The organism is Pseudomonas sp. B21-021 (assembly GCF_024749205.1).
Taxonomy (GTDB): Bacteria; Pseudomonadota; Gammaproteobacteria; order Pseudomonadales; family Pseudomonadaceae; genus Aquipseudomonas; species Aquipseudomonas paraglycinae.
Genome location: NZ_CP087192.1, coordinates 4,796,647 through 4,854,071 on the forward strand (window position 1 = coordinate 4,796,647; position 57,425 = coordinate 4,854,071).

The 57,425-nt window shown below is 61.3% G+C and carries 50 protein-coding genes, 6 tRNA genes and 1 pseudogene (2 of these 57 only partly in view); 21 read left to right on the plus strand and 36 right to left on the minus strand.

Going from position 1 to position 57,425, the window contains the following annotated elements; genetic code table 11:
• From lpxK to LOY31_RS21465, 4 genes are all read right to left on the minus strand, one after another.
• Positions 1-932 carry the 5' portion of a tetraacyldisaccharide 4'-kinase gene (gene lpxK, locus LOY31_RS21450; protein ID WP_221533169.1) on the minus strand. 79 nt of this gene lie to the left of the window's left edge, so only the first 932 of its 1,011 coding nucleotides appear in the window; the start codon lies at positions 930-932; the stop codon falls past the left edge of the window.
• Positions 932-1,360 (minus strand): biopolymer transporter ExbD, encoded by a 429-nt coding sequence (locus LOY31_RS21455; protein WP_007950767.1) that lies wholly within the window; start codon positions 1,358-1,360, stop codon positions 932-934. The genes lpxK and LOY31_RS21455 overlap by 1 nt, the downstream gene beginning before the upstream one ends.
• Positions 1,357-1,992, minus strand: coding sequence for a MotA/TolQ/ExbB proton channel family protein (locus LOY31_RS21460; RefSeq protein WP_007950766.1), 636 nt, complete (start codon positions 1,990-1,992; stop codon positions 1,357-1,359). The genes LOY31_RS21455 and LOY31_RS21460 overlap by 4 nt, the downstream gene beginning before the upstream one ends.
• Positions 1,993-2,070: 78 nt before the next feature.
• Positions 2,071-4,314: a DNA internalization-related competence protein ComEC/Rec2 gene (locus LOY31_RS21465; RefSeq protein ID WP_221533170.1), complete on the minus strand. Its 2,244-nt coding sequence runs from the start codon at positions 4,312-4,314 to the stop codon at positions 2,071-2,073.
• A 136-nt stretch (positions 4,315-4,450) separates the two neighbouring features.
• On the opposite strand from LOY31_RS21465, the gene LOY31_RS21470 reads away from it, so the two are divergent.
• Complete coding sequence (locus LOY31_RS21470; protein ID WP_007950764.1) at positions 4,451-4,969, plus strand: DUF2062 domain-containing protein; 519 nt, start codon at positions 4,451-4,453, stop codon at positions 4,967-4,969.
• A gap of 54 nt (positions 4,970-5,023) precedes the next feature.
• Here the strand turns inward: LOY31_RS21470 and LOY31_RS21475 are convergent, their stop codons facing one another.
• The 4 genes from LOY31_RS21475 to LOY31_RS21490 form a co-directional block, all read right to left on the minus strand.
• On the minus strand, positions 5,024-5,803 hold the full coding sequence (locus LOY31_RS21475) for an ABC transporter permease (protein ID WP_007950763.1): 780 nt from the start codon (positions 5,801-5,803) through the stop codon (positions 5,024-5,026).
• Positions 5,800-6,732 carry an ABC transporter ATP-binding protein gene (locus tag LOY31_RS21480; RefSeq protein ID WP_007950762.1) on the minus strand — a complete coding sequence of 311 codons (933 nt, stop codon included), beginning with the start codon at positions 6,730-6,732 and terminating at the stop codon, positions 5,800-5,802. Before LOY31_RS21480 ends, LOY31_RS21475 begins: the two co-directional genes overlap by 4 nt.
• Before the next feature lie 133 nt (positions 6,733-6,865).
• Positions 6,866-7,489 carry a glutathione S-transferase family protein gene (locus LOY31_RS21485; RefSeq protein WP_085607349.1) on the minus strand — a complete coding sequence of 208 codons (624 nt, stop codon included), beginning with the start codon at positions 7,487-7,489 and terminating at the stop codon, positions 6,866-6,868.
• Between the two features lie 43 nt (positions 7,490-7,532).
• Positions 7,533-8,192, minus strand: coding sequence for a transglutaminase family protein (locus tag LOY31_RS21490; protein WP_221533172.1), 660 nt, complete (start codon positions 8,190-8,192; stop codon positions 7,533-7,535).
• Between the two features lie 248 nt (positions 8,193-8,440).
• Between LOY31_RS21490 and LOY31_RS21495 the strand changes: the two genes are divergently transcribed.
• Positions 8,441-10,888: an acyl-CoA dehydrogenase gene (locus tag LOY31_RS21495; RefSeq protein WP_221533173.1), complete on the plus strand. Its 2,448-nt coding sequence runs from the start codon at positions 8,441-8,443 to the stop codon at positions 10,886-10,888.
• 74 nt (positions 10,889-10,962) lie between these two features.
• Positions 10,963-11,370, plus strand: a complete 408-nt coding sequence (locus LOY31_RS21500) for a PA2817 family protein (protein WP_007950758.1) — start codon at positions 10,963-10,965, stop codon at positions 11,368-11,370.
• Positions 11,371-11,426: 56 nt separating this feature from the next.
• Here LOY31_RS21500 and LOY31_RS21505 read toward each other — a convergent pair whose 3' ends face one another.
• Positions 11,427-12,422, minus strand: coding sequence for a LysR family transcriptional regulator (locus tag LOY31_RS21505; protein ID WP_064598590.1), 996 nt, complete (start codon positions 12,420-12,422; stop codon positions 11,427-11,429).
• A 90-nt stretch (positions 12,423-12,512) separates the two neighbouring features.
• Here LOY31_RS21505 and LOY31_RS21510 point away from each other — a divergent pair, with 90 nt between their 5' ends.
• The 5 genes from LOY31_RS21510 (at position 12,513) to LOY31_RS21530 (ending at position 18,021) form a co-directional block, all read left to right on the plus strand.
• The gene (locus LOY31_RS21510; protein WP_085745073.1) at positions 12,513-13,139 is read left to right on the plus strand and encodes a hypothetical protein; all 627 of its coding nucleotides are present in this window, start codon (positions 12,513-12,515) and stop codon (positions 13,137-13,139) included.
• Between the two features lie 90 nt (positions 13,140-13,229).
• Positions 13,230-14,000, plus strand: coding sequence for a 2OG-Fe(II) oxygenase (locus tag LOY31_RS21515; protein WP_221533174.1), 771 nt, complete (start codon positions 13,230-13,232; stop codon positions 13,998-14,000).
• 1 nt (position 14,001) lies between these two features.
• On the plus strand, positions 14,002-14,640 hold the full coding sequence (locus tag LOY31_RS21520; RefSeq protein WP_011335460.1) for a LysE family translocator: 639 nt from the start codon (positions 14,002-14,004) through the stop codon (positions 14,638-14,640).
• 173 nt (positions 14,641-14,813) lie between these two features.
• A complete protein-coding gene (gene cqsA, locus LOY31_RS21525; RefSeq protein WP_221533175.1) occupies positions 14,814-16,079 on the plus strand; it encodes an alpha-hydroxyketone-type quorum-sensing autoinducer synthase in 1,266 nt (421 codons plus the stop codon).
• A gap of 202 nt (positions 16,080-16,281) precedes the next feature.
• Positions 16,282-18,021: a dipeptidase gene (locus LOY31_RS21530; RefSeq protein WP_258712177.1), complete on the plus strand. Its 1,740-nt coding sequence runs from the start codon at positions 16,282-16,284 to the stop codon at positions 18,019-18,021.
• Positions 18,022-18,147: 126 nt separating this feature from the next.
• On the opposite strand, the gene LOY31_RS21535 is transcribed toward LOY31_RS21530, so the two are convergent.
• The 6 genes from LOY31_RS21535 to LOY31_RS21560 all read right to left on the minus strand — a co-directional run bounded on the left by LOY31_RS21535 (position 18,148) and on the right by LOY31_RS21560 (position 18,772).
• Positions 18,148-18,223: transfer RNA gene (locus LOY31_RS21535), tRNA-Gly, on the minus strand.
• A gap of 2 nt (positions 18,224-18,225) precedes the next feature.
• Positions 18,226-18,301, minus strand: a tRNA-Glu gene (locus tag LOY31_RS21540).
• 58 nt (positions 18,302-18,359) lie between these two features.
• Positions 18,360-18,435 (minus strand) — tRNA-Gly (locus LOY31_RS21545).
• Between the two features lie 3 nt (positions 18,436-18,438).
• Positions 18,439-18,514, minus strand: a tRNA-Glu gene (locus tag LOY31_RS21550).
• Between the two features lie 104 nt (positions 18,515-18,618).
• A tRNA-Gly gene (locus LOY31_RS21555) sits at positions 18,619-18,694 on the minus strand.
• A 2-nt stretch (positions 18,695-18,696) separates the two neighbouring features.
• Positions 18,697-18,772 (minus strand) — tRNA-Glu (locus LOY31_RS21560).
• Between the two features lie 388 nt (positions 18,773-19,160).
• Here LOY31_RS21560 and LOY31_RS21565 point away from each other — a divergent pair.
• Complete coding sequence (locus tag LOY31_RS21565) at positions 19,161-19,919, plus strand: hypothetical protein (RefSeq protein ID WP_011335462.1); 759 nt, start codon at positions 19,161-19,163, stop codon at positions 19,917-19,919.
• Positions 19,920-20,431: 512 nt separating this feature from the next.
• On the opposite strand, the gene LOY31_RS29515 is transcribed toward LOY31_RS21565, so the two are convergent.
• The 4 genes and pseudogenes from LOY31_RS29515 to LOY31_RS21580 all read right to left on the minus strand — a co-directional run bounded on the left by LOY31_RS29515 (position 20,432) and on the right by LOY31_RS21580 (position 24,862).
• A complete protein-coding gene (locus LOY31_RS29515) occupies positions 20,432-21,313 on the minus strand; it encodes a methyl-accepting chemotaxis protein (RefSeq protein ID WP_371857318.1) in 882 nt (293 codons plus the stop codon).
• Positions 21,293-22,396, minus strand: a pseudogene (locus LOY31_RS29520) (HAMP domain-containing protein); the annotation flags it as partial. The gene LOY31_RS29515 and the pseudogene LOY31_RS29520, both read right to left, overlap by 21 nt.
• 108 nt (positions 22,397-22,504) lie before the next feature.
• Positions 22,505-23,905 (minus strand): PLP-dependent aminotransferase family protein, encoded by a 1,401-nt coding sequence (locus tag LOY31_RS21575; protein WP_258712178.1) that lies wholly within the window; start codon positions 23,903-23,905, stop codon positions 22,505-22,507.
• A gap of 195 nt (positions 23,906-24,100) precedes the next feature.
• The gene (locus tag LOY31_RS21580) at positions 24,101-24,862 is read right to left on the minus strand and encodes an SDR family oxidoreductase (protein ID WP_007917441.1); all 762 of its coding nucleotides are present in this window, start codon (positions 24,860-24,862) and stop codon (positions 24,101-24,103) included.
• A 228-nt stretch (positions 24,863-25,090) separates the two neighbouring features.
• Here LOY31_RS21580 and LOY31_RS21585 point away from each other — a divergent pair, with 228 nt between their 5' ends.
• Positions 25,091-26,095, plus strand: coding sequence for an NADP-dependent oxidoreductase (locus LOY31_RS21585; RefSeq protein ID WP_085730437.1), 1,005 nt, complete (start codon positions 25,091-25,093; stop codon positions 26,093-26,095).
• Between the two features lie 52 nt (positions 26,096-26,147).
• Here the strand turns inward: LOY31_RS21585 and pyrF are convergent, their stop codons facing one another.
• Positions 26,148-26,846 (minus strand): orotidine-5'-phosphate decarboxylase, encoded by a 699-nt coding sequence (gene pyrF / locus LOY31_RS21590; RefSeq protein ID WP_007960372.1) that lies wholly within the window; start codon positions 26,844-26,846, stop codon positions 26,148-26,150.
• A 295-nt stretch (positions 26,847-27,141) separates the two neighbouring features.
• Here pyrF and LOY31_RS21595 point away from each other — a divergent pair, with 295 nt between their 5' ends.
• The 4 genes from LOY31_RS21595 (at position 27,142) to LOY31_RS21610 (ending at position 31,244) form a co-directional block, all read left to right on the plus strand.
• A complete protein-coding gene (locus tag LOY31_RS21595) occupies positions 27,142-27,891 on the plus strand; it encodes a response regulator (protein WP_085607468.1) in 750 nt (249 codons plus the stop codon).
• The gene (locus tag LOY31_RS21600; RefSeq protein ID WP_258712179.1) at positions 27,891-28,940 is read left to right on the plus strand and encodes a cell wall metabolism sensor histidine kinase WalK; all 1,050 of its coding nucleotides are present in this window, start codon (positions 27,891-27,893) and stop codon (positions 28,938-28,940) included. The genes LOY31_RS21595 and LOY31_RS21600 overlap by 1 nt, the downstream gene beginning before the upstream one ends.
• A gap of 110 nt (positions 28,941-29,050) precedes the next feature.
• Positions 29,051-29,908, plus strand: a complete 858-nt coding sequence (xopAW, locus tag LOY31_RS21605; protein WP_179694085.1) for an EF-hand domain-containing protein — start codon at positions 29,051-29,053, stop codon at positions 29,906-29,908.
• A gap of 193 nt (positions 29,909-30,101) precedes the next feature.
• Positions 30,102-31,244, plus strand: coding sequence for an IS481 family transposase (locus LOY31_RS21610; RefSeq protein ID WP_408980456.1), 1,143 nt, complete (start codon positions 30,102-30,104; stop codon positions 31,242-31,244).
• Positions 31,245-31,850: 606 nt separating this feature from the next.
• On the opposite strand, the gene LOY31_RS21615 is transcribed toward LOY31_RS21610, so the two are convergent.
• The 9 genes from LOY31_RS21615 to LOY31_RS21655 all read right to left on the minus strand — a co-directional run bounded on the left by LOY31_RS21615 (position 31,851) and on the right by LOY31_RS21655 (position 39,724).
• The gene (locus LOY31_RS21615) at positions 31,851-32,891 is read right to left on the minus strand and encodes an AI-2E family transporter (protein ID WP_007957818.1); all 1,041 of its coding nucleotides are present in this window, start codon (positions 32,889-32,891) and stop codon (positions 31,851-31,853) included.
• 70 nt (positions 32,892-32,961) lie between these two features.
• Positions 32,962-33,768: a DUF4892 domain-containing protein gene (locus tag LOY31_RS21620; protein ID WP_007957816.1), complete on the minus strand. Its 807-nt coding sequence runs from the start codon at positions 33,766-33,768 to the stop codon at positions 32,962-32,964.
• A gap of 127 nt (positions 33,769-33,895) precedes the next feature.
• A complete protein-coding gene (locus tag LOY31_RS21625; RefSeq protein ID WP_085607373.1) occupies positions 33,896-34,750 on the minus strand; it encodes an alpha/beta hydrolase in 855 nt (284 codons plus the stop codon).
• A complete protein-coding gene (locus LOY31_RS21630) occupies positions 34,747-35,553 on the minus strand; it encodes an alpha/beta fold hydrolase (protein ID WP_085607375.1) in 807 nt (268 codons plus the stop codon). The genes LOY31_RS21625 and LOY31_RS21630 overlap by 4 nt, the downstream gene beginning before the upstream one ends.
• Positions 35,554-35,671: 118 nt before the next feature.
• A complete protein-coding gene (locus LOY31_RS21635) occupies positions 35,672-36,115 on the minus strand; it encodes a hotdog fold thioesterase (RefSeq protein WP_258712181.1) in 444 nt (147 codons plus the stop codon).
• A 31-nt stretch (positions 36,116-36,146) separates the two neighbouring features.
• A complete protein-coding gene (locus LOY31_RS21640) occupies positions 36,147-37,802 on the minus strand; it encodes an AMP-binding protein (protein ID WP_127799368.1) in 1,656 nt (551 codons plus the stop codon).
• An 81-nt stretch (positions 37,803-37,883) separates the two neighbouring features.
• A complete protein-coding gene (gene sixA / locus LOY31_RS21645) occupies positions 37,884-38,336 on the minus strand; it encodes a phosphohistidine phosphatase SixA (RefSeq protein ID WP_007957806.1) in 453 nt (150 codons plus the stop codon).
• Complete coding sequence (locus LOY31_RS21650; RefSeq protein ID WP_007957804.1) at positions 38,333-38,680, minus strand: DUF4389 domain-containing protein; 348 nt, start codon at positions 38,678-38,680, stop codon at positions 38,333-38,335. The genes sixA and LOY31_RS21650 overlap by 4 nt, the downstream gene beginning before the upstream one ends.
• Before the next feature lie 18 nt (positions 38,681-38,698).
• Positions 38,699-39,724 carry an NAD(P)H-dependent glycerol-3-phosphate dehydrogenase gene (locus LOY31_RS21655; protein WP_007957803.1) on the minus strand — a complete coding sequence of 342 codons (1,026 nt, stop codon included), beginning with the start codon at positions 39,722-39,724 and terminating at the stop codon, positions 38,699-38,701.
• 196 nt (positions 39,725-39,920) lie between these two features.
• On the opposite strand from LOY31_RS21655, the gene LOY31_RS21660 reads away from it, so the two are divergent.
• The 6 genes from LOY31_RS21660 to LOY31_RS21685 all read left to right on the plus strand — a co-directional run bounded on the left by LOY31_RS21660 (position 39,921) and on the right by LOY31_RS21685 (position 47,337).
• Positions 39,921-42,044, plus strand: a complete 2,124-nt coding sequence (locus LOY31_RS21660; RefSeq protein WP_258712182.1) for a TonB-dependent siderophore receptor — start codon at positions 39,921-39,923, stop codon at positions 42,042-42,044.
• Entirely contained in the window at positions 42,045-42,977 is a 933-nt protein-coding gene (locus tag LOY31_RS21665; RefSeq protein WP_258712183.1) for an ABC transporter substrate-binding protein, read from the plus strand.
• Positions 42,974-44,875 (plus strand): ATP-binding protein, encoded by a 1,902-nt coding sequence (locus LOY31_RS21670; protein WP_258712184.1) that lies wholly within the window; start codon positions 42,974-42,976, stop codon positions 44,873-44,875. The genes LOY31_RS21665 and LOY31_RS21670 overlap by 4 nt, the downstream gene beginning before the upstream one ends.
• A gap of 247 nt (positions 44,876-45,122) precedes the next feature.
• Positions 45,123-45,638, plus strand: a complete 516-nt coding sequence (gene fabA / locus LOY31_RS21675; protein ID WP_003227150.1) for a 3-hydroxyacyl-[acyl-carrier-protein] dehydratase FabA — start codon at positions 45,123-45,125, stop codon at positions 45,636-45,638.
• Positions 45,639-45,649: 11 nt separating this feature from the next.
• Positions 45,650-46,870 (plus strand): beta-ketoacyl-ACP synthase I, encoded by a 1,221-nt coding sequence (gene fabB, locus LOY31_RS21680; protein ID WP_007957797.1) that lies wholly within the window; start codon positions 45,650-45,652, stop codon positions 46,868-46,870.
• Between the two features lie 278 nt (positions 46,871-47,148).
• Positions 47,149-47,337, plus strand: coding sequence for a hypothetical protein (locus LOY31_RS21685; RefSeq protein WP_007957795.1), 189 nt, complete (start codon positions 47,149-47,151; stop codon positions 47,335-47,337).
• Between the two features lie 97 nt (positions 47,338-47,434).
• Here LOY31_RS21685 and LOY31_RS21690 read toward each other — a convergent pair whose 3' ends face one another.
• From LOY31_RS21690 to LOY31_RS21720, 7 genes are all read right to left on the minus strand, one after another.
• Positions 47,435-47,977 (minus strand): DUF2058 domain-containing protein, encoded by a 543-nt coding sequence (locus tag LOY31_RS21690; protein ID WP_258712185.1) that lies wholly within the window; start codon positions 47,975-47,977, stop codon positions 47,435-47,437.
• A 26-nt stretch (positions 47,978-48,003) separates the two neighbouring features.
• Positions 48,004-48,837 (minus strand): nucleoside triphosphate pyrophosphohydrolase, encoded by an 834-nt coding sequence (mazG, locus tag LOY31_RS21695; RefSeq protein WP_045121848.1) that lies wholly within the window; start codon positions 48,835-48,837, stop codon positions 48,004-48,006.
• A gap of 5 nt (positions 48,838-48,842) precedes the next feature.
• A complete protein-coding gene (relA, locus tag LOY31_RS21700; protein WP_007957789.1) occupies positions 48,843-51,086 on the minus strand; it encodes a GTP diphosphokinase in 2,244 nt (747 codons plus the stop codon).
• 88 nt (positions 51,087-51,174) lie between these two features.
• Positions 51,175-52,560 (minus strand): 23S rRNA (uracil(1939)-C(5))-methyltransferase RlmD, encoded by a 1,386-nt coding sequence (gene rlmD, locus LOY31_RS21705; RefSeq protein WP_258712186.1) that lies wholly within the window; start codon positions 52,558-52,560, stop codon positions 51,175-51,177.
• Entirely contained in the window at positions 52,560-53,462 is a 903-nt protein-coding gene (cysM, locus tag LOY31_RS21710) for a cysteine synthase CysM (RefSeq protein WP_045121847.1), read from the minus strand. Before cysM ends, rlmD begins: the two co-directional genes overlap by 1 nt.
• 173 nt (positions 53,463-53,635) lie before the next feature.
• Positions 53,636-55,060: a sensor histidine kinase gene (locus LOY31_RS21715; RefSeq protein ID WP_258712187.1), complete on the minus strand. Its 1,425-nt coding sequence runs from the start codon at positions 55,058-55,060 to the stop codon at positions 53,636-53,638.
• A complete protein-coding gene (locus tag LOY31_RS21720) occupies positions 55,047-55,769 on the minus strand; it encodes a response regulator transcription factor (protein ID WP_085607389.1) in 723 nt (240 codons plus the stop codon). The genes LOY31_RS21715 and LOY31_RS21720 overlap by 14 nt, the downstream gene beginning before the upstream one ends.
• 216 nt (positions 55,770-55,985) lie before the next feature.
• On the opposite strand from LOY31_RS21720, the gene LOY31_RS21725 reads away from it, so the two are divergent.
• Positions 55,986-57,425: the 5' portion of a response regulator gene (locus LOY31_RS21725; RefSeq protein WP_258712188.1), read on the plus strand. The gene runs 1,314 nt beyond the window's last position; the window shows 1,440 of its 2,754 coding nt (coding positions 1-1,440); the start codon lies at positions 55,986-55,988; the stop codon falls past the right edge of the window.

Genomic DNA, 57,425 nt, shown 5'->3' on the forward strand with positions numbered 1-57,425 from the left:
TCGACCGCCAGGTACCACCAGTCATCGGCGGCAAAGGCACGGCACTTCACCGCGTCCTTTTCAGTCATCACCACTGGCAATGACGGCGTGAAACTCAAGGCCTGCACGCTGTATTCGGCGTGATCGGCAAACGCGTGGGGCACAGGCCGCCAGTCTAGCGCTTCGAGGGTATTGAAGAAACGTTGTGGGTTGCCGATCCCGGCCACCGCGTGCACGGCCTGACGGGGCGGAAAATGATCGAGCGGCCGGCGTTCGCCGCTGCGCAGATTGACCAGCGCCGACGGCTTGAGGTGGAAAGCGAAACCGCCGTCGCGATCTTCAAGGGCGCCGTTGAACAGCACACCGTCAACGCTTTGCAGGCGTTCGGCCGGTTCGCGCAGGGGGCCGGCGGGCAGGCAGCGCTGGTTGCCAAGGCCACGGGCGGCGTCGATCAGCACCAGTTCCAGATCCCGCGCGAGGCGGTAATGCTGCATGCCGTCATCGGACAGGATCAGGTCCAGCGGCTCGCTGTCCAGCAGGGCTCTGACGGCGGCGCAGCGATCGGGATCGATCATCAGTGGCACGCCGGTGCGCTGCACGATCAGCAAGGGTTCGTCGCCGGCGATGTCGGCAGTCTGGTCAGCTTCGACCCGCCATGGCAGTTGCGCCGGTTTGGCGCCGTAACCCCGGCTGACCACACCGACCCGCAACCCGTGACGTCGGCAGTGCTCGATCAGCCACAGGATCATCGGCGTCTTGCCGGTGCCGCCGACGGTGATGTTGCCGACCACGATCACCGGCACTGGTGACTGATAGATCTGACCTTCACCGTCGAGAAAGCGCTGACGCTTGCCAGCCACGACGCGGCGGTACAGCCACTCCAGCGGCCGCAACAGCGTCAGGGCCGGATGCCCCTGATACCACGCGGCGAGCAGACGATCGGACATGGCCATCAGGATTTGGGCGCCGCCTCGACCGTGGTCATGCGCAGATGGCTGAAACCGAGCTTGCCGGCCGCGTCCATGGCGGTGATCACGGATTGGTGCTGAGTCTTGCCGTCAGCACTGATCGACAACGGCATGTTGGTGTCGCCGTTGGCTTCTTTCTGCATGGCCTCCATCAGGGTCGCCAGATCGTTTTTCGGCAGAATCTTGTTGTTCACCGAGAACACGCCTTCGGCGCTGATGGCCACGTCCAGTTGCTTGACCTGCTGGTCCTCGGCCGGCGAGCCGCTGACCGCTTCCGGCAGGTCGACGCGCAGCTGGGTTTCGCGGGTGAAGGTGGTGGTCACGACGAAAAACAGCAACAGAATGAACACCACGTCGATCAGCGACGCGAGGTTGATGTCGATGGTTTCCCGGGGTTTGCGACGGAATTTCACGCTTTTTCCCCGGCCAGATCGACGTCACGGTCGCCCTGCACCACTTCCACCAGTTTGATCGCTTCCTGCTCCATGCCCACCACCAGTTCATCGATGCGGCGTTGCAGGAAACGGTGAAAGAACACCGCCGGAATACCGACCATCAGGCCCGCAGCGGTGGTGATCAGCGCCTTGGAAATACCGCCGGCCAGCACCGAAGCGTTGGTGGTCATGCCGGAACCGGTGAAGGCACTGAAGATGTCGATCATGCCCAGCACCGTACCCAGCAGACCGAGCAGCGGCGACATGGCAGCGATGGTGCCCAGCGCGTTGACGTAGCGTTCCAGCTCGTGGATGACCCGAGCGGCCGCTTCTTCAATGCACTCTTTCATGATCTCGCGACCATGTTTGGAGTTGGCCAGGCCCGCGGCGAGGATTTCCCCCAACGGCGAGTTGGCGCGCAATTCCTTGAGTTTTTCCTTGTTGAGCTGCTTGTCCTTGATCCAGACCCAGACCTGACCCAGCAGATGCTCAGGGGTGACGCGACTGGCGCGCAGGGTCCACAGGCGCTCGGCGACGATCGCCATGGCGGCGATGGAACTCAGAATGATCGGCAACATCATCCAGCCGCCGGATTTGACCAATTCCCACACAGTGACAGCCCCCTCGAAAAAGTGCGCCACTTTACCATACCGGTTCGCGATAAAGACGCGTCGCCCCGACGACCGTGCTCAACGGTACTCCGCCCCCGGCAACGGCGGGTCACGCCAGAAGCGGCGTTGTTGACGCATCGACCGGGCTGGCTGAAACCGCCCCAGTTGCAGATGAATGGCGCCCTGCTCGGCGCTGTCATGGATGTGTATGCCCTGTTTGCGGTAGCGGGCAATGACCGTCGGATGCGGATGGCCGAACGAATTGCCCTGCCCTCGGGAAATCAGCACGGCCTGAGGCTGCAAAGTCTTGAGCAAGGCCATCGATGAGGAGCTGCGGCTGCCGTGATGCGGGGCTTGCAGCCATTGGGTATGAACTGCCAGCGCGCTGTTGAGCAGATCCCGTTCGGCAGCGCTGTCGATGTCACCGGTCAGCAATAACCGTTCGCCATTAGCTTCGATCTGCAACACGCAGGAACGCTGGTTGCTGTCACGGGCGTCGGCCCACTGCCATAGATGAAAGGCAACGCCGTCCCACTGCCATTGCCGGCCGCTTTCACAGACCTCGGCGTTCAGCGCTTCAGGCAAACCCGGCGGATCGCCGCTGATGACCCGGCTGACCGGCAATCCTTTCGCTACGGCGAGTGCGCCACCTGCGTGATCGGCATCGGCATGGCTGAGCAGCATCAGATCGAGGTGTTCCACGCCCAGTTTGCGCAATGCCGGCAGCACCACTCGCTCACCGAGGTCGAAGTCGCCGAAACGCGGACCGCTGTCGTACAACAAGGTGTGATGCCGGGTGCGGATCAGAATCGCCAGGCCTTGGCCGACGTCCAGTTGCCACACATCCGCTGCGCCTTCGGCCAGACGTTCCCGGGGCGGAAATGCCAACACCAGCAGCAATGGCCAGCCCAAGGAACGCAAGGGAACGCCTCGGGGCAGTAATAACAACAGGGCACCAAGACCTCCCAGCGCCCAGATCCACCACTCCATCGTCGTCGGCACCCACGCTGGCCAACGCCCGGCAATCAGGGCCAGCGCCCGGAACAATCCATCGATCAGTCCACCGGCCAGCCACAGCAGCCCTTCCCCGACGTAGGGGATCGGCAGCAACAAAGTGCCCAGCAACGCCGGCGGCAACACCGCGAAACTGACCCACGGCACCGCCAGCAGATTGGCCAGTGGCCCGCTGAGACTGATCGGCAGGCTCAGCGCCACCAGCACCGGGCACAAGCCGATCGCGATCAGCCACTGCGCGCGTGTCCAGGTCTGCCACCAGCGCCACGGCCCCAGACGGCCGCCGAAGGTGAAGATCAGCACGGCGACCGCGATAAAGGACAGCCACAACCCCGGACGCAGACTGGCCAGCGGATCCATCAACAGCACACCATTGAAGGCCAGCAACAAAGGCCACCACGCACCGAGATGGCGAAATCGCAATCGCCACAGCAACACCAGCGCAACCATCACGCAGGCCCGCCGCACCGGCACGTCGAACCCGGCCAGCAGGCCGTAGCCCAGCGCCGCCGTGAATGCCAGACCGCACGCCCAGGGCAGCCAGGGCCAACGCAACGGCCAGATCCCGACCCGCGCCAGCCCGGCGACCAGCGCATACATCAACGCCGCCAACAGCCCGATGTGCTGACCGGAAATCACCAGCAGGTGCACGGTGCCGGTGTCCTGCAAGGTCTGCCAGTCTTCGCGACTGAGCCCCGAACCATCACCGAGTACCAACGCGGCCAAGGCTCCGTTACGTCCCTGGGCATCCACTGCAAGCAGGCGCTGGCGAATGCTGTCGCGCCAAGCCCACTGCGCCGGCGCCAGGCGCTCGCCATCCTTCACCGTCCCGGTGGCGCCGATGCGCTGCGCCAGCAGCCAGGCTTCGTAATCGAACGCATCCGGATTGAGCAGGCCACCGGGGCGCTTGAGCTTGACTGCCAGTCGCCAGCGTTCGCCACTTTTGACCTCAGGCCCGGCGTACCACGCCAGACGCATCAGCGACGGCAGTTTCTCGTGACGCGAGCGCGCATCGGCCAGTTCGAAGCGCACGACGCCCTCGGCATTCTGCGGCAAGCCGACGACCCGTCCTTCCACCCAGCGCGTTTCGCCATCCAGCCGGGAAGGCAGCCGGTCATTCAACGCCATCTGCGCGTTGAAACCCGCCCATGTAAATCCAAGCAGCAAAAACGCTAGTGGATAGCTGCGAAACGGCAGCAGCATCAGCGCCACCCACGGCAACACCAGCAATAACCCGACCGGCGGCAAAGCCGGCAAAAAAACCGGAGCCAGCAGACCGACCGCCAGCGCCATCATCCCTGTGCGCATAAGCCCGTCCTTGAGAGTCCCACCTTCAGGCATAGCGGTTGCGGGGCACGACCGTCGTTATCAATTGTCACAAAGTCTGAATGGGCGGTTCGTAGAATCCAGACATACTTGCCGCCTTAACCGACCGAGAAGCCTTATGCCCCGGCGCTTATTCAAACGTTACATGCCCGACCCGACGAGCATCAGGGAACACAAATCCTTACGCTTTCTCGGTACGTTGCTGCATGACCCGAACCTCTGGCACCTCAACCGACACTCGGTGGCCCGCGCCATGGCCGTTGGCCTGTTCGCCGCGTTCCTGCCGATTCCCGCGCAAATGCTGGTGGCGGCCGTCCTCGCGATCATGGTGCGCGGCAACATGCCGATTGCCGTGAGTCTGGTCTGGCTGACCAACCCGATCACCATGCCGGCGGTGTTCTTCTGCACGTATCAGGCCGGGGCCTGGCTGATGGATGTGCCCGCACGCACGCTCCCCGACGAATTGACCTGGGAATGGATCAGCGGCGAGCTCTCGACCTTGTGGCAACCGTTCCTGCTGGGTTCGGTGGTGGTCGGGCTGGCACTGGGCGCCCTCGCCTATTGTCTGGTGATGATGTACTGGCGCTGGTGGGTGGCCCGGCAATGGGCGCGGCGCAAGAAAAGACGTCAGGCGTGAATGCAAAACGGCCTCCACTGTGGGAGGCCGTTTTTCATTGCAGCATTGAAGGGATCAGGTGCGCATGCCGCGCCCGCTCACCAGCAACCGAGAACAACCGATATACAACACCACGGTCGCCACCAGCATGAAGGTGATCGCGATGCCGATGCGAATGTCCGACACACCAAGGATGCCGTAACGGAAGGCGTTGACCATGTGCAGCACCGGGTTGGCCAGCGACACGGTCTGCCAGAACGGCGGCAGCAAGGTGATCGAATAGAACACGCCACCGAGGTAGGTCAGCGGGGTCAGCACGAAGGTCGGGATGATCGAAATGTCATCGAAGTTACGTGCGAACACGGCGTTGATGAAGCCCAGCAGCGAGAAGATCGTCGCCGTCAGCACCACCACCAGCACCGTCACGCCGAGATGGTGCACCTGCAAATGGGTGAAGAACAGCGACAGGATCGTCACGATCACACCCACCATCAGGCCTCGCAGGACGCCACCGATCGTGTAACCGATCAGGATCGTGTGCGGCGACACTGGCGACACCATCAGTTCTTCGATGGAGCGCTGGAACTTGCTGCCGAAGAAACTCGACACCACGTTGCCATAGGAGTTGGTGATCACCGACATCATGATCAGCCCCGGCACAATGTACTCCATGTAGGTGAAACCACCCATGTCACCGATCTGCCGGCCGATCAGGTTACCGAAGATCACAAAGTACAGGACCATGGTGATCGCCGGCGGCAGCAGGGTCTGCGGCCAGATCCGGGTGAAGCGTCTGACTTCGCGGTAAACGATGGTGTTGAGGGCAACGAGGTTGGGGCGCAGCTCGGAACTCATACCGCCACCTTCGACAGATTTTTCTCCACCAGGGACACGAACAGCTCCTCGAGGCGATTGGTTTTATTGCGCAGGCTCAGCACTTCGATGTTCTGCAGGGCCAGTTGGCCGAACAGCGCGGTGATGCCCATGGACTTGTCGACCTGGACTTCCAGGGTATGGCCGTCCAGCAGACGCGCCGGATAACCCGCCAGTTGCGGCGCAGCACTCAGGCCGTTTTTCAGATCCAGCAGGAAGGTTTCCACATGCAGCTGGCCGAGCAACTGACGCATGCTGGTGTTCTCGACAATGGTGCCGTGGTCGATGATGCCGATGTTGCGGCACAACTGCTCAGCCTCTTCCAGATAGTGTGTGGTGAGGATGATGGTGATGCCTTTCTGGTTCAGTTCGGTGAGGAACGTCCACATCGAGCGACGCAGCTCGATGTCGACGCCGGCAGTCGGTTCATCGAGGATCAGCAGACGCGGTTCATGCACCAGCGCCCGGGCGATCATCAAACGACGCTTCATGCCGCCGGACAGCGAACGCGACGGCACATCGCGTTTGTCCCACAGGCCGAGTTGGGTCAGGTACTGCTCGGCGCGTTCCTTGGCGATCTTCGCCGGAATGCCGTAGTAACCGGCCTGGGTCACGACGATGTCGAAGGTCTTTTCGAACTGGTTGAAGTTGAATTCCTGGGGCACCACGCCGATGGAGCGTTTGAGCGCCGCCGGGTTCTTGTCCAGGTCGTGGCCAAAGATATTCACGGTGCCGCTGGTCTTGTTGACCAGGGTCGAGAGAATGCCGATGGTCGTGGATTTGCCGGCGCCGTTGGGGCCGAGCAAGGCGAAGAAGTCACCTTCGGCGACGTCCAGATCGATACCACTCAAGGCCTGGAACCCGTTGCCGTAGGTTTTGGTTAGCTGCCGGATGGACAGAGCGGAACTCATATCGGATTTACGCACCCAGTGAAGAAAAAAGGACTGATAAAAGGCCGGCGGCGAGGAAGACAACCGCAGCGCTCGAGCGCAATGGTGCTTGCCGTCGCCGCACAAGTACAGTCAAGTGTGTCGATAGTAGGTATTAAGTCAACGCGGTCATGACAGCTTTCTGATACGCCGGACGCTGCTTCAACCGCGCGTACCAGGCTTCAAGATTCGGCTGTGGCGCGCGCTCGATCGGCATCTCGAACCAGGCGTAAATGAAACTGCCGAGCGGGATATCGCCCATGCCGATTTCATTGCCGGACAGATACGGCTGGTGCTTCAGCGCCTGATCGGCCATCGCCAGCAAACCATCACATTCCTTGATCGCCGCATGGATTGACGGCCAGTCCTGCTTGTCTGCCGGGGTACGCAGAACGCCCCAGAACACCGTGCGAAACGGTCCTGCAAAACTGGAAGTCGTCCAGTCCATCCACTTGTCAGCGGTGGCGCGGGTCTGCGGATCCGCCGGGTACCACGAAGTATCAGCCGCATGTTTTGCCAGCAGGTAACGCACGATGGCATTCGATTCCCACAACACAAAACCATCGTCCTGAATCACCGGCACCCGCCCGTTCGGGTTCATGGCCCGGTACTCCGGCGTGTCGACCACACCAAACGCGCCACCGGCATCGATGGCCTCGTAGGCCAGTCCGAGCTCTTCGGCAGCCCACAACGGCTTTCTGACATTCGACGAATTCTTGCGACCCCAGATCTTCAGCATGACCGCCTCTTTTCCAGTAAATGGGCAGGCAGCATACGCCGGATCAGAGGCTGCCGACATCACCGCGCATGTCACCGGACAGTGGCTTCTGCTGATCGTTGAACAGGTGCGGATAACATTTCTGCAGATGTTCGAAGAAAAAAGATTCCGGTACATCGGCGAACTGGCCGTGATCGACCAGGTACTCCATCAGCAGCGCGCCATCGCTGTTGTACGGGTGGAAAACGCTGTCGTTTACGCCATCGAATTCCAGCGGCGCAACGTTGAACATTTCGCAGAGCTTCTGGTTGAACGCGGGTGTGGCTTTCACCCAGCGATCATTGAGAAACAGCTCGGTATAACCATGCATGGCGAACACTTCGCTTCTCAGCAGTTCAAGCAGACGCGGCGTCGACAGATGATTTTTCACATCCGCCAGACCGATGCGTGCGGGGATCCCGCAATGGCGCGCGCAACCGGCGAGCAACGTGGCCTTGGGCACGCAATAACTCTCACCCGCCGCCAGCGCGTAGCTGCCGCGCAAGGTCTGCGGGTCGCGGCTGAAGGTGTACATGTTGTAACGCACCGCCTCGCGCACGGCGTAATAAAGACGGATCGCCTGCGCGAGCGGATCGCGGCTGGCACCACGGTGCTGCTCGGCGAACTCCACCACCGAGGGGTGGTCACTATCGATGAAGCGGCCGGGGCTCAGATACTCGTGCATGACGACATTCTCCTGATTGAGCCCCGAGTCTAGCGAGAGGTTCAGCACAGAGATAACGACGTTTCGGCCAAACATGCACGCAAAGACGCGGAAGCGGCGAACGATTTCCCACGCGTGTTGCCCACCGAACCTACAAAAGACATCCGGGGTTTCCCACGATTTCAATCACCTTGCTCTGACCGCCCCGTTTTGCAGATGCCGTCTAAGCTCTGGTGGGTCGGTTCGCCCTGGTTCACGGAGGATTAAATATGCTGTTGTTGTGGATACTGGTTCTGATCGTCGGCGTGGCGTATCTGGCCCACCGGCGCATCGCCCCGCTGCCGGCACTGGGCATCGTTGCCGCTTACCTGTTGGCGATGGGGATTTTCAGCCACGCACCGGGCTGGTTGCTGCTGATTTTCTGGGTCGTGCTGGCCCTGGTGGCCGCCCCGCTGCTGTTGCCTGACCTGCGCCGCAAACACTTCACCGCGCCGCTGTTCAGCTGGTTCCAGAAAACCCTGCCACCGATGTCGCAGACCGAACGCGACGCGATCGATGCCGGCACGGTGTGGTGGGACGGCGAACTGTTCAGCGGCCGTCCGGACTGGGACAAGCTGCTGTCCTATCCCAAGGTGCAACTGAGCGAAGAGGAACAGGCGTTCATCGACGGCCCGACCGAAGAACTCTGCGCGATGGTCACCGACTGGCAGATCGGCCAGTCGATGGATCTGCCGCCCGAAGCCTGGACTCACATCAAGGAACACGGTTTCTTCGCCCTGATCATTCCCAAGGAGTTCGGCGGCAAGGGTTTCTCCGCCTACGCCCACTCCCAGGTGGCGATGAAACTGGCGACCCGCAGCGGCGACCTGGCCTCCACCGTGATGGTGCCCAACTCCCTCGGCCCGGCCGAACTGCTGCTGCATTACGGCACCGACGAACAACGTAATCACTACCTGCCACGGCTGGCCCGGGGCGACGACATTCCGTGCTTTGCGCTGACCGGTCCGCTCGCTGGTTCAGACGCGGGTGCGATGCCCGACACCGGTATCATCTGCAAAGGCGAATGGGAAGGTCAGGAAACCCTCGGCCTGCGCCTGAACTGGGAAAAACGCTACATCACCCTCGGCCCGGTCGCGACTTTGCTCGGCCTCGCCTTCAAGGCCTATGACCCGGATCATCTGCTCGGCGACAAGGAAGACCTCGGCATCAGTCTCGCGCTGATTCCGACCGACACTCCCGGCGTGGAAATCGGTCGCCGCCACCTGCCGCTGGGCGCGGCGTTCATGAACGGCCCCAACTCCGGCAAGGACGTGTTCATCCCGCTGGACTTCCTCATCGGCGGCCAGGACATGCTCGGCAAAGGCTGGATGATGCTGATGAACTGCCTGTCGGTCGGGCGTTCGATCTCGCTGCCGGCGGTGGGCACCGGCGCGGCCAAGTTCACCAGTCTGGTGACCGGGCAGTACGCGCAGATTCGTGAGCAGTTCAACGTGCCACTCTCAGCGTTCGAAGGCATTCAGGAAGCCATGGCGCGGATCGGCGGCAATGCCTGGATGATGGACGCTGCGCGGATGCTGACCGCCAATGCGGTGGATCTGGGCGAGAAGCCCTCGGTGCTGTCGGCGATCCTCAAATACCACCTCACCGAACGCGGTCGCGAGTGCATCAGCCACGCCATGGACGTGCATGGCGGCAAGGCGATCATCATGGGCCCGAACAACTATCTGGGTCGCAGCTGGAACGGCGCGCCGATCTTCATCACCGTGGAAGGCGCCAACATTCTTTCGCGCAACCTGATGATCTTTGGTCAGGGCGCAATCCGCTGTCATCCGTTCGTGCTCAAGGAAATGGCCCTCGCCGGTCGCGAGGACAAGGATCAGGCACTCAAGGAATTCGACGGCCTGCTGCTCAAGCACATCGGATTTGCCGTGAGCAACGCCGCCAGTACTCTGGTGCTGAACCTCGGTTTCGGTCATTTCGAACATGCGCCGGGAGACAAGCTCAGCCAGGGTTATTTCCGTGCGCTCAACCGTCAGGCTGCCGCGTTTGCCATGCTCGCCGACCTGAGCATGATGCTGCTGGGCGGCGAACTGAAACGCCGCGAGCGTCTGTCGGCGCGTCTGGGTGACGTACTGAGCAACTTGTATCTGGCATCCGCAGCGCTCAAGCGTTATCACGACCTCGATTCCCCGGCGTACATGGAACCGCTGTTCCGATGGGCCATGGAAGAAAGCCTCGGCCAGTCGGAAAAAGCGCTGGATGAACTGCTGACCAACTTCCCGAACCGGGTCTTCGGCTGCCTGCTGCGAGTGATCGTGTTCCCGTTCGGTCGCCGTCACAAAGGCCCGTCGGACAAACTCGGTGCCGAAGTGGCTGCGGTCATCGGCCGGGCCAAGGGCGATCCGGCGCTGGAAGAACTGCTTGCCGGCTGCTATCGCCCGCAATCGGCAGACGATGCGGTCGGTGCGCTGCAACATGCCTGCGATCAACTGAATGCAGCGCAACCGTTGCACAAGAAACTGCACACCTCGCTCAAGAGCGGTCAGGTCAAACCGGTCGCCGGCGAACACGCCATCGATGCGGCGCTGGAGGCCGGGGTGTTGCAGGCCGTGGAAGCCCAGACCTTGCGTGATGCCGAAGCGGCGCGGCGCAAGGTGATCGATGTCGATGATTTCGACAAGGAGCAACTGCAACCGGCGGACGGCAAAATCCGCTGATCCCTTCAATCAGTGAAAAACGGGCGCAGGGGCTTTATACTCCCGCGCCCGTTTTGCTCTTGAGGACTTATCTCGTGTCCAACGTCGTTGCCGATCATCTGGTTTTGCTCGACCACCTGCGCAGTATCCTGGTCGCCGTAGGTGAGGCCGATCAGGTTCCCGAAGAAAGCCATGCCCTGTTCCTGGAGCGTTTCGACGAACTGCTGGCGTCACTGCCGATCGAGCCGATCGAAAGCCAATACCTGGGGCAGGACATCCTGACTCAAGTGATTACCCGTTACCCGCAAATTGCCCACCTGATCCCGCGGGATCTGCTGTGGTTCTTCGCCGGCGACTGCCTGCATTACCTGTCCGACGAAGAAATCGACATGTATCAGGCGCTGGAAGAACGCCGCTACGAAGCCGAACAGAACGACGAACCGTTCGACTGGAACCAGGAAAAACAGCTGCTGGCGATGTCCGCCCAGGACAGCAAGCACTGATTTTCACCCAATAAAAAAGGCCCGCATGGTGATCCATGCGGGCCTTTTTTATTGGGTCAGAGCAACCCTTCACTCTCGGGCAATTCGTACTCGGCCAACGGTTTTGAACCGCCGGACTTTCCCGGCTTGCTCAAAGTCGGCTCTTTCTCCAGGCACTCCACCAGATAGTCGATGAACACCCGCAGCTTCGGCGGCAGATAGCGCGTCGGCGAGTGCAACAACCACAGTCCGCCGTGGTAGGACGCCAGGAACGTCCAGTCCGGCAGGACCTGCACGATCAGCCCCTGCTCCAGGGCATAACGCGCGGTGAAATACGGCAGGCTGCCAATGCCGATGTGCTGCAACACGGCGCCCAGACGCACGCCGGTGTGGTTGGCGGCATACCGCCCGCGCACGCCGACGGTGACGGCCTTCGTGCCTTTCTTGAATTTCCATCGCGCATCACTCGGGGTTTCGCCCAGATAAATGCAACTGTGGTTGAGCAAGTCGTGGGGATGAGTTGGCGTCCCGTGTTCGGCCAGATACTGCGGCGTCGCGCAGAGCAAATGGTCGATGGTCAGCAGTTGTCGTCCGACCAGTCCGGCCGGTGGACGATCCGTGATGCGAATGGCCAGGTCGACATGATCGTCGATCAGATCGACCTGGCGGTCTTCCAGCAACAGCTCAACATCGACCTTCGGATAGCGCCGCAGAAACTCCGGCATGTGCGGATGAATCACGAAGCGCCCTACCGCTTTCGGCACGCTGACCCGGACCAGACCTTCGGCTTCGTGGGTGAACTGGCCGCTGATCTCCATCACCGACTTCGCCGCGCTGACCATTTCCTGGCAGCGCTTGAACACTTCTTCTCCGCCATCGCTCAAGCGCAGTTTGCGCGTGGTGCGTTGCAGCAGCCGTGTGGCCAGCGCCTTCTCCAGCCGGGAAATACTGCGGCTGACTGCCGAGGGTGACGAACCCAATTGGCGAGCGGCTTCGGAGAAGCTGCCGGTCTCGACGACCTTGACGAAAATCGCCATTTCACCGAGCAGCGGCAGCGGTAGATTTATGCTCACGGCGCAACAGTCCTTTGATGTTTGAACGGATTATCACGTTATTGCACGATTCATATAATTAAAAAAGAAACTTTAATAAGGGCATGGAATATGACGCTTCGCCTCTTTTTCCATAGTGATGACCTCAAGGCCAATGTGGAAGTCCTCGACTGCACGCCCCACGAGAACGAATTCGCCGTTGTGTTGCGCGCCACGCTTTTTCACCCTCAGGGCGGTGGCCAACCCTGTGATACCGGCTGGATTGGCGACAGCCAGGTTCTTCGCGTCGTCCAGGAACCGGACCGGATCATTCATTTCGTCGATCAACCGGTGCCGCTGGGCATGACCCAGATTCGCGTCGACGAAGAACGCCGCCGCTTCAACACCCGCATGCACTCTGCCGGGCATTTGATCGGCCACTTTGTCCAGGCCATGGGCTGGATGCCGATCAAGGCCCATCACTGGCCGGACGAAGGCCGTGTGCAATTCAAGCCCGGAGATTCGGCTCAGGAAGTCGATGCACAAGTCGTTCAATACGGCATCGGCCAGTGGATCGAACACGATCTGCCACGTCTGACGTCCCTGCGCGAAGGCGCGCGGGAAATCGGTTTCGGTGAACTGCCAGCCTATGGCTGCGGTGGCACCCATGTACGCAGCCTGAAGGATCTGGGCACAGTCACGATCGCGTCCCTTTCGCAGAAGAAAGGCACGTTGTCCGTCCACTACAGCGTGGATTGAGGATTTCGGGCGCTGCCAGATGCAGCGTCCGACGCCGGGGGAACCGCGTTCGCCGGTTCCGTTGACTATTCGATAGATGGACCTGAAACCATGATGCTTGACGTCGAGCGTCTCGATGAGACGTGCATAAAAAAACTGGCCAACGAAGAAGTCCTCGCCATCCGCGTCAAGGGCTTTCTGCCCCAGGCGCAGGCGATCCAGATTGGCGACAAGATCCTCGCCCCCGGCTTCGAGGGCTACATCAACGCGCCCAGTATCGGTCGCATCGGCATGGCGTTCTACGAGGCGGAAAACCAGCCGCTGCTGATCGAAGACTACTTCGAGCGCGCCACCAGCAACATCGCCGAACTGCGCAACCGCTGCGCGCCCTACTCGTCGCCGGTCGACACCCTGCGCTGCATGCTCGACGAATCCTGGCCGGCGGGTGCCCATCTGGAAAACCTCTACGGTCGCAAGATGTATGTCGGCCTGTCCCGAGTGGTGAAACCGGGCGTGTGCTTTCTGGCCCATCACGACATCTTCGCCAAGGACGCCCCGGAGAGTTTCCAGGCCCGCAGTCTGGAGGCGCAGTTCGCCTGCAACGTCTACCTCAACATGCCGACCGAGGGCGGCGCGTTGCAGATGTGGGAAGACGACATTTCCCCGGACCAGTTCGATGAAATGCGCGGCGACAGCTACGGCATCGACCCGGCACTGCTCGGCCCGCCCGCCCTCGAAGTACGCCCGGAGCCGGGGGATTTCATCATGTTCAATTCGCGTCGCATGCACTCGGTAACGCCGGGCGTGGCCGATCCGCGCTTGAGCCTTTCGTTTTTTGTCGGCTATCGCGGCAATGCTTCACCCCTGACTTTCTGGAGCTGAAATGACATCGAATTACCTGGGCGAGTTTCTGGCGCTGGCCACCATCCACTTTCTGGCCGTGGTCGCTCCCGGCCCGGACTTCGCCGTGACCATCCGCCAGAGTGTACGTTTCGGCCGCTTGGTCGGCATCTGCACGGCATTGGGCATCGGCGCGGGAATTTCCGTGCACGTGCTGTACACCCTGCTGGGCGTCGGCGCCTTGATGCACACCACGCCCTGGCTGCTGACCGTCGCCAAAGTGGTCGGCGGCGCTTACATCCTTTACCTGGGCGTCAGCCTGATCCGCAGTAAACCCAAGACGACAATGGAAGGCGAAAAAACCAGCGACGAACCGCTGGTCGAGCAATCGCTGTTCAAGGCGTTTTCCACCGGTTTCCTGACCAACGCCACCAACCCCAAGGCCACGCTGTTTTTCCTGGCGATCTTCACCACGATCATCAGCGCCAGCACACCGCTGCAAATCCAGGCCCTGTACGGATTGTGGATGTGCGGGGTGAATGCGTTGTGGTTCGTGATCGTCGCGCTGTTCTTTTCCAGCAGCAAAGTGCGCGTGCTGTTCATGCGCATGGGCCACTGGTTCGAGCGCAGCATGGGGGTGATTCTGATCCTGTTTGCCGGGCGTCTGGTGTTGTCGATGTAAACCACCCACCAAAAAAAGGCTCGCACAGTCGGACTGGCGAGCCTTGTTTAATGAAGTCATTCGTCGGTTTTCTTCGCAGACTGTCAACTCTGACAGTAGCCGGAAAAGCGGATAAGGCATGTAGTTCGATCCACGGGGTACTCCCGCAGCCCCGTGCTGATAGGAACGCCATCATGCCGATTCATGAGCCATCCGTTCATTCTCCAAGCGAATCCGTTCATGCGGATCTGCCAGGCTTCGTGCAAAAACGAATCGAACGCCACACCATCGGTCGCGTTCAACAGCGCTGGGCGGGTCAGCACTTGTTGCGAGGTATACAGCCCTCACCCGGCGCGCTGCACCTGTCGAGCAACGACTACCTGAGTCTGACTAGCGAACATCATTTGATAGAGGCCCAGGCACAAGCCGTTCTCCAGGCTCGTCATCAATTGCTGATGTCGGCCGTTTTCCTTCATGGTGATACGCCCACGGCCCGACTGGAACAGCGATTGGCCCGATTCATGGGGGCCCGGAACGCTATTCTCTGCCAGTCAGGTTGGGCTGCCAACGTCGGGTTATTGCAGGCAATCGCCAGCGAGGATCATCCGGTCTATCTGGACATGAACGCCCATATGTCGCTTTGGCAAGGCGCACAGGCTGCGCGGGCGCGTCCGATTCCCTTCATCCATAACGATGCCGAGCATGCAGAACGGCAAATCAAAAAGAATGGGCAAGGGGTGATTGTCGTCGATGCGGTCTACAGCACCAACGGCAGCCTTTGTCCCCTGAAGGACTTTGCCGCTCTTGCCAAGCGCCGTGACTGCGTGCTGCTCGTCGACGAATCCCATTCTCTTGGCACACACGGCCCTGAGGGTGCAGGACTGGTTGCTCAGGAGCATTTATCTGGGAAAGTACACTTCCAGACCGCCAGCCTGGCCAAGGCGTTCGCCGGGCGTGCAGGACTGATCACTTGCCCGGATTCGTTCAAGGATTACTTCGCCACGGAGTCCTACCTCGCCATTTTCAGCTCCAGCCTGCGGGATAATGAATTGAGCTGGTTTGAACGCGCAGCGGACTTTCTGCAACACGCCGATGAACGACGAGACCGACTGCGCGCAGTCTCCCGCCTGGTCCGGACAGCCCTTGTGCAATTGGGCTATGACGTCAGCGCCGGCACGGAACAGATCATTGCATTACAGCCTGGACGAGAACTGCTCACGCTTCGGTTGCGCGATGCCTTACAGGCTCGCGGTATTTTTGGATCGGTTTTCTGCGCGCCGGCCACTGCGCTCAATCGCTCCCTGATGCGTTTCTCAATGAATTCGGAACTCACCGGGAAAGATGTCGAACGACTTGTCGGCGCCTGCGCCGAAATCAGGGATGAGGTCAGGTTGAAGGACTGGAAATGCGCCAGTTCGGCCGGGCATAGATCACCCATGACAGATCTGGAAAGTGACTGAAAATTTTCCATATTGACTGTCGGTCCCGTCCTAGACACTTCCAGCCGGCCTTTTTCGATTCTGCGCCGCTTTTGCATTTCTGTGCGACGCGTCCCACTTCGGGGGCTCCCCTATCACTCGCTGGTGGTGTTAGTTTGCGAAACCGTCTGACGCTTCCATCAGACACCTCCTACTCACTGCCTGCAAAGGAATGCCCTTAGCAATGGACTTTTCACTCAAGCAACTGGCCGCGTCGACGTTGATTCTGGCCAGCCTTTCGTCCGTCACACTGCCAGCCCACGCCAACCTTACCGAGCAGCAGAGTGCGACCATCCTCAAGACATTCAATGAGGCGAAGGTCAGCGACTTCAGAGCGTTTCTCGGCGATCTGGCCAAGAACGACCTGAGCAAGACCGACGATCTGCGTCCAGCCATCAGCGCCTTCCTCGACAACAAGACGCTGACCGCCGAACAACAGAACGAGATCCATCGCCTGCTCGGCCTCTACACCCGCGTGAAGTACGGCAAAGCTGCGCTGGAAACCCTGCGCGAACTGGTGGAAATCCCGACCTTCCGCAAGGACGGTGTCGATCAGCACGACAACCCCGAATTCATCAAGATCGCTGCCAAGATCAAAGCTCTGGCTGAGTCCTTCGGCCTGAACTACCGCAACATCGACAACCGCGTTTACGAAATCTCCCTCGACGGCAGCGGCAAGGATGTCGTCGGCATTCATGCTCACGCCGACGTGGTGCCGGTAACGCCGGAGAACTGGGTGCTGAAGGACGGCACCAAACTTGATCCGTTCAAGGTCACGCTGATCGGTGACCGCATGTACGGCCGTGGCACCGAGGACGACAAGAACGGCATCGTCGTGACGCTGTATGCCATGAAGGTGATCAAGGAAGAGAAACTGCCACTGGCGCGCAATTTCAAACTGCTGGTGGATACCACCGAAGAAACCACCGGTGACGCGATTCCTTACTACTTCGAACGCAACCCGACGCCGGAGTACAACCTGGCACTGGACGGTGGCTACCCGGTGGTGATTGCCGAGAAAGGCTACGGCACCGTCATGGCCAAGTTCGCCAAGCGCAAGGCCGAGGGCAAAGGCGCGGAAATCACTTCGATGACCGGTGGCCTGGCGACCAACCAGATTCCATCAGTTTCGGTCGTCACCCTGGTGACTGACAAACCTGCCGACCTGGCGGCCAGCCTGCAAAAGGCCGGCGCTGAATACGCCAAGCGCAATGGCGGCGATTTCGAAGTGAACGCCAAGGTCGATGGCAAAGACGTCAAACTCACCGTCACCGGTGTTTCCGCGCACTCGTCCGAGCCTGAATCCGGCGTCAACCCGGTCGCCCGCATGCTCGACTTCATTCACAGCGTGGACGGCAAAATCGCCTTCAAGCACAACCACATCACCGACGCTGCGCACTACGCCGCCGACAACTGGGGCCTGGATTACAAGGGCAGCAAGCTGGGCGTCGGTTTCGCCGATGACTTTATGGGCCCGCTGACCACTTCCCTGACCTACGTTGGCATGGACGAAAAAACCTTCAAACTCGCAGTCAACCTGCGCGTGCCGAAGGGCAAATCGCCGGAAGTGCTCAAGACCGAGATCGCCGACAAACTGGCAGCCTGGAGCAAGAAAAACCATGTTGCGGTGAACTTCGACTATTCGATCGCCGAACCGATGTACCGCAACCCTGAAGGCGAGTGGGTCAAGGCACTGTTGGCCGTGGCCACCGAGAATCTGGGCATGAAACACGAATTCGGCACCTCGGCCGGCGCCACCTCGGTGCATGAACTGCCGAACGGCGTGCAATTCGGCCTGGCACGACCGGAGGTCAAGTACACCGGTCACACCGACGGCGAGTTCAAGACCGTTGACCAGTTCCTGCTGGACCTGCAGATCGTCACCGAAATGATGGGACGCATCGGGCAATTGCCGAAGCTCTGATCGCGTATCGGGCCTGCCACATTGGCGGGCCCACAAAAAAAGGACCTCGCGGTCCTTTTTTATTGCGCGACAAAAAACGCACAAACAAAAACGCCGCTCATCACTGAGCGGCGTTTTTGTTGAATATGGAGCGGGAAACGAGACTCGAACTCGCGACCCCGACCTTGGCAAGGTCGTGCTCTACCAACTGAGCTATTCCCGCAATGGCGTCCCCTAGGGGACTCGAACCCCTGTTACCGCCGTGAAAGGGCGGTGTCCTAGGCCACTAGACGAAGGGGACAGGCTACAACTTTCACTAATAAAAACGCCGCTCTTTGCAAAGCGGCGCTTTTTGAATTTGGAGCGGGAAACGAGACTCGAACTCGCGACCCCGACCTTGGCAAGGTCGTGCTCTACCAACTGAGCTATTCCCGCAAATGGCGTCCCCTAGGGGACTCGAACCCCTGTTACCGCCGTGAAAGGGCGGTGTCCTAGGCCACTAGACGAAGGGGACACGCTACCCGGAACACATGGTGTGTGTTTCGGTGTCCAGATCCGTCTCCGAAGATTGGGTTCTGGTTTCACTCAGCACCGCCCGAAAGCGTTGCTGTTTAAAATTGGAGCGGGAAACGAGACTCGAACTCGCGACCCCGACCTTGGCAAGGTCGTGCTCTACCAACTGAGCTATTCCCGCATTGGCGTCCCCTAGGGGACTCGAACCCCTGTTACCGCCGTGAAAGGGCGGTGTCCTAGGCCACTAGACGAAGGGGACACACTACAACATTCACTCCCTGCCGCGTTTCGCTGTGTGCTTTACGCTGCAAGTGGCGCGCATTCTATGGATGGATTGAAAGGTCGTCAACCCCCAGATATAAATTTATTTAAATCAATGACTTCGACCTGCTTTACCAGCCGTTTCAGGCTTTTGCGTCGCCCGACGATTGACGCCTATATTCCGACACTCGCCAAGGCGTTATAGTCCACGGCACAGGTGATGGCAATCTGCACCCCAAGGGCCAGCATTTATATAAGCCGGTTCCTGGCCGATACAGATACAGCTTCGCCGATCCAAACCCGTCGAGCGGCGCTAGGCTCCTCTATGCCAAGCCACTACACTCGCACGCGAACCCTATAAAGAGGTCTTACCGGTGACACCACTCATGATCACCCTGCTAGTCATAGCCGGGATCGCAATCTTGATCGCCATTGGCTACATGAACCATGTGGTGGAAAACACCAAACTGGAGAAGGCCCGCACCAAGGTCGAACTCAACGACCGCCTGCGCCGTTGCGGCGAACTGACCGAAACCTTCCCCGGCCAGTTCATGACCCCGGCCCTCAAGCTGCTGCTGACCCGCCTCGAACTGAACGTCTGCCAGCGCCTGCTGAACCTGGAAAAGACCAGCGCCACCACCAAGGCCCGCATCACCGAACTGAGCGCCCTCGTCGCCCAGGGCGAATCGATCCCGGTCAACAACCCACCGGCCCCGATCCAGACCGAAGCCAAGGCCAAAGACGTCCGCTTCCTCCTCGAAGCCCTCCACGGCCAGATCACACGCGCCGCCCAGGACGGCTTCCTGCCACCGAACGAAGCCAAACACTGGATCCGCGAGGTACGCCACATCCTCGTGCTGCTGCACATCGAATTCTTCAACAACCTAGGCCAGCACGCCCTCCAGCAAAACCAGCCAGGCCAGGCCCGCCTCGCCTTCGAACGCGGCGTGCAATACCTGCGCAAACAGCAGGACCCGCAAATCTACGCCGAACAACTCCAATACCTGGAAAAACTCCTGGCCCGCGCCAACGCCCAAGTCATGGACAAGATTGCCCCGGTCGAAGGCGAAGAAAACCAACTGACTGCCGGCCTCAAAGATGTCGAGGCTGATGCGGACTGGAAGAAGAAAGTAATTTACGACTGAGTGCAGTCAGAGAGAGAAGCCACCGAGAGGTGGCTTTTTTATTGGCTGATGATCAGAAATGAATCCAAAACCGCCATCGCCAGCAAGCTGGCTCCCACGGAAAAGCAAAAGCAGCCCGCAGGCGCTTCTCGCTTCTCGCTTCTCGCTTCTCACCACTCAACACGATGAGCGTTAGCTCGAGTACCGCTCTTGACGTGCCGGCCCCATCGGAAGGCTGAGTGGAGGGATTTATCCGGGGGTGGGAGCGCAGCGACCGTGCGGCGCAGCCGCATGCATCGAGAGGAGGTGCAGCGAAGCAAACCGTAGGCGATGCCCCCGGATGAATCCCGGAACGAAGGAACACCGAGCCACAGCGAGGCGCCGAACGCAGGGGCCCAGACCTTTGGTTCCTTTGGGGCGTTTGCCAAAGGGACTCGCCGTAAGGGCGAAACCGCCAGCCGCAGCACCCGCAGAAACGGATATGAACGCAATAAAACGGGAACCTGGTCGGCCCAAAGGCCGCCAAGTCCAAATCAAAGCCGAAAATGCCCCACCATCCCCTTGAGCTCACTCCCCAACTGCGCCAGCTCAACACTCGAAGCCGCATTCCCCCGCATCGCAATCGAAGACTGATCCGCACTCGCCCGAATACTCGTCACACTGCGATTGATCTCCTCCGCCACCGAACTCTGCTCCTCGGCCGCCGCCGCAATCTGCTGATTCATCTGCTGAATCAACGAAACCGCCGCCGCAATACTCCCCAACGCACTCTCGGTCTGCAACGCATCACTCACCGCCAGCTTCACCAGCTCACCACTGCTCTGAATCTGCTGCACCGACGAATGCGCCGCTGAACGCAAGGCGCTGACCAGCCGCTCGATCTCCTCGGTCGACTGCTGCGTGCGCCGGGCCAGCGCCCGCACCTCATCGGCGACCACCGCAAAGCCCCTGCCCTGCTCGCCCGCCCGCGCCGCTTCGATCGCCGCGTTGAGCGCCAGCAGGTTGGTCTGCTCGGCGACACTCTTGATCACCCCCAGCACCGTGCCGATGTTCTGGATTTCCGCACTGAGGCTTTCGATGCTCGAACTGGCCGACGTCGCCGAATCCGCCAGTTGCTCGATCCGCGCCATGCTCTGACGCACCACCTGCTGGCCGCTTTCGACCTTGCCATCAGCGGTCTGCGCCGCGAGCGCCGCCTCTTCGGCATTGCGCGCCACATCGTGCACGGTGGCGGTCATCTGGTTCATGGCCGTGGCGACCTGTTCGGTTTCCTCTTTCTGGCTGCTGACCTCAAGGTTGGTCTGTTCAGTCACCGCCGACAGCGATTGCGCCGAACTCGCCAGCTGTTCGATCCCCGCCTGCAACCCGCTGACAATCGTGCTCAAACCCGCGCCCATCTGCTGCATGGCCAGCATCAACTGACCGATTTCGTCACGCCGGGAGACCTCGATCGTTGCGCTCAGATCACCGGCCGCAATCTGTTGCGCCACATGAATCACGCTGCGCAACGGTGCAACGATCAACCGGGTAATCACCCACGCCGCAATCAGCCCCACCAGCAACGCCAGCGCCGATGAGCCAATGATCAGCACCGAATTCTTTTTCAGTTCGCCCTGCATGGCGCCGTCTTGCGCGACATACGCCTGATCGACCCGCGCCACGACTTCGTCGGCCCGCTGGTGCAACTGCTGGTAGACAGTCTTTTCCTGGGCCAGCAACCCGGTGTACTCGGCAAGCTTGTCGCTGAAACCGGCAATGTGCCCGGAGACCTCACTGAGCACCGTCAGGTAACCCTCGTCCTTGACCGTAGACTTGAGCTGCTCAGCCTGGGCCTGGGCTTGCGCAGCCTGCTCGATATTGCCCTGGCCGGCGCTGTCGTCACCCTTGCGGCTTTGATCCAGGCGCACCCTCGCTTCGTTCATCGCCTGCAACATCAAGCGTGAGACCTGACTGACCTGTCCGGCCTGCTCGATGAATTGCGCCCCGTCCTTGCCCTCGCTGTCTTTCAGGGTGTACGCGCCGTCGTCGGCCAGACCGGCCTGCAACACATCGAGATTGTTGGCGACGCTGGACACCGACCAACTGGCCATTTCCAGCGCCAGGTCCTTGGCCTGGGACAACGAGACGAACTCATCGAATGCCTTGCGGTACGCGCCCAATGACTGTTGGACGTCGTTCATGACCGACTCATTGCCCGGCGACAAAATCTTGAGTTGGTCGGCCATGGCGATCAGACCGTCGACCCCCTCGTGCAAGGCATCAACGGTTTTCGGGTTGCCGTGCAAGGCGTAGTCCTGCTCCAGCAGCCGCACCTTGAGCAGGCCACTGTTGAGCGACGACATCTGTTTGAGGCCGTCGAAACGCTGACTGATGGTTTGCAGGGACCAGACGCCAATGGCTGCCACCAGTGCAGTCAGCAGCAACACCAGCACAAACCCGATACCCAGTTTTTTTGCCATACCGAGGTTGGCAAAACGTCCTTGCACGGCCGAAATCATTGCGCGTAGTCCCCTGCCATAGTCTGTTGTCGAAGATTCGCAACGGCCTTGAACCAGCACAAGTCTCTGGCGTCGGAATAATGGCAAAAAGCTACGCACGCGTCGTTTTCAGAACGCTTGAGGTCGATCCACGGTGGTGCTGCGAAAAAACTGTCGTGCCCGGGGATCACAGGCGTAAGCCACGTTGATGCGCTGCCAGTCGCAGGCTTCGCCACTGGGGCTGAACGACGTTGCACAAGACAGCTGCACCCCGCAGCGCGAGGCATGCCTGCGCAAGTGCGCCTCATCGGCCAGCGGCGCGCGCGCCCAGATGAACAGGCCGCCCGTGGGCTTGCCGAACACTTCCCAGTCGGCATCCTCCAGGGCCTGCAAGGCCGCCGCACGATCAGTATTGAGACGCTGGCGCTGGCGCTGCACCAGTTTGCGATAGGCGCCACTGGCCAGCATTCCGGCCAGCACCGCCTCGCAAAACCTCGAGGTGCCCATGCAACTGATCATCTTGACCCGCGCCATCCGCTCGATCAGTTCGCCGTCGGCCAACACGAATCCCACCCGCAGCGAGCTGCTCAGGGTCTTGGAAAAACTGCCGACATAAATCACCCGCCCCTCGTCATCCAGCGCTGCCAGTCGAGTGCCGCTGCCGTTATGCAGGTCAGCGTAGACATCATCTTCGATCAGCCGCAGATCGTAGGCCCTGCTCAACTCCAGGATCCGTCGCGCGACGGCCGGCAGCAGGCAGCTGCCCGTGGGATTGTGGTGGTGACTGTTGATGAACAACGCTGTGGGCCGAAACTGCTGCAGCAACGCTTCGAGCGCCTCGAGATCCGGCCCGCCCGGCGTGCGGCGTACCTCCAGCATGCGCACGCCGTGCAAACGCAGGAGATCGAACAGCGGCGCATAACCGGGGGTTTCGACCACCACGCAATCACCGGCCTTGAACAGGGTACGCACGATCAGGTCCAGTCCGTGGCTGGCGCCGGCGGTGGTCATTACCTGTTCTTCAACGGCCTTGATACTCAGCAATCCCAAGCGCTTGACGATCTGTTCACGCAACGCCAGCAGCCCCAGAGGCGTGCTGTAGTTGAACAGGCTGGCCATGTCGGCGCGCGTCACCTCGCGAATCGCATAGGCGAGATCATCGGGCTCGCGCCAACTCTCTGGCAGGACGCCACTTCCCAGCGTCAAACCGCTGCGCCATCTGGCGGCGGGATCGCCCGCGCTGCGCTCCCCTTCACACCCGGAGCCATCGATCGCCTTGCAGCACCCGGGCAACGAAGCCGCCACCATGAATCCCGAGCCCTGCCGCGAGGCCAGTACCCCTTGCGCCACTAGGCGCTCGCAAGCCTCCATGACGCAGGACTGGCTGAGCAGATTGCACCGTGCGATCTCTCGCACGGAGGGCAGACGCGTCGTCGGCGGCACCTGCCCCTGCATGATCCACTCGGTCAACCCGTCAACAATCTGCTGTACGACCGGCACCATTGCCAGTCGGTCAATTCTCAATTCCATGAGCACGCAAACTCCTGTCCGTTTTGCTGGCGGCAGTAAATCACAGCCACGCCCTTGAGGCTGTGCGACAAAACCGCCAAAAGCCTCCGTTCTCACCATTTGAAACACATTGTTTAGCGGATTCACGGAACCGCTCCCAAGGCGAAAAAAAACCCGCCGGTGGGCGGGTCCTTTTTTGTATCAGTCGACGCCACCTTAGAAGGCGGTCACGCCGCCATCCACGGCCAGCGAATGGCCGGTGGTAAACGCCGCACCATCGCTGCACAGGTACAGCACGGCGCTGGCAATCTCCTCGACCTTGCCGATGCGACCGACCGGGTGCATGGCGTTGGCGAATTCGCCTTTCTTCGGGTCGGCCTCATAAGCACGGCGGAACATGTCGGTGTCGATCACCGCCGGGCATACGGCGTTGACGCGGATTTTCTTCTTGGCGTATTCGATCGCAGCCGATTTGGTCAGGCCGATCACCGCATGCTTGGAGGCGGCGTAGATGCTCATCTTCGGCGCAGCGCCCAATCCAGCCACCGACGCGGTGTTGACGATCGCCCCGCCGCCCTGAGCCAGCAGCAACGGCAGCTGATACTTCATGCACAGCCAGACGCCCTTGACGTTGACGCCCATGATCGCGTCGAACTCGTCCATCGAGCCTTCGGCCAGTTTGCCCTTCTCGATTTCGATCCCGGCGTTGTTGAAGGCATAGTCGAGACGGCCGTAGGTATTGATCACCTCGTCCATCAGATTTTTCACTTCGCTTTCGACGGTCACGTTGCAGCGCACGAAGGTCGCTTCGCCACCGGCTGTACGAATCAGCGCCACGGTGCCCTCGCCCCCGGCCGCATCCAGATCGGCCACCACCACTTTCAGACCTTCGGCGGCGAATGCCTGGGCCGTCGCGCGGCCGATGCCGTTGGCCGCGCCGGTGACGACGGCTACCTGACCGGAAAACGTCATGCTCATTGTTATGTCCTCGAATGCGGGGGGATTGATGAAGGCAGCATAGCCACAGGGGCTTGAGTGACGTCAGCACTATCAAAAGGCCGGTTAGGCTTGCATGAATCGCAGTGATGAAACCCCGCCGGGGACTATCACCGTACTGGATCAACCTGCATTCGCCCCGTGAGCCAACCTTGCGGCATCGCGCATGAAGGTCTATCAACAAGACTTCATTCAATTCGAGTGCCTGTCATGACCAACCAGACCAATCGCCAGTTCCTGCTCGCCAAACGCCCGGTGGGCGCCGCCACCCGCGAGACCTTCACCTATCAGGAAGTACCGGTCGGCGAGCCGGCGGCGGGGCAGATTCTGGTCAAGAACGAATACCTGTCCCTCGACCCGGCCATGCGCGGCTGGATGAACGAAGGCAAATCCTACATTCCCCCGGTGGGTCTGGGCGAAGTCATGCGCGCGCTGGGCGTAGGCAAAGTCGTCGCGTCAAACAATCCGGGGTTTGCCGTCGGCGACTACGTCAACGGTGCCATTGGCGTGCAGGATTATTTCCTCGGCGAGCCAAGAGGTTTCTACAAGGTCGATCCGAAACTGGCACCGCTGCCGGTTTATTTGTCCGCACTGGGCATGACCGGCATGACCGCCTACTTCGCCCTGCTCGATGTCGGCGCACCGAAAGCCGGCGACACCGTGGTGTTGTCCGGTGCAGCGGGCGCGGTCGGCAGCATTGCCGGGCAGATTGCCAAGATCAAAGGTTGCCGGGTGATCGGCATCGCCGGCGGCGCCGACAAGTGCAAGTTCCTGATCGATGAACTGGGCTTCGACGGCGCCATCGACTACAAGAGCGAAGACGTGCTCGCCGGCCTCAAGCGCGAGTGCCCGAAAGGCGTGGATGTGTATTTCGACAACGTCGGCGGCGACATCCTCGACGCGGTGCTGAGCCGCCTGAACTTCAAGGCGCGTGTGGTGATCTGCGGCGCGATCAGCCAGTACAACAACAAGGAAGCGGTCAAAGGCCCGGCCAACTACCTGTCGCTGCTGGTCAACCGCGCGCGGATGGAAGGCTTCGTGGTGATGGATTACGCCGCGCAGTACGCCAGCGCCGCCCAGGAAATGGCCGGCTGGATGGCCAAGGGTCAGCTCAAGAGCAAGGAAGACATCGTCGAAGGCCTGGAAACCTTCCCCGAGACCTTGGGCAAACTGTTCAGCGGCGAGAACTTCGGCAAACTGGTGTTGAAGGTCTGAAAACAAAGAAGGGAGCCATCGGGCTCCCTTCTTTGATGCTTCAGCTGTTCACTCAGGCCAGTTCGGCAACCACCGAGGCCAGCGCCTTGGCCGGATCCGCCGCCTGGCTGATCGGACGGCCAATCACCAGATAGTCGGAACCGGCATCCAGCGCCTGACGCGGGGTCAGGATGCGACGCTGGTCGTCCTGGGCGCTGCCCGCCGGACGAATCCCCGGGGTCACCAGTTGCAGCGACGGATGCGCGGTTTTCAGCGCAGTGGCTTCCAGCGCCGAGCACACCAGACCGTCCATCCCGGCCTTCTCGGCCAGTGCCGCCAGACGCAGCACCTGCTCCTGCGGCTCGATGTCCAGACCGATACCCGCCAGATCTTCACGCTCCATGCTGGTCAGCACGGTCACGCCGATCAGCAACGGCTGCGGGCCGCTGCGCTTGTCCAGCTCTTCACGGCAGGCCGCCATCATGCGCAGGCCGCCGGAGCAGTGAACGTTGACCATCCACACGCCCATCTCGGCAGCGGCCTTGACCGCCATCGCCGTGGTGTTGGGAATGTCGTGGAATTTCAGGTCCAGGAATACTTCAAAACCCTTGTCACGCAGGGTGCCGACGATTTCCGCGGCGCAACTGGTGAACAGTTCCTTGCCCACTTTGACCCGGCACAGTTTCGGGTCCAACTGGTCGGCCAGCTTCAGTGCGGCGTCACGGGTAGGGAAATCCAGGGCGACGATGATAGGAGTCTGGCAGGCGGACATGGATGGGCTCTCAGGCAAGTCGAAATCGGCGCGCATTGTAGCGGAACCGGCGGCGGCGCGGCACCCGATGATCGGTAAATCGTCGCGCCAACCGTGATCAGCATAGCCTTGCAGGGTATTGTGTCGAACCCGATACACAACCGACACGCCGGCAACATGCGCCCACGCTAGCCTCGCCAGCCGCAACAAGTCCTTACAGCAGCCCTTCCCGCCTCACGGCCGGACGCCTATGCTGAAACCACAACCTCGCAGCCTATCTTTGTGGTTGGCGGCCTACTGGCAGATGAACAGCCTCATGCACAACTCCCAAGCTTCCGTGAACGACGAGCAGAAAGACGACAAGCGCTGGAGCATCCGTGCCCTGATCGTCGACGATGACGTGCCGATCCGCGAACTGATGATCGACTACCTGGCCCGCTTCAACATTCACGCCAGCGGCGTCACCGACGGCGCGGCCATGCGCCAGGCGATGCAGGCCGAACATTTCGACGTGGTGGTGCTCGACCTGATGCTGCCCGGCGAGGACGGTCTGTCGCTGTGCCGCTGGCTGCGCGCAGAGTCCGACATTCCGATCCTGATGCTCACCGCCCGCTGCGAACCCACCGACCGGATCATCGGCCTGGAACTGGGCGCCGATGACTACATGGCCAAACCGTTCGAACCTCGGGAGCTGGTGGCGCGGATCCAGACAATTCTGCGCCGGGTGCGCGACGATCGCACCGAACAGCGTGCGAACATTCGCTTCGACAACTGGCGCCTGAACAGCGTCCTGCGCCAGTTGATCGCCGACGATGGTCTGGTGGTGCCGCTGTCCAACGCCGAATTCCGCCTGCTCTGGGTGTTCATCGAACGTCCGCGCCGGGTGCTCAGCCGCGAACAGTTGCTGGACGCCGCCCGTGGCCGCTCGATCGAAGCCTTCGACCGCAGCATCGACCTGCTGGTCTCGCGCCTGCGGCAAAAACTCGGCGACGATCCGAAAGCCCCGCAGTTGATCAAAACCGTACGCGGTGAAGGCTACCTGTTCGACGCGCGAGACATCGGCTGATGCGGGCGCGCTTCGACACGCTGTTCGGCCGTCTGTTCGGCGTGCTGTTGGTGGCGATCGTCCTGGCGCACTTGCTGGCCTTTGCATGGTTCCGCCTCTACGGTCCGCCGCCACCACCTCCGCCGCCGGAGTTCTCGGAAACCATCGACGGCAAACAGCCGCCGCAGGATCCACGCTACCCGCCCCGTCCGCCGCGCCCCTGGTTCGGCGGGCCGATCGTGCCGCTGACCTTCCAGTTCATCTCGCTGATCATCGCCGCCTGGTACGGCGCCAAGCTGCTGACCCGGCCGATCCAGCGCCTGAGCGATGCAGCCGAGCGCCTGAGCGAAGACCTCGACAGCCCGCCGCTGGACGAAACCGGCCCCCGGGAAGCCCGACAGGCCGCACACACGTTCAACCTGATGCAGCACCGCATCCGCGAACAAGTGCAGCAACGCGCACGAATGCTCGGTGCCGTCTCCCACGACCTGCGCACCCCGCTGTCGCGGCTGAAACTGCGCCTGGAAAACATCAACGACGACAAGCTGCAAGGCCAGATGCGCCAGGATCTGGACGACATGATCGGCATGCTCGACGCCACCCTCACCTACCTGCACGAACAACGCACCAGCGAAGCCTTGCAGTTGATGGACGTGCAGGCGCTGGTCGAATCACTGTGCGAAAACGCCCAGGATCAAGGCGCCGACGTGCAGGTCAGCGGCCACTGCGCACCCTTGCAGGTGCAACCGATGGCACTGCGCTCATGCATCAACAACCTGATGGACAACGCCCTGCGCTACGCCGGCCAAGTGCACATCGAACTGCAGGACCAGCGCGAACAGCTGCTGATCCGCGTCATCGACCACGGCCCGGGCATCGCGGCGGACAAGCGTGAAGCCGTGTTCGAACCGTTCTTCCGCCTCGAAGGCTCACGCAACCGCAACTCCGGCGGCGTCGGCCTGGGCATGACCATCGCACGGGAAGCGGCGCAACGTCAGGGCGGACAACTGACCCTGGCAGAAACACCCGGCGGCGGCCTGACCGCCGTGATCCAACTGCCCCGCCACTGATCCCGACTGTGTACCGGCCGGTACAAACCCCACATACCCACGACACCTTGCAACTTGAGGCTGCATAAGCCGGTACACCCACCGGCTTTCCAGTCCAAGGAGTGAGCCCGATGATCGGTAGCGTCAGCAACTACACGAGCTATACCAGCACCAGCAGCACCTCCACCCAAAACGCCCGCAGCCAGCAACTGCAAAAGGAACTGTTCGCCAAGCTCGACAGCAACGGCGACGGCGCGGTGGATCAGGACGAACTGGGCAGCGCCCTGTCACAAAAGTCCAACGACGGCCTGCTGGTCAGCCTGAGCAAACAATTCGGCGATCTGGACAGCGATTCCAGCGGCAGCCTCAGCGCCGAAGAAATGACCGCCATGGCCCCACCCCCACCGCCTCCTGGCGACCAGGCCCCCAACACCGAACTCGCCGACGCCCTGATCAGCGCCCTCGACGCCGACGGCGACGGCGCCATCAGCAGCGACGAACTGAGCAACGGCCTGACCAGCGCCGGCAGCACCGCCGACAGCAGCAAAATCTTCTCGGCCCTGGACAAAAACGAAGACGGCGTCGTCAGCCAGGACGAACTCGCCGCCAGCCTCACCCCACCGCCACCCCCACCGCCGCAAGCCTCCAGCGACGAACTCTTCAGCCAACTCGATGCAGACGGCGACGGCACTGTTACCGCCACCGAACTGAACAGCGCGCTGCAGGTCAGCGACAGCACCTCCTCGAACAACACCGACACCGCCGCCGCCCTGCTCAAGGTGCTGGACAGCGACAGCAGCGGCGGTGTCAGCAGCGACGAACTGAAAGCTGCACTGCATGCAGGTCGCGAACGCCCGGATGACGAACAGACCGCCAGCAATACTCAAACCACCACCGAAGCGCTGAACCGCATGATTGCCAATCTGAGCAAGCAGTACTCGCTCGAAAGCACTGCGTCGGTGGGCAAGTATTTGAATGTGGCGACTTGAGATTGGGTGAGGATTTGAGGGACGACTGAGGTTGGCTGGGTGAGTGGTTTGCTTTGACTTAGCGGTGTGTCATCAAAGCGCCCTCACCCTAGCCCTCTCCCAATGTATGTACCGGAGACATGGTGGACAGGTGTTCGGAGACATGGTGGACACTTTTAAATAGACACATTGCTCATCGCGAAGGAGATGGCCTGTGTCTTGGGAAGAGGTGTCTACCATGCAGCTTCGTTCCGAATTCGTTTTATTGGCCCGTCAAGATGGGGCCAACATCCGGCAGCTCTGCCGACGCTTTCATATCAGTCCAAGCACCGCCTACAAGTGGCTCGAACGGTACGAAACTTTTGGTCCAGAGGGGTTGCTTGACCGGTCTCGGCGACCGAAATCTTCACCCAGCCGCTGCGCTGATGCGGTCGAGAAGCAAATTCTGGCGTTGGGTGTGGAGCACACAGCGTGGGGCGCTCGCAAACTCAAGCGCATCCTGGAAGGCGATGGACACAAGATGCCCGCTGTCAGCACTGTGCACGCAGTTTTGAAGCGCCACGCGCAAGTCGATTCACAAGCGGCGAACATCAAACCGTTCATCCGTTTCGAGCATGAAGCACCCAATGATTTGTGGCAGATGGACTTCAAGGGACATGTCGGTATGCGTCATGGCCGCTGCCACCCTTTGACGATATTGGATGACCATTCCCGCTTCTCGTTGTGCATCGCCGCTTGCGCCAATCAACAACGCCAAACCGTGGAAGAACAGCTTGTTGGAGTGTTTCGCCGATACGGTCTGCCGCAACGCATGACCATGGATAACGGTTCGCCATGGGGTGACCAAACCGGGGTCTACACCGCCCTGGAAGTCTGGCTGATGAGACAGGGAATCCGGGTCAGCCACTCCCGGCCCTACCATCCACAAACTCAGGGCAAGATTGAGCGATTCCATCGCAGCTTGAAGGCCGAAGTTCTGCAGAGTCAGTGCTTCATCGACCTCATCGGAGCGCAAAAGGCCTTCGATATCTGGCGAGAAACTTACAATCAGAAGCGCCCGCATCAAGCCTTGGGAATGGGGGTTCCAGCGAGCCGCTACAGCAGTAGCCCGCTTGAATACCAAGAGACCCGGCCTGTCCTGGAGTACGCGGAAGGAGATCTGGTCAGGAAAGTTCAGGGCAATGGCGAGATGTACTGGAGAAGCAGCCAATTCCTGATCGGAAAGGCCTTCATCGGGGAGCTGATAGCGATCAGGGGAACGACAGAGGATGGCATCTACGATGTCTACTGGAGCAGACATCGCATTGCCCGAATTGACTTGATTCAACAGACCGTTGTATCAGGTAAGCGGATTTGAAAACCGTCCACCATGTCCCCGAACATGTGTCCACCATGTCTCCGGTACATACACCCAAAGGGAGAGGGAACTGACCGAGGTGATTGTGAGAGGTACGCCGACGTGAGATACCGAGGTGAACTCGGGTTTTGAAGCACATAAGTTCACTACTGCCTCCGCGCCAGCACCAACACCAACACCAACGTCAGAGTCAGCTTCCACATCAACTTCCGATTTCGCTTTGGCTTTGGCTTTGGCTTCCCACCACTCAACACAATGAGCGTTAGCTCGAGTACCGCTCTTGACGTGCCGGCCCCATCGGAAGGCTGAGTGGAGGGATTTATCCGGGGGTGGGAGCGCAGCGACCGTGCGGCGAAGCCGCATGCATCGAGAGGAGGTGCAGCGAAGCAAACCGTAGGCGATGCCCCCGGATGAATCCCGGAGCGAAGGAACGCCGAGCCACAGCGAGGCGCCGAACGCAGGGGCCCAGACCTTTGGTTCCTTTGGGGCGTTTGCCAAAGGGACTCGCCGTAAGGGCGAAACCATAAGCCGCCGTTACCGAAGAAACGGATATGTACACAGTCAACCCAAAACCTGGTCGGCCCAAAGGCCGCCAAGTCCAAAGCCTCAAACCCGAGCCTGACTCTTACTCCAATCCGTCAACAAACTATAAGCAACAGCCAAAAGCGTAGGCCCAATAAACAACCCGATAAACCCAAACGCAATCAACCCGCCAAACACCCCAAGCAACACAATCACCAACGGCAGATTCCCGCCCCGGCTGATCAGATACGGCTTGAGCACGTTATCCACGCCACTGATGATGAACGTCCCCCAAATTCCGAGAAACACCGCCATCCCGTACTCACCCTTCCAGGCCAGCCACGCCGTGGCCGGAATCCACACCAGCGGCGGCCCCATCGGAATCAGACTGAGCAGGAACGTCACGATCCCCAGCACCAGCGCCCCCGGCACCCCGGCAATCAGGAACCCGATCAGCGCCAGCACCGCTTGCGCTGCCGCCGTACCGATCACCCCATTGACCACCCGCTGCACCGTACCGGCCACCAGATCGATGTAGTACCCGGCCCGGTCACCGATCAAACGCTCCAGCAAACTGTGCACGAACGCCGCCAGCCGTGGCCCGTCACGGTAGAAAAAGAATACGAAGACAATGCTCAGGGTCAGCTCGAGAATCCCGCTGCCGATCTGTGCACTGCGCGCCAGCAACCAGTTGCCGACCTGCCCCAGATAAGGTTTGACCGTCACCATCAGGGCCGCGCCCTGCTGATCGATGCTGTTCCAGATCCCGACAAGCCTCTCACCCACCACCGGCACGCCGCCCAGCCAGCTCGGCGCCTCGGGCAGTCCGTCGACCTGCACATCCTTGATGAACGCCGTGGCATCGCGCACGTGATCGGCCAGGTTAAAACCGAGCCACACCAGCGGCCCCGCCACCAGCAACATCCAGCCCATGGTCAGCAACAGCGCCGCGAGGGATTCCCGGCCATTGAGCCAGCGGGTCAGCAAGCGCATCAGCGGCCAGCTGGCAAACGCCAGCACCGCGCCCCAGAACAGCGCCGACCAGAACGGCGCCATCACCCAGAAACTGGCACCAAACAGCACCAGCAACAGGATCTGCACCAGCAGACGATCATTATTGGGCATGTGAAATCTCGAAAAAAATCAGTCAGGCAAAGAGTAGGCGAACACGTCGAGCGTGTCCGCCAAAGACACTTTATCGCAACAGATCGATGCGCAGACCTTCGCCGTCGACACTGCCGGTTTCCATTCGCGCGGCGCGCACGCCTTGCCCGATCAGCGCCTGCCGCCAGGCCTCGGCTTTCGGCCCGGACACCGTCACCCGCAAGGTGGTGTCGAGGTTCAGGCCACGGGACAACAAGCGCAGCCAGGTGTCATCCGGATCGCCGGCGAGCTTCGGAAAGTCCAGCTCGCCAGTGCTTTTCAGTTCCCGCAGCAGCGTGGCCGAGGTCGGCAGCAGGTCACCGAGCGGTGCCAGCGCCTCGAACTGTTCAACGTGCAGATAGGCTTTGCGATTGCCCCGGGTGATGCTGTACAGCGCCACCAGCGTGTTGTCGCGCGGGGCCGCGAGCCTCAGCAGCAGATAGGCCTGCTGCTCGTCGGCACCGTACAGCTTGGCGTTGCCGAATACCTCATTGGCCCACAGGCTGCTCTCGCCGCAATCCCGGGCCTGGCACCAGAACAACAGCTGCGCATCCTGCTTTTGCAGGGCTTCGCGAGCGAGAGTGAAGGCTTCGGTGGCGGAATGTTCCGGCGGCAATTCGTAGGTCACCGAGGTGGTTTGCCCCCGGGCGCTGACCTGGCCGTCGAAACGCAACTGGCCGCTGATCTTGCGGATCGAGCCGAGCGGGTAGATCCGCTCCAGCTCCACGGCGGGGCGATAGTCGACGATCTGCGCATCGGCCACACGCGGCACGATCGGCAGGTCCTGACTGCCCGGCAGGTCGGCAGCGAATAGAAAGGGACTGAAACAGCACAGCGCCAGCAGACTGATAGATCGCATGGACAGGCTCATCGCAGGGGCATGGCCTGGGTGCCTTGAGGGCAGTTCGAAGTCGCAGCGGTGTAGAAATCCATCTTGGTTGTCTCCCATTTCAACCTGCCCAGCCTCGACAGTTGCCGGGAGCAAGTCAAGGAATGGCGAAGAACCGATTGAAACAGTCTGCGACAAGGTCGGCCCCGGCTTCATCGTTCAGGTGCAGATGATGCCCGCCCGGCAGCTGTTCCCGGTCAAAGGGTAGACGTTCCAGCAGCTCCGGATGTTTGGCCAGCATGCCGTCGGCAGCGACCACCAACTGCGCGGGACAGGCAATGCGCTGCACGAACGCCATCGCCTGCTCCTGGGTCAGACGCAGCGGCGACGGCAACGTCAGACGATTGTCGGTGCGCCAGGTGTAACCCCCGGGCACCGGCATCAACCCACGCTGGGCCAGCAGTTCAGCCGCTTCGCGACTGACCGCCACCAGCCCTTTCATCCGCGCCTCGATGGCCCGGTCGAGGGTGTTGTAGACCGGTTTGCGCTTTTCCCGAAGATCGAGCTGCGCCTGCAGGGCCATGCCCATGCGCTCGGCGGCGTTTTCGCCTTTGTCGGTAGGAGGAATTACCCCGTCGATCAACGCCAGATGGGTGATGCGTTCGGGCAACGACCCGGCCAGCACCAGCGAAACAATGGCGCCCATGGAATGCCCGAGCAGGCCGAAACGTTTCCAGCCCAGTTGTTCGGCGACCTGCAGCACGTCATGGGCGTAATCCCACAATGCATAACCGGCGCCGTTCGGCCGGTGCCCGGAATGCCCGTGACCGGCCATATCCAGCGCGACGATGCGCAGGCCTTTGAGCTTCGGCGCCAGGCGCGCGAAGCTGTTGGCGTTGTCCAGCCAGCCGTGCAGGGCGATCACCGGCAACCCGTCTTCCGGGCCGAACAGGTGCGCGGCCAGTTCGATATGCGGCAGGCTCAGGCGCACTTCTTCGACGCCGGGGTTCATGCGCAATCCTTGTCTTGCCGGCGCTCCCAGCGATCGAACAGGCTTTTCAGTAATTGCGCGGTGTCTTGTGGGCGCTCAAGCGGAAACATGTGCCCGCCAGGCACGGTCAGCGACTCGCCCTGAGGCAGGCGCCCGACGAAGCGGGTGTGGTGGTTCATTACCACGCGACTCTTGTGCCCGCGCACCACCGCCAGCGGCACTTTCAATTGCCGGGTATGCGCAGGACTGGTGTGCGGCACGCCGCGATAGATGCTGATCTCGGTCGCAGGATCGAAGCGCAGGCGCAGCTTGTCGCCAACCTTGTGCAGACCGTGCTGCAAGTAGGCATCGAAGCATTCCGGATCAAAGCTGCGGAACAGGGTTTTGCCGGCGAAATAACCACGGGCACTGTCCAGATCGGCAAACTCTTCGCGCCGCCCCAGCGTGCGGCCGGCCGGAGTCAGTTTGTCGATGAAACCAAAGCGCTTGGCGGCGCGGATCACCCATTGATCCGTGCGGGTCAGCACCGGCGAATCGAGCATCACCACGCCCCGATACAGTTCAGGGCAACGCAGTGCGGCGTGCAGATGCAACATGCCGCCGAAGGAATGGCCAACGCCCCACACCGGTTCATCTTGTTGTTGAAGATGATGGATGAGTTCGTCGACCAGGTGGTACCAGTTGTCACCCGCTGGGAAACGCGGGTCATGGGCGTGTTGTTCCAGATGCGCGACCCGGTACTCGGGCGCCAGCGCCGCGAACAGTTTGCCGTAGGTGCCCGAAGGGAAACCATTGGCGTGGGCGAAGAAGATCGGTTGCGACATACCGGCAAATCCATGAGCGGAAAACAGGCGTTGATTGTCCGTAAGACCGCGTCCCACAGCAATGACCGTAACTGCCAGGAATGATGACAGTCCGGTCAGGGCTATGACGCTTCGGCCATCAACGCGCCGGCGATTGTTCTCCCAGCGGCACCACCGCCATGGTCAGGCGCGAGACACAACTGGCCTTGCCTTCATCGCTGGTCAGGCGAATGTCCCAGACGTGGGTGGTGCGGCCGATGTGGATCGGTTTGGCCACCGCCGTCACCCGTCCGCTGCGCAGTCCGCGCAAGTGGTTGGCGTTGATTTCCAGGCCGACGCAATAGAACTTGCTGGCGTCGATGCACAGGTAACTGGCCATCGAGCCGACCGTTTCCGCCAGCACCACCGAGGCGCCGCCGTGCAACAGGCCATAAGGCTGGTGGGTGCGATGGTCGATGACCATGCTGGCCGTCAGCGATTCTTCGTCGAATGACTCGAAGCGGATGTCCAGCACTTCGCCGATGGTGTTTTTCTGGATTGCGTTCAACTGCTCGATGTTCGGAGTGGTGCGCCACAAGGTCATCGCAGGCTTCCTTTGTTGTTTTGATCGACGCTCAATCCTGCCACAGCACCGCCTCGCTGCGCTCGCTCCATTCTTCGAAGCGTGCTCCGTAGGTGTCTTCGATGATGTTGCGTTTGATTTTCAGGGTCGGCGTGAGGAACCCGTTCTCCACCGCCCAGCTGTCCTTGACCACCACCAGCCGGCGCAGACGCTCGTGCTTGTCGAGTACGGCGTTGACCTCCTCCAGCAATTTTTCCAGGCTCGAATGCAGCGGCGCGCGGGCCTCTTCCCGGCCCACGGCCGACAGCACGCACAACCCCAGCGGCGCACTCAGGCCGTCGCCGACCACGCAGACCTGCTCGATCCGCGAATGCACCGCCAGCCGGTTTTCGATCGGCGCCGGGGCGACGTACTTGCCCTTGCTGGTCTTGAAGATTTCCTTGAGCCGCCCGGTCAGGCGCAAACGCCCTTCGGCGTCTTGCTCGCCCTTGTCGCCGGTGCGCAGGAAACCGTCTTCGGTGAGGGTTTCGGCGGTTTTCTGTGGTTCCTTGAAATATCCGAGCATGTTCGCCTGGCTGCGCACCTGCACTTCGCCGGACTCATCGATGCGCACTTCCACGTCAGGACATGGCCGGCCGATCCAGCCTTCCTTGTATTGCCCCGGCAGGCAGATGTGCGAATAACCGCAGCTTTCGGTCATGCCGTAGACCTCCAGCACGTCGAGCCCGAGTTTCTGATACCAGCGCAACAGGGTCAGCGGCACCGGCGCCGCACCGGACAAAGCCACGCGCAAGGCATCCAGCCCCAATCCGGCCAACACCTTGTGGCCGATGCGTTTGCCGATAAAGGGCAGACCGAGCAGGAAGTCCAGACGTTTCGCCGGGATCTTGCTGTAGACGCCCATCTGGAACTTGGTCCAGATCCGCGGCACACCGAACATCGCCGTCGGTCGCGCCCGTTTGAGATCGGCAAGGAAAGTATCGAGGCTCTCGGCGAAAAACACCGTCTGCCCGGTATAGATCGACGCCAGCTCGACGAACATCCGTTCGGCCACATGACACAGCGGCAGATACGACAGCAGCCGGTCGTGCTCATTGAGACCGAACAGCTGCGTGCCGCGCGTCGTCGCGAACCCGAGATTGGCGAAGCTGTGCATCACGCCCTTGGGCAGGCCGGTGGTGCCGGAGGTGTAAATGATGGTCGCCAGTTGCTCGGCGGCGGGACGCGGATCGTCCTGGATCGGCGAGCTGCGCTGCACGTCGTCCCAGTTGAAATCGAACGTGCCCGGTGGATGCAGCGGCAGGCTGACCGTCGTCAGACCCGCCGGCACGCCTGGCGACATGCCCGGCCAGTCATCGAGCTTGCCGATGAACGCCAGCACGCTTTCCGAGTGGGTCAGCACCTGATTCACCGATTCGGCAGTGAGGTTCGGATAGAGCGGCACCGAGACATGCCCGGCCATCCAGATCGCCAGATCGGCGATGATCCAGTGCGCGCAGTTTTTCGAGATCAGGGCGATGTGGCTGCCTTGCGGCAATTCCCGGGAGCGCAACCAGTGCGCGGCGCAGCGGGCCTGATGGCCGACGTCGGCCCAGGTCAGTGTCTCGACCTGCCCGCCGCCGATCGGCTGCACCAGAAAACGCTGACGCGGGTGCCGGGCCTCGCGTTCGTAAAACACGTCCAGCGGCAAACGGAAGGCGGAAGACATTCGACTCGCTCCTGTTTTTTGGTCTGGAGCAAGCGTAGTCAACCAAGCAAGTGCTTGGTTGACTATTTCGTACAAAAAATTTCAGGGATGTTTAAGGCTGTTGAGCGTCATCGAACCGATCAGCAATTCGCTGTGTTCAAGCTCTGCCAGCCCGGCGGTGCTGACCTTTTCCGGTGGGTAGCCCGCACCGTGTTGCAGGTAGCTGAGCAGATTGCCCACCAGCGGATTGTGGCTGACCAGCAGCACGTTGCTCACCGACACCAGTTGCTCGGCCACGCGGTCCGGATCAACTTCCGGGGTCAGCCACTCGACCGTGCGGATCTCCGGCTCGAAGCCGAGAGCTTCGCGCACCAGTTGCGCGGTCTGCTGCGCCCGCAGGTAAGGGCTGGCGTAAATGGCGGTCAGCGGCTGGCCCATCAAACGGGCTGCGCTGCTCAACACTTCCTTGCGACCGTGGGCGGTCAGTTCACGCTCGGAGTCGGGGCGCGAGCCATAGGGCTCGGCCTCACCGTGACGCAATACCCAGAGTTTCATAGCTTGGGTTCCTCATCCCGGGCCGGATGCGGTGCCGGCGCGACAACGTGTGGCGCTTCACCTTCCGGAGTACGCGGCGTCGGCCAGTCGGCGAACGGCCAGGGTTTCTGGTCGCTGTGAAAACTGCCGAAACGACCGATCTGCGCCAGAAACTGGCTCAGGCTGTCGCCGAAATTCATCAGGCTGGCGCTCGGGGCGCCATAGATCAAACGATAGATCAACTGCACCAGCACCACCGCGCCGAGGATGAACTGCGCTACCTGCCAGACCAGCACGTAGACGATCATCCACAACACCCGCAGGAGGATGGATTCATATTTGGCTTCGGTTTTCGGATCGTTCATGCCCTGCTCCCTGCTGAATCAGTTGAAACCACTGGTGGAAATAAAGTCGACGTCGGTTTTCGGCTCGCCTCTCATCAGAAGACCGATCACCTGCTCAAGCGTGCGCCCTTCGAACAGAATCGCATGCAATCCGGCGACCAGCGGCATGTACACGCCGACGTCCTGAGACTTGGCCTTGAGTACTTTCAGGGTGTTGACCCCTTCGGCCACTTCACCGAGGCGCGACACCGCTTCGTCGAGGCTCAAGCCCTGACCGAGGGCAAAACCGACCTGATAGTTGCGGCTTTTCGGCGACGAGCAGGTAACGATCAGATCGCCGACCCCGGCCAGACCGAGGAAGGTCATGGGGTTGGCGCCCTGATTCACCGCAAACCGGGTCATCTCGGCCAGGGCGCGAGTGATCAGCATGCTCTTGGTGTTCTCGCCCATCTCCAGCGCCACCGCCATGCCGGCAATGATCGCGTAGACGTTTTTCAGCGCGCCGCCCAGTTCAACGCCGAAACGGTCGGCGCTGGCGTAGACGCGGAAGGTCCGGCCATGCAACGCGGCCTGCACGGCTTTGCAGAGCTCTTCGTCTTCGCTGGCGACCACGGTGGCGGTCAGCGCGTGCTCGGCGATTTCCCGCGCGAGGTTCGGCCCGGACAGCACGCCGATGCGCGCTTGCGGGGCGATCTCTTCGAGAATCTGGCTCATCAGTTTGAAGGTGTGGGCTTCGATGCCTTTGGTCAGGCTGACCAGCATCTTGCCGCTCAAGCGTTCGGCGTGCGCCGCCAACACCGTGCGCAGCGCGCTGGACGGCAACGCGACGAAACACAAATCGCAGGCGTCGAGGGTTTCCTGCAGGTCGGTGACCGCAGTCACGCCCGGCAGAATCTTGATGCCTTTGAGGTAACGCGGGTTTTCGCGATTGACCCGGATGGCCTCTGCCTGCTCGGGGTCACGCATCCACTGCCGGACTTGATGGCCGTTCTCGGCCAACAGATTGGCCACGGCGGTACCGAAACTTCCGCCTCCCAGGACCGCAATCGGGCGCTGTTCAGTCATATGTAATCCGTTAATCCATACCAGTGGCGATGCCGGCATTATACGGAGCGTCCCCTTCTCGGACAGCCCCGGCGTCAATTACCCGCACTTGTAGGAAGAAGACCAATAAAACCGAGGAAAATGCCTGCAACGTGACTGGAAAAGTGGTCGTCCTCGGTTAACATGCGCGCCAATTCTTTGCTATCAAGGCTGCGTCGTGTTTTCTGGCCCCCCTTCCCCGCGTTCGTCCCTGCTGCTGGCGCTGCTGTTCAGCCCGGTGCTGCTGGCGGACGACCTGTTTGTCGACAGTGAGGCCTTGCCGCAGATCCTGACCGCCACGCGCCTGAAACAGTCGCCGGCGGAAGTCCCGGGCAGCATGACCGTACTCGACAGCGAACTGATCAGCGCCAGCGGTGCCCGGGACATCAGCGAGCTGTTGCGGCTGGTGCCGGGGATGATGGTCGGCAACATCAGCGGCAATCAGGCGGTGGTGAATTATCACGGGACCAACGCCACTGAAGCCCGACGCATGCAAGTGTTGATCGACGGCCGCTCGGTGTACCGCGCTGGTCTCGCGACCGTGGACTGGAGCGACATTCCGGTGGCCATGGAAGACATCGAGCGCATCGAAGTCTTTCGCGGCCCGAACACCGTCAGCTACGGCGCCAACGCGCTGATGGCGGTGGTCAATATCATTACCCGCAATCCCGCTGACAGCCATGGCACGCGACTGAAGCTGACGCACGGCCAACGCGGCATCAACGACTTCTACGCCAGTCAGAGCACCGGCTGGAATGGCGGCGACCTGCGTCTGTCGCTGTCCGGCCAGGAAGACGACGGCTTCGACAGCGACCGTACCAGCGCCGACTACCGCGACAACCGCCGCTTGAACCGCTTCAGTCTCGCCGTCAGCCAGACCCTGAGCGACAACCAGAGCCTGGACTGGCAGATCAACGCCAAGGACGGTACCAATCAGCGGCCCTATACCTACCGTCCGGTGTTCTCCGGAATTACCGCTGCTGGGAACAATTCCGACGTGGTTGCCAAGGACTACGCCGGTTCGGTGCGCTGGAATCTGGATCTCAATCCCGATCACAGCCTTTATGTGCAAGGTTCTGCGCAACACTGGGACCGCCAGCAGACCTGGCGCGCCTGTGACGCCGAAGTGTCGTTCAGCCCGCAATTGACGGAACTGTGGCAGCTCAACCCGAACTACACCGAACGCCTCGCACGCAACATGACCCTGTTCACCGGCCCCGGCGCACCCGCCGGCACGCCGCAGGAAATGACCCTGGCCAATCAGGTGCTGGACCAGTGGCGCAACGGCGCGCGCCAGACCCTGTGCGGCGACATCGACCAAAGTGCGCGGGAATCGCGCTACGACCTGGAATTGCAGGACACCCTCAGCCTGTCCGATAGCCTGCGTCTGGTCAGCGGCCTGAACTATCGTTACGACCGTGCCGATTCCGAGACCTATTTCAACGGCACGCTGGACGACACCACCTGGCGCGCATTCGGCCAACTGGAATGGCGCGCCAGCGAACACTGGCTGTTGCAGGGCGGCGCCATGTTCGAAGACACGCAATTGATCGGCAGCTCGCTGACGCCCCGGTTTGCGGTCAACTACCTGTTCAACCCGCGCCACAGCCTGCGCGCGGTGTATTCGGAAGCCATCCGTTCGCCGGACATGTTCGAGAACAACGTCAACTGGAGTTATCAGGTGACCAACCTGCGGCCCGCCGCCTATGGCCAGTCTTCGGCCCGCTACTTCGTCAAGACCCGGGGCCCCGGCGATCTGGACCAGGAGCACATGCGCTCGCGGGAACTGGGCTACAACGGTTATTTCCCGGAATGGGGCCTGGCGCTGGACGTGAAGCTGTTCTACGACGAAATCACCGGGATGATCAGCGAGCCGCTGCGCAACAATCAATACATCGCCAGCAACGCCAACGATTCGCGCTTTCGCGGCACCGAGACGCAACTGGACTGGCGCCTGAGTGCGGCCGACCGCCTGCGCCTGACCTACGCCTTCGTCGACGCCGAGGCGAGCAACCCGCTGGACCAGCAATTCACCGCACGCAACAGCGGCTCGGCCGGCTGGCTGCGCGATTGGGGCCACGGCTGGAACAGCGCCCTCTTCTATTACGGTGACAACGCGCTCAACGGTTACCGCTTCGAGCGGGTCGACACGCGCATCGCCAAACGCATCGCCCTGGGCAAGGCCCAACTGCAACTGGCCGGCGTGCTGCAACAGCGGCTCGACCATGAGCCGACCACCTTCGTCGACAACAATTACGACGAACGCCGCGTGGTGTATTTCAGCGCCGAGCTGGAGTTCTAGATGCGCTACGCCATGTCACGGAAGATGCCAACTCTCGGCCAATGGCTGGCCGGGCTTTGTCTGTTCCTGACAGCGTGGCTGCATGGCGTGGCGGTGCAGGCGGCCGACATTCTGCTGACTGGCGCCGAGGAAAGCCCCGGCGTGCAGTCCTTCGTTCAGGCCCTGAGCGAACTGCGCCCGACCGATCGCGTGCATTTCCAGCCGCTGGCCAGTTTGCCGGCGCCGGGCAAGTTGCCTTCGAGCCTGCGCCTGATTTTGCTGGATCTGCCGAGCCTCGACTGGCGCATGCAGGAAAGCCAGGGCCCGGCGACGTTGGTGCTGCGCATCAGCCGCCTGCAAGCCCGACAACGCTTCGGCGACACGCAACCGCCCCACTTGAGCCTGCTCTGGGCCGATCCGCCGCTGAGCCGTCAGTTGCAACTGATCCGCCGGATCCTGCCCCAGGCCGGGCGAGTCGGCGTGCTGTTCGATCAGCACAGCGAGTTCCTGCTCAAGGAACTGCAATCGGCCGCCCAGCCGCTGAATCTGCAAATCGTCCCGCAACGCTGGGACGACACCCACGACAGCCGCCCCTTGCAGACGGTGCTGAAAAACAGCGACGTGCTGCTGGGCCTCGACGACCCTGACCTGTACAACCCGAAAACCGCAAAAAACCTGTTGCTCAGCAGTTACTCTCGGCAACTGGCGCTGGTCGGGCCGAATGTCTCGTTCGTTCGCGCCGGCAGCCTGGCCAGCACCTACAGCGATCAGAACGACTGGCTGGCTGTCCTCGACGAATTGCTGGACCGGCCACCGGCCACCTGGCCGCGCACGCTCTATCCCGGGCGTTTTAAAGTCTCAAGTAATGCGCAGGTGGCTCGTTCCTTAGGGATAGAACCGATGAATGAAGCGTCTGTCGCCACAGAGCTGGCCGAAGGAGAGCGCCGCCCATGATTTTCCGCCGTTGGGACATCAACACCCGCACCCAGTTGATCAGCCTGGGCCCTGCGCTGTTGCTGACCTTGCTGCTGATCAGCTTTTTCACCTTCGTGCGCATTCAGGATTTGCGTCAGGAGCTGAACCACACCGGCCAGTTGATCGCCAACCAGCTCGCACCGGCCACCGAGTACGGGGTGATCTCCGGCAACAACGAAGTCCTGGAAAGCCTACTCAAGGCCACGCTGGCCACGCCGAACGTGCGGTTTCTGGAGGTGCAGGACAGCGCCAACCGGATTCTGGCCTATGTCGAACAGCCGGCGGATGCGCACAACCGTCCGCATCAGGTCGAGGTGTTCCAGGCCCCGGTGCGGCTGCAACGCATCGCCCTGCACAACGATTTCTTTCAGGACGGCAAGAGCAATCCCGGCGTGGCCAGCGAGGATTATCTGGGGCGGGTAATCGTCGGTCTGTCGAATGACGCCTTCAGTCAGCGCCAACAGGAAATTTTGCTCAAGGCCGGGATTCTGGCGTTGTTCGCCCTGCTCTTCACTTTTGTGCTGGCGCGGCGGCTGGCCGGCAGCCTTTCCCAGCCGATCCGCGACATCGGCAATGCGGTCAAGGCGATTCAGGACGGCGACTACAAGACCCCGCTGCCGATTGTCGATGACACCGAGCTGGGCGCCCTGTCCCAGCACATCAACAACCTGGCCCAGGCGCTGGAACAGGCCAGCCGCGAACAGCATCAGGCGATGGCGCAACTGATCCAGACCCGCGAAGAGGCCGAGAAGGCCAACAACGCCAAATCGGATTTTCTGGCGATGATGAGCCATGAACTGCGCACCCCGATGAACGGCGTGCTGGGCATGCTGCAACTGCTGGAAACCACCGACATGACCGAGGAGCAGGTCGAGTACGCGGCGCTGGCTTCCGAGTCCACCGAGCATCTGCTCAAGGTGATCAACGACATTCTGGATTTTTCGCGCATCGAGCGTTCGGAACTCGAGCTGGAGCACATTCCGTTCAACCTCGCCGAGGTGATCGGCGCCTGCGCCCAGTCGTTCCAGCACAGTGCGGCGCAACGCGGGCTGGCCCTGCAACTGCGTATCCCCGAAGACATGCGCGACTTGCAGGTACAGGGCGATCCGACGCGGATCCGGCAGATTCTGGTCAACCTGGTCGGAAACGCGCTGAAGTTCACCGAACAAGGGCGCGTCAGCATCGAGGCGCAGTGGCAGTCACTGGATCACGAATTGCTGTGGTTCACCTGCGCGGTGCGTGACAGCGGCATCGGTATTTCGCCGGAGAGCCTGGAGCTGATGTTCAACGCGTTCCAGCAGGCCGACAGCTCGATTTCCCGTCGTTATGGCGGCACCGGCCTGGGCCTGCCGATTGCCCGCACCCTCGCCGAACGGATGGGCGGTACTTTGCGCGCTCAGAGCGAAGAAGGTCGCGGATCGGTCTTCACCCTGGAAATACCGCTGGCTTTATATAAGCAGGCCCTGCCCGCGCTGGCGGCACCGCGCACGTTGAACGGCGACGGTCACGGCGAAGGGCGCAATGTGCTGCTGGTGGAGGACAACCCGGTCAACCAGACGGTGATCGAAGCCATGTTGCGCAGCCTCGGCTTTACCGTCAGCGTCGCCACCGATGGCGTGCAGGCGGTACGCAGCGCCGGGGACAGCCGTTTCGAAGCGATCCTGATGGATTGCCGCCTGCCGCTCATCGACGGATACGAGGCGACCCGCCAGATCCGCCGCCTGCCCGGTTGCGGCCATGTGCCGATCATCGCCCTGACCGCCAATGCATTGCAGGGCGACCGGGAAAACTGCCTGTCGGCGGGCATGAACGATTACCTGGCCAAGCCATTCAAACGCAATGATCTGCAGCAGATTCTGCAGCGCTGGGTGCAGTAACGGGGCCCTTTCGAGCATCTGCGACTGGCGTGAAAAGCGAAAGTGCGGCAGTCTTAGGCACCCGAACGGGCCTCAAAAGGGGCTTGATTAAAAATTTCAGTGCACAAGTGTACATTCATGTCCTTGGTGCTGTGACTTTCACCACAACGCAATAGTCTATGAGTAGGCTGCCGGTTCGAGGCATAAACGCGTCGATCGGCCGGGAAGATTTGCCCCACCTGCCGCATGGGATTATTGAGGAGCTCGCATGACCAAACAAAACGCCTTTACTCGGGAAGACCTGCTGCGCTGCAGTCGCGGTGAGCTGTTCGGCCCAGGTAACGCGCAACTGCCCGCCCCGAACATGCTGATGGTGGATCGCATCACCCTGATCAGCGAAGAAGGCGGCAAGTACGGCAAAGGTGAATTGGTCGCCGAGCTGGATATCAACCCTGACCTGTGGTTCTTCGCGTGCCACTTCGAAGGCGATCCGGTGATGCCGGGCTGCCTGGGTCTGGACGCCATGTGGCAACTGGTCGGTTTCTTCCTGGGCTGGCAAGGCCTGCCGGGCCGTGGCCGTGCGCTGGGTTCGGGCGAAGTGAAATTCTTCGGCCAGGTCCTGCCGACCGCCAAGAAAGTCACCTACAACATTCATATCAAGCGCGTCCTCAAGGGCAAGCTGAACCTGGCCATCGCCGACGGTTCGGTGACTGTCGACGGTCGCGAAATCTACACCGCCGAAGGCCTTCGCGTCGGCGTGTTCACCTCCACTGACAACTTCTAAGGGTTATTCGCATGCGCCGCGTCGTTATCACTGGTCTGGGCATTGTTTCGTGCCTGGGCAATGACAAAGAGACCGTCTCCGCTAACCTGCGTGCAAGCCGCCCTGGCATCCGGTTCAACCCGGAATACGCCGAAATGGGTCTGCGTAGCCAGGTTTCCGGCTCCATCGACCTCAACCTTGAAGAGCTGATCGATCGCAAGATCTATCGCTTCGTCGGCCACGCAGCGGCTTACGCCTACCTGGCCATGAAAGACGCCATCGCTGACTCCGGTCTGACCGAAGAGCAGGTGTCCAACCCGCGTACCGGCCTGATCGCAGGTTCCGGCGGCGCGTCGACCCTGAACCAGATGGAAGCGCTGGACATCCTGCGCGAGAAAGGCGTCAAGCGCGTCGGCCCATACCGTGTAACGCGGACCATGAGCAGCACCGTTTCGGCTTGCCTGGCCACACCGTTCAAGATCAAGGGCCTGAACTACTCCATCGCTTCTGCCTGCGCCACCAGTGCTCACTGCATCGGTACCGCCATGGAACAGATCCAGATGGGCAAGCAGGACATCGTTTTCGCCGGTGGCGGTGAAGAGGAGCACTGGAGCCAGTCGTTCCTGTTCGACGCGATGGGCGCCCTGTCCAGCAAGCGCAACGACACCCCTGAGCAAGCCTCCCGCGCCTACGACGCCGACCGTGACGGTTTCGTCATCGCCGGCGGTGGCGGCATGGTGGTGGTCGAGGAGCTGGAACACGCTCTGGCCCGTGGCGCGAAGATCTACGCGGAAATCGTTGGCTACGGCGCGACTTCCGACGGCTACGACATGGTGGCACCAAGCGGCGAAGGCGCAATCCGCTGCATGCAGCAGGCGCTGTCCACCGTCGACACCCCGATCGACTACCTGAACACCCACGGCACTTCGACTCCGGTCGGCGACGTCGCGGAAATGAAAGGTGTGCGTGAAGTGTTCGGCGACAAGGCCCCGGCCATCAGCTCCACCAAGAGCCTGTCGGGTCACTCCCTGGGCGCCGCCGGCGTTCACGAAGCGATCTACTGCATGCTGATGATGGAAGGCAACTTCATCGCCGGTTCCGCCAACATCGACGAACTGGACCCTGAAGTGGCCGATCTGCCGGTGCTGACCAAGACCCGCGAGAACGCCACCATCAACACCGTGATGAGCAACAGCTTCGGCTTCGGTGGCACCAACGCCACCCTCGTGCTGAAGCGCTGGGAAGGCAAGTAATTCCCTCCCGCTGAGCCGCACATGAAAACGCCCCGACTGGTTCGGGGCGTTTTTTTTCGCCTGGAGAAAAGCATTTTCAGCGGCGCCAAGATGAAACGTTTGTCATGCAACTTACCGCCCTGCGACTGAATGTCGCGGATTCAGCGGGCTCCAGCGCTGTTGCAGATTTCGCAAGAATACATTGCACAAATCGAGCGTTTACTTAGCAGGCTAACAAAATTTATAACAGAGTCCTGCACACGCCTTGCTGCAGATAACTTGAGATTTGGAGCTAGCAGATGACTGTAAAAGTAACTGAACGCGACGATTCACACATGTCCCATGAAGGCGTAGCCGCCGGCGTACGGATCTGGGATGTGCACCAACAAGACTTACTGGTCGGCATGTTCCACAACGAGATCGACGCCCACAACTACAAGGCCGAACTGGAACTGCAAGAACGCCAGCGGGATCTGAAATCCGCCTGAATCAATACCACAGCATTGAAAACGACAAACCCCGCCATGAGCGGGGTTTGTCGTTGTTGGCTGCTTCAGGGCCGCTTCGCAGCCCGGCGGGACCCGATTACCACATCAGATCATCAGGGATCACATAGGCCGCGTACGGATCGTCCTCGGCATTGACCTCTTCGACCTTCTCGTTGAGCTGCACGATGCGCAGTGGATCGCGCTCCTGAATCTTCAGGGCCGCCTCACGCGGAATCACTTCATAGCCGCCAGCGTGGTGCACGATCGCCAGCGAACCGCTGCTGAGCTTGTTGCGCATCAGCGTGTTGACCGAGATGCGCTTGACCTTCTTGTCGTCGACGAAGTTGTAGTAGTCCTCAGTCGTCAGCTTCGGCAGACGCGAGACTTCGATCAACTGCTTGACCTGTGCAGCGCGGGCCTTGGCTTCCGCCTTCTCCTGCTGCTGACGGTTCAGCTCCTGGTCGCGCTTGACCTTCTCGGCCTGGGCTTCCTGGGCAGCACGCTGCTGGGAGTCGTCCAGCTCGATCTGACCCTTGTGGGCCAGGCGCTGTTGTTTCTGTTTGTCTTTGCTGACCTGCTTGGCCTGCTTTTGGTTGACCAGCCCTGCTTTGAGCAACTGGTCGCGAAGGGAAAGGCTCATTGATGCTTACTCACTTAGGCAACGGCTCAGCCGCAGCTGGGCAAATTCTTTTCCTGACGTTTGGCTTCGCCCCACAGGGCGTCCAACTCTTCGAGGGTGCAATCTTCTATGGGTCGGTGGGTGTCGCGCAATGCCTGTTCGATAAAACGGAAACGTCGTTCGAACTTGCCGTTGGCGCCACGCAACGCGGTTTCCGGATCGACCTTCAGATGCCGGGCCAGATTGACCACGGAAAACAGCAGGTCGCCGATCTCGTCAGCCACCGCTTGCGGGTCATTTTCGGACATGGCTTCGAGCACTTCATCGAGCTCTTCACGGACCTTGTCCAGCACCGGCAAGGCATCCGGCCAGTCGAAACCGACCTGCCCTGCGCGCTTCTGCAATTTGGCCGAGCGGGACAGTGCCGGCAACGCAGCCGGCACATCGTCGAGCAGTGACAGTTGCTGCGGCTCGGCGGATTTCTCGGCGCGCTCTTCGGCCTTGATCTCCTCCCAGCGCTGCTTGACCTGCTCTTCGTTCAGACGCGGCACGTCCAGCGGCGCATACAGATCGCCGGTGGGAAACACGTGCGGATGACGACGGATCAGCTTGCGGGTGATGCTGTCGACCACGCCGGCGAATTCGAACCGCCCCTCCTCCCGCGCCAGCTGGCTGTAATACACCACCTGAAACAGCAGATCGCCCAACTCGCCCTGCAAGTGGTCGAAGTCGCCGCGCTCGATGGCGTCGGCGACTTCGTAGGCCTCTTCAAGGGTGTGCGGGACGATGGTCGCGTAAGTCTGCTTGATGTCCCACGGGCAACCGTACTGCGGGTCGCGCAGACGGTTCATCAGGTGCAGCAGGTCTTCAAGGCTGTAGATCGGTTTCATGGAGTCCGGTTACGCCGCGTTTCGATGATGTTCGGCAACTGGGAAATCCGCCCCAGCAACCGCCCCAGCGCGTCCAGACCTGGAATCTCGATGGTCAGGGACATCAGCGCAGTGTTGTCCTCCTTGTTCGAGCGGGTGTTGACCGCCAGCACGTTGATCCGCTCGTTGAGCAGCACCTGCGAAACGTCACGCAGCAGACCGGAACGGTCGTAGGCGCGGATGACGATGTCCACCGGATAGGTGAGCACCGGCACCGGGCCCCAGCTGACCTGGATGATCCGCTCCGGCTCGCGCCCGGCCAGTTGCAGCACCGAGGCGCAGTCCTGACGGTGAATGCTCACGCCACGGCCCTGGGTGATGTAGCCGACGATCGCATCGCCCGGCAACGGCTGGCAGCAGCCGGCCATCTGGGTCATCAGGTTGCCGACACCCTGGATCTGAATGTCGCCGCGCTTGCCCGGTTTGTAGCCGGTGGCCTTGCGCGGAATCAGTTCCAGCTGTTCGTTGCCGCGTTCCGGCTCGACCAGTTGTTGCGCCAGATTCACCAGTTGCGCCAGACGCAGGTCGCCGGCGCCAAGGGCGGCGAACATGTCCTCGGCGGTTTTCATGTTGGCCTTGTCGGCCAGCTTGTCGAAATCCACCGCCGGCAGACCGAGACGATTGAGTTCGCGCTCGAGCAGGGTCTTGCCCGCCGCGACGTTCTGGTCGCGCGCCTGCAACTTGAACCAGTGCACGATCTTCGCCCGCGCCCGGGACGTGGTGACGTAGCCGAGGTTCGGGTTAAGCCAGTCGCGGCTCGGGGTGCCGTGCTTGCTGGTGATGATCTCGACCTGCTCGCCGGTCTGCAGGCTGTAGTTGAGCGGGACGATGCGCCCGTTGATCTTCGCGCCACGGCAGTTGTGACCGATTTCGGTGTGCACGCGGTAGGCGAAGTCCAGCGGCGTCGCGCCTTTCGGCAAGTCGATGGCGTGACCGTCCGGGGTGAAGATGTAGACCCGGTCCGGCTCGATATCGACTCGCAGCTGTTCGGCGAGACCACCGATGTCGCCCAGCTCTTCGTGCCACTCGAGGACCTGACGCAGCCAGGAGATTTTCTCTTCGTAGTGGTTCGAGCCGGACTTGACGTCGGTGCCCTTGTAGCGCCAGTGCGCGCAGACGCCGAGCTCGGCCTCTTCGTGCATCGAATGGGTACGGATCTGGACTTCCAGCACCTTGCCTTCCGGACCGATCACCGCCGTGTGCAGCGAGCGGTAGCCGTTCTCTTTCGGGTTGGCGATGTAGTCGTCGAACTCTTTCGGGATGTGCCGCCACAGGGTGTGGACGATGCCGAGTGCGGTGTAGCAGTCGCGCATTTCCGGCACCAGCACGCGCACCGCACGCACGTCATAGATCTGGCTGAATTCCAGACCCTTGCGCTGCATTTTGCGCCAGATCGAATAGATGTGTTTGGCCCGGCCGCTGATGTCGGCTTCGACGCCGGTGGCCTGCAATTCGTCCTTGAGCTGGGTCATCACGTCGGCGATGAAACGCTCGCGATCCAGCCGCCGCTCGTGCAGCAGCTTGGCGATCTGTTTGTACTGATCGGGTTCCAGGTAACGGAAGGACAAGTCCTCCAGTTCCCATTTGATATGACCGATGCCGAGTCGATGCGCGAGCGGCGCATAGATGTCGAACACTTCCCGGGCGACCCGGTTACGTTTTTCGTCGTCGGCGGTTTTCACCGCGCGGATCGCGCAGGTGCGTTCGGCGAGTTTGATCAGCGCGACACGCACGTCGTCGACCATCGCCACCAGCATCTTGCGCAGGTTTTCCACCTGGCCCTGGGTGCCGAGGACCATCGACTGGCGAGGGCTGAGGCTGGCACTGATCGCCGCCATGCGCAGCACGCCGTCGATCAGCTTGGCGACCACCGGGCCGAAGCGCTGGCTGACCGCCGCGAGTTCGATCTGGCCTTCGCGCACGCCGCGATAGAGAACCGCCGCCACCAGCGAATCCTGATCGAGCTTGAGGTCGGCAAGGATCTCGGCGATCTCAAGGCCCGTGCTGAAACTGCCGCTGCCTTCGGACCAGAGATTCTTCGCCGCATTGGATTGTTGCTCGGCCTGGCGAGCGTACTCGCAGGCCTCTTTCAAGGCTTCGCGATCCAGTGCCAGATCGACACTGACCGCATGATCGAGCCAAGCCTCGAGATTGATACTGCCGTCAGTGTTGATCGGCTGGTGTGCTCTCACCTGTACCATCTTGCTTTACCTTCCCTACGACGCAGATTCAATGCGTCAAATCACTGACCTTCAATGCCCGTTCGCGCTCGCGGGGCCAATGCGAGCGCTACGGACGACCAGTCGGATCAGACGAGCCATCCTGGCTCGCTTCAAATAACGCCATGGCCTCGACATGTGCCGTCTGAGGAAACATATCGAGAATCCCGGCACGTTTTAACCGGTAGCCCTGCTTGATCAATTCGACCGTATCGCGCGCCAGAGTTGCAGGGTTGCACGACACGTACACCAACCGTTCGGCGCCCAGGGTCGCCAGCTTGCGCACCACCTCGAAAGCACCGTCACGCGGTGGATCCAAGAGTACCGCAGAAAAGCCGTTTCCGATCCACTGAGCATCGGTCAAAGGCTGGGATAAATCGGCCTGAAAAAACTTTGTGTTATGCAAATTGTTGCTGGCGGCATTTGCCGCCGCACGATCGACCATGGTCTGCACACCTTCGACCGCCACCACTTCACGCGCGGCTTTCGCCAGCGGCAGTGCGAAGTTGCCCAGACCGCAAAACAGGTCGAGCACGCGTTCATCGCTCGTCGGTTTCAACCAGTCCAGCGCTTGCGCGACCATGGCCTCGTTGACCCCGGCGTTGACCTGAATGAAATCCCCTGGCCGGTAGGCCAGTTGCAGATCCCATTGTTCCAGGCGGTAACCGAGAGACTGTGCATCATCCACCGGCTGCGGTTCGCCTTCGCCATGCAGCCAGAGCTGCGCTTCATGGAACGCGCAGAAATCCTTGAGGATCGTCAGATCAGCTTCGGACAGCGGCGCCATGTGACGCAGCAGAACGGCGATTGACGAGCCACTGAACAATTCGACATGTCCCAGCGCCTGAGGTTTGCTCAAGCGACGAAGCATCTCCGGCAAGCGGGTCATGATCGGCTGCAAGGGCTGTACCAGCACCGGGCATTCGCTGATCGCGACGATGTCCTGGCTGCCGGCGGCACGGAAACCGACCTCAAGCTTTTTGGCCTTGCTGTCCCAGCGCACGGCGATCCGGGCGCGGCGACGGTAGCCGAATTCGGGACCGGTCAACGGCGCTGCCCACTCCTCGGGTTCGGCACCGGCGACTCGCGACAACTGCTCGGCGAGCATGCGCTGTTTCAGGGCAAGCTGTTCGTTGTGGGGCAGATGCTGAACGCTGCAACCGCCGCAGCGGCCGGCGTGCTGGCAAGGTGCGGGACGACGCAATTCACTGGCGCTGAACACGCGCTCGGTGCGCGCCTCGACCACTTTGCCGTGGGCGCCGAGCACCCGCGCTTCGACCTCTTCACCCGCGAGGGCGCCGAGGACGAACCAGGTCTTGCCTTCAAAAAACGCGATGCCGCGACCGTCATTGGCCAGGCGCTCGATGCTCAAGCGCTGCTTTTTGCCGGTCGGGATTTGCGGGGCCTTGCTGCCGCCGGTGGGCTGGAAGCGCAGGCCTCTCTCGTGCTTGGCCATCAGTTGGGCGCGTCGAAAATGCCGGTCGACAGGTAACGGTCGCCACGGTCGCAGATGATCGCGACGATCACCGCGTTTTCAACCTCTTTGGACAGGCGCAGCATCGCTGCCACTGCACCGCCCGAGGACACGCCACAAAAGATGCCTTCTTCGCGGGCCAGACGCCGGGTGACGTCTTCGGCTTCGCTTTGCGCCATGTCGACGATGCGGTCGACGCGCTCGGCCTGATAGATCTTCGGCAGGTATTCCTGCGGCCAACGGCGAATGCCGGGAATGGCCGAGCCTTCCATCGGTTGCAGGCCGACGATCTGCACGTTGTCGTTCTGCTCCTTGAGGTAGCGCGACACGCCCATGATGGTGCCGGTGGTGCCCATGGAGCTGACGAAATGGGTGATGGAGCCCTGGGTCTGACGCCAGATTTCCGGGCCGGTGGTGGTGTAGTGCGCTTCAGGGTTGTCGCCGTTGGCGAACTGATCCAGCACCTTGCCACGGCCTTCGGCTTCCATCCGCTGGGCGAGATCGCGAGCGCCTTCCATGCCCTCTTCCTGGCTGACCAGAATCAGCTCCGCGCCGTACGCGGTCATCGCCGCTTTACGCTCGGCGCTGGAATTGTCCGGCATGATCAGGATCATCTTGTAACCCTTGATCGCGGCGGCCATCGCCAGGGCGATCCCGGTGTTGCCCGAGGTCGCTTCGATCAGCGTATCGCCTTCGTGGATCTGCCCGCGCAACTCGGCACGGGTGATCATCGACAGCGCCGGACGATCCTTGACCGAACCCGCCGGGTTGTTCCCTTCGAGCTTGAGCAAAAGGGTGTTGCTGGTGACACCGGGCAGGCGCTGCAAACGCACCAGCGGCGTGTTGCCGACGCAATCGGCGATGGTTGGGTACTGCAAGGTCATGGCGTTTTTTCGCAATCCGGACTGCGGGGGCGCCTATCATACCGGCAAACCTGCGCAGGCCATATCACGCAAAGTGTGGTGCTTATGGTTTCTTGGAATAAGCAGTAAAAGTCTCACCAGTGGTGAGACTTTTTTAAAAGAGTGTCAGCAGTGCTGACACTTTACTGTGCCGCTCACACAATCTGCGGGCGGCTCATGTCCACTGTGGGAGCTGGCTTGCCAGCGAAGACTTCAGGACTGACAGCACTGTCATCCGCCACCAACCGCAGATTCAGGCGCAATCCCGACGGGCCGTTCTCGGCCCACAGGGTTCCGCCCTGGCGTTGCACCGCGTTTCTCGCGATGCTCAGGCCCAGACCAAATCCACCGTCCCCCGGCCGCGAGCCGTCGAGGCGGATGAAGGGCGAGAAGATCCGTTCCAGATCCGCCTCGTCCACGCCGCCGCCCTCGTCCTCCAGCCACAGGTGCCAGTAATCGCCATCTCGCCGACCGTCGAGCCGCACGATGCCGCCGGGTGGCGAATGGCGAATGGCGTTGCGCAGGATGTTTTCCAGGGCCTGGGCCAGGGTGTTGAGATTGCCGCGTACCCAGCAGGAAGCTTCCACCCCGCACTGCAACTGCCCGACCGGACAACAGCTTTCGTAGCAGGCGTTTTCGGTGAGCATTTCCCACAGCGCCTGAATCTGGATCGCTTCGTCCGGCAACGGTGCGCGTTCGGTGTCGAGCCAGGCCAGTTGCAGGGTGTCTTCCACCAATCGCTGCATCACGTCGACTTCGCGACCGATGCGCTCGCGCAACGGTTGCAGTTGCTGCTCGCTTTCGCTGGCGACCCGCAACCGGCTCAGAGGCGTGCGCAGTTCGTGGGACAGGTCGCGCAGCAGTTGCTGTTGCAGGGCCACAGTGGATTGCAGGCGTTCGGACATCGAGTCGAAGGCACGGGCCAGTTCACCGAGTTCATCGGGGCGCTGGGTGATGCCGCTCGACAACCGCACATTCAATTGATCGGCGCGCCAGGCATTGGCCTGCTCGCGCAGATTGTTCAGCGGCACCACCAGCAGGCGATACAGGCCGACGCACAGCAGCAAGGTGAACAGACCGGGAATCACACCGTTGGTGATGACCCGCCAGAACACCCGGTATTTGCCTGGCAGGAATCGCTCAGGCAACTCGATGACCAGACTGCCGGCCGTCGGGTCAATGGGGAACGGTACGCGCAACCACGGCCGGCCCTTTTTGTGAATCGGCCAGTCGAGGCCTCGCAGGAAGGTCAGGTGCTGAAGCTCCTGAGCATTCAACGGCTGGCTGCCCAGCGACTGCAGATTGCCGCCGATCACGCCGACCCAGCCGGCCTCGCGCAACTCCATGCTCTGCAACCAGCTATCGATGCCGTCACGCTCGCCCTGCTGCCAGGCGCGCTCGGCCTCGGCGGCATAACGGCTCAGGGTGCGACGGGCGTCGTCGGAGAGGAACTGGTTGCGCTGTTCCATGTAACGGCCCCAGGACCAGCTCAGCCAGATCATCAGCAGACAGAACGCCACCAGCAGACAAGCGAGTTTCCAGAACAGCGAGTGCCGGCCCGGCAGGTCAGACACTTTCATCGACGGCACTCAGGACGTAACCCTTGCCCCACACCGTGCGCACTTCCCGCTCGGTGTAGCCGACCGACTTGAGTTTGCGACGGATCTGGCTGATGTGCATGTCGAGGCTGCGGTCATGGGCCGCATAACCGCGCTGAAGAACGTGCTGATAAAGGAAGGCCTTGCTCAGCACTTCCTCGTCGTTGCGATTGAGGGTTTCCAGCAGACGGTATTCGCTGCGAGTCAGGCCGGCGGGCTGGTCGAGGTAGAACACGTCGCACTGCTCGTCGTCGAAACGCAGCCCGCCGACCGGCACTACCGGGGTGACGGCAGCCGGACGACGGTCGAGGGCGACCCGGCGCAGGATCGCTTCGATCCGCACATGCAGCTCGGCCATGCTGAAGGGTTTGGGCAGGTAGTCGTCGGCGCCGAGGCGGAACCCGCTGATGCGGTCGGCTTCGGCACCGAGGGCTGACATCAGCAACACCGGCGTGGAATGGCTCTGACGCAGTTGGGTCAGGACATTCAATCCGTCGAGCCCCGGCAACAGAATGTCCATCAACACCACGTCGAACGGCTGGCGCCGGGCGATGCTCAGGCCTTCACTGCCGTTCTGGCACCAGGTGACCTGGAAGCCGCTGCGGCCCAGTTGCTCATGGACATAGGCACCGAGGACGGGATCGTCTTCGATGGAAAGAATGCGGGGCTGGCCAATAGAGACAGGAGTCATGACTATCTGCAAATAATTCTCAGTTGGGCGATTATTCAAGATTGCCCGGCGCCCGGCAACCCAAGCTTGACCTGTCGGACAGATGACCGCTCCCCAAGCGAAGGACGACGACATCATTTTTCCCAAGATTGCCCGCAAGCAAATCGCTACACTGCGCCGATACCGCGTGCCGGACGCACGTGTGAGTCAACGATCAGCGGGATGCAGGAGAAAGGCGTGCTCAAGAAACTGGGAATCAAAGGTCGCGTATTGTTGCTGACCCTGTTGCCGACCAGCCTGATGGCACTGGTGCTGGGCGGGTATTTCACCTGGACGCAGCAGTCCGACCTGCAAACCCAACTGATGCAGCGCGGCGAAATGATCGCCGAGCAACTGGCTCCGCTGGTGGCACCGGCCATGGGCCACGGCGATGCCGAACTGCTCGAGCGCATCGCCACCCAGTCCCTCGAACAGCCGGACGTGCGCGCCGTCACCTTTCTCGCGCCCGACCGCTCGCCCCTTGCCCACGCCGGCCCGACCATGCTCAATCAGGCGCCGAGCGGCGACAGCGCGCACTTGCTGCGACGCAGCGGCAACGACGCCACGCGCTATCTGCTGCCGGTGTTCGGCAAACACCGCAACCTCGCCGGCGAGCTGATCCCGCAAGAGTCCGACCGCCTGCTCGGCTGGGTCGAACTGGAGCTGTCGCACAACGGCATGTTGTTGCGCGGCTATCGAAGCCTGTTTGCCAGCCTGCTACTGATCGGCGCAGGACTGGCCGGCGCCGCGTTGCTGGCCTTGCGCATGGGCCGCACGATCAACCGCCCGCTGAGCCAGATCAAACAGGCCGTCGCGCAGCTCAAGGACGGTCACCTGGAAACCCGTCTGCCACCGCTGGGCAGCCAGGAACTGGATGAACTGGCGTCCGGCATCAACCGCATGGCCGGCACCCTGCAAAACGCCCGCGAAGAATTGCAGCACAGCGTCGATCAGGCCACCGAAGACGTGCGCCAGAACCTGGAAACCATCGAGATCCAGAACATCGAGCTGGACCTGGCCCGTAAAGAAGCGCTGGAAGCGAGCCGGATCAAATCCGAATTCCTCGCCAACATGAGCCATGAAATCCGCACGCCGCTCAACGGCATTCTCGGTTTTACCCACCTGTTGCAGAAAAGCGAGCTGACCCCGCGCCAGCTCGACTACCTGGGCACCATCGAAAAATCCGCCGACAGCCTGCTGGGGATCATCAACGAGATCCTCGATTTCTCGAAGATCGAGGCCGGCAAACTGGTGCTCGACCATATCCCGTTCAACCTGCGCGACCTGTTGCAGGACACCCTGACCATCCTCGCCCCCGCTGCCCACGCCAAGCAGCTGGAACTGGTGAGTCTGGTGTACCGCGACACGCCGCTGTCGCTGGTCGGCGATCCGCTGCGCCTCAAGCAGATCCTGACCAACCTGGTGAGCAACGCGATCAAGTTCACCCGCGAAGGCACCATCGTCGCCCGCGCCATGCTCGAAGAAGAAAACGACGACAGCGTGCAGTTGCGCATCAGCATTCAGGACACCGGCATCGGTTTGTCGAACCAGGACGTGCGCGCGTTGTTCCAGGCGTTCAGCCAGGCTGACAACTCGCTGTCGCGCCAACCCGGCGGTACCGGTCTGGGGCTGGTGATT

Excerpts from the sequence above, each read along its gene's own strand:
- LOY31_RS21650 (WP_007957804.1), bottom strand. The coding sequence starts at position 38,680 with ATGAACGATCCGAAAACCGAAGCCAAATATGAATCCATCCTCCTGCGG.
- LOY31_RS21490 (WP_221533172.1), bottom strand. The coding sequence starts at position 8,192 with ATGCACGAGTATCTGAGCCCCGGCCGCTTCATCGATAGTGACCACCCC.
- LOY31_RS21465 (WP_221533170.1), bottom strand. The coding sequence starts at position 4,314 with ATGCGCACAGGGATGATGGCGCTGGCGGTCGGTCTGCTGGCTCCGGTT.
- LOY31_RS21720 (WP_085607389.1), bottom strand. The coding sequence starts at position 55,769 with ATGACTCCTGTCTCTATTGGCCAGCCCCGCATTCTTTCCATCGAAGAC.
- relA (WP_007957789.1), bottom strand. The coding sequence starts at position 51,086 with ATGGTACAGGTGAGAGCACACCAGCCGATCAACACTGACGGCAGTATC.
- LOY31_RS21530 (WP_258712177.1), top strand. The coding sequence starts at position 16,282 with ATGGACTTTTCACTCAAGCAACTGGCCGCGTCGACGTTGATTCTGGCC.
- LOY31_RS21690 (WP_258712185.1), bottom strand. The coding sequence starts at position 47,977 with ATGAGCCTTTCCCTTCGCGACCAGTTGCTCAAAGCAGGGCTGGTCAAC.
- LOY31_RS21665 (WP_258712183.1), top strand. The coding sequence starts at position 42,045 with ATGCGCTACGCCATGTCACGGAAGATGCCAACTCTCGGCCAATGGCTG.
- LOY31_RS21565 (WP_011335462.1), top strand. The coding sequence starts at position 19,161 with ATGATCACCCTGCTAGTCATAGCCGGGATCGCAATCTTGATCGCCATT.
- LOY31_RS21640 (WP_127799368.1), bottom strand. The coding sequence starts at position 37,802 with ATGTCTTCCGCCTTCCGTTTGCCGCTGGACGTGTTTTACGAACGCGAG.
- LOY31_RS21685 (WP_007957795.1), top strand. The coding sequence starts at position 47,149 with ATGACTGTAAAAGTAACTGAACGCGACGATTCACACATGTCCCATGAA.
- cysM (WP_045121847.1), bottom strand. The coding sequence starts at position 53,462 with ATGACCTTGCAGTACCCAACCATCGCCGATTGCGTCGGCAACACGCCG.
- LOY31_RS21585 (WP_085730437.1), top strand. The coding sequence starts at position 25,091 with ATGACCAACCAGACCAATCGCCAGTTCCTGCTCGCCAAACGCCCGGTG.
- LOY31_RS21615 (WP_007957818.1), bottom strand. The coding sequence starts at position 32,891 with ATGCCCAATAATGATCGTCTGCTGGTGCAGATCCTGTTGCTGGTGCTG.
- LOY31_RS21520 (WP_011335460.1), top strand. The coding sequence starts at position 14,002 with ATGACATCGAATTACCTGGGCGAGTTTCTGGCGCTGGCCACCATCCAC.
- LOY31_RS21630 (WP_085607375.1), bottom strand. The coding sequence starts at position 35,553 with ATGTCGCAACCGATCTTCTTCGCCCACGCCAATGGTTTCCCTTCGGGC.
- LOY31_RS21580 (WP_007917441.1), bottom strand. The coding sequence starts at position 24,862 with ATGAGCATGACGTTTTCCGGTCAGGTAGCCGTCGTCACCGGCGCGGCC.
- LOY31_RS21620 (WP_007957816.1), bottom strand. The coding sequence starts at position 33,768 with ATGCGATCTATCAGTCTGCTGGCGCTGTGCTGTTTCAGTCCCTTTCTA.
- LOY31_RS21670 (WP_258712184.1), top strand. The coding sequence starts at position 42,974 with ATGATTTTCCGCCGTTGGGACATCAACACCCGCACCCAGTTGATCAGC.
- LOY31_RS29515 (WP_371857318.1), bottom strand. The coding sequence starts at position 21,313 with ATGCTGGCCATGCAGCAGATGGGCGCGGGTTTGAGCACGATTGTCAGC.
- fabA (WP_003227150.1), top strand. The coding sequence starts at position 45,123 with ATGACCAAACAAAACGCCTTTACTCGGGAAGACCTGCTGCGCTGCAGT.
- xopAW (WP_179694085.1), top strand. The coding sequence starts at position 29,051 with ATGATCGGTAGCGTCAGCAACTACACGAGCTATACCAGCACCAGCAGC.
- LOY31_RS21595 (WP_085607468.1), top strand. The coding sequence starts at position 27,142 with ATGCACAACTCCCAAGCTTCCGTGAACGACGAGCAGAAAGACGACAAG.
- LOY31_RS21575 (WP_258712178.1), bottom strand. The coding sequence starts at position 23,905 with ATGGAATTGAGAATTGACCGACTGGCAATGGTGCCGGTCGTACAGCAG.
- LOY31_RS21625 (WP_085607373.1), bottom strand. The coding sequence starts at position 34,750 with ATGAACCCCGGCGTCGAAGAAGTGCGCCTGAGCCTGCCGCATATCGAA.
- LOY31_RS21715 (WP_258712187.1), bottom strand. The coding sequence starts at position 55,060 with ATGAAAGTGTCTGACCTGCCGGGCCGGCACTCGCTGTTCTGGAAACTC.
- LOY31_RS21600 (WP_258712179.1), top strand. The coding sequence starts at position 27,891 with ATGCGGGCGCGCTTCGACACGCTGTTCGGCCGTCTGTTCGGCGTGCTG.
- pyrF (WP_007960372.1), bottom strand. The coding sequence starts at position 26,846 with ATGTCCGCCTGCCAGACTCCTATCATCGTCGCCCTGGATTTCCCTACC.
- LOY31_RS21495 (WP_221533173.1), top strand. The coding sequence starts at position 8,441 with ATGCTGTTGTTGTGGATACTGGTTCTGATCGTCGGCGTGGCGTATCTG.
- LOY31_RS21470 (WP_007950764.1), top strand. The coding sequence starts at position 4,451 with ATGCCCCGGCGCTTATTCAAACGTTACATGCCCGACCCGACGAGCATC.
- rlmD (WP_258712186.1), bottom strand. The coding sequence starts at position 52,560 with ATGGCCAAGCACGAGAGAGGCCTGCGCTTCCAGCCCACCGGCGGCAGC.
- LOY31_RS21655 (WP_007957803.1), bottom strand. The coding sequence starts at position 39,724 with ATGACTGAACAGCGCCCGATTGCGGTCCTGGGAGGCGGAAGTTTCGGT.
- sixA (WP_007957806.1), bottom strand. The coding sequence starts at position 38,336 with ATGAAACTCTGGGTATTGCGTCACGGTGAGGCCGAGCCCTATGGCTCG.
- cqsA (WP_221533175.1), top strand. The coding sequence starts at position 14,814 with ATGCCGATTCATGAGCCATCCGTTCATTCTCCAAGCGAATCCGTTCAT.
- LOY31_RS21515 (WP_221533174.1), top strand. The coding sequence starts at position 13,230 with ATGATGCTTGACGTCGAGCGTCTCGATGAGACGTGCATAAAAAAACTG.
- LOY31_RS21635 (WP_258712181.1), bottom strand. The coding sequence starts at position 36,115 with ATGACCTTGTGGCGCACCACTCCGAACATCGAGCAGTTGAACGCAATC.
- LOY31_RS21485 (WP_085607349.1), bottom strand. The coding sequence starts at position 7,489 with ATGCTGAAGATCTGGGGTCGCAAGAATTCGTCGAATGTCAGAAAGCCG.
- LOY31_RS21510 (WP_085745073.1), top strand. The coding sequence starts at position 12,513 with ATGACGCTTCGCCTCTTTTTCCATAGTGATGACCTCAAGGCCAATGTG.
- LOY31_RS21480 (WP_007950762.1), bottom strand. The coding sequence starts at position 6,732 with ATGAGTTCCGCTCTGTCCATCCGGCAGCTAACCAAAACCTACGGCAAC.
- LOY31_RS21475 (WP_007950763.1), bottom strand. The coding sequence starts at position 5,803 with ATGAGTTCCGAGCTGCGCCCCAACCTCGTTGCCCTCAACACCATCGTT.
- fabB (WP_007957797.1), top strand. The coding sequence starts at position 45,650 with ATGCGCCGCGTCGTTATCACTGGTCTGGGCATTGTTTCGTGCCTGGGC.